The organism is Pseudacidovorax sp., assembly GCF_017991995.1.
Lineage (GTDB): Bacteria > Pseudomonadota > Gammaproteobacteria > Burkholderiales > Burkholderiaceae_C > Xenophilus.
The window spans coordinates 55,929-109,982 of record NZ_JAGOPN010000005.1 but is presented as its reverse complement, the minus strand read 5'-3'; the positions used below and the strand labels follow the sequence as shown (position 1 = coordinate 109,982).

Below are 54,054 nucleotides of genomic sequence, written 5' to 3'. Positions count from 1 at the left end.
ATGAACGTGCTCCAGCTCATCGAAGCCCTGCGCCGCCTGCCACCGCAGGCGACGGTGCTGCTGGAGGGTGACGGCGGCTATTCGCCGCTGGGCGGCGTGGAACTGTTCAGCCCCGGCGGCGGCCAGCCGGACGAGGTTCTGCTGCAGCCGGACATGACGCCGGATTGAGGGATGCCATGAACGAATCTGCCCAGTCCGGCTTGCGCTACTTCAGCAGCTACAGCGGCCGGGGCCTGCCCCTGCGGCTGGTGGGCGAGCTGCCGCCCGAGGCCATCGCCCACCGCAACACCTGCTTTCGCGCCAGCTACGACGAAGCCGGCCGTCCGCTGTGCATCGAGAAGCTGGTGTACGGCGCGGTCGAGATGCGCTACGACTACCGCTGGGCGGCCGATGGCGCCCTGGCGGGCGTGACCGTGAGCGAGGAAGGCGAAGCACCGCGCGAGCTGGTGCTGGGCTGAAAGGGGCAGGGCGCGCAGCCGCGCCTCCTGAGAGGTGGGGCGGGTTGCTCAGGCCGCCACCGGCGTGTCCAGCACGGCCTTCACGTTCAGCGTCATGTTGTTCTTGGTGGCGTCCGCATAGGGGCAGATGCCCCGCGCGCGCTCGACCAGGTTGTCGGCGGTGGGCTGGTCCAGCGTGCCGGCCATGAACAGCGTCAGGCTCAGGGCCATGCGGTAGGCGCCCTCGAAGGTGACGTACATCGACAGCGTGGCCTCCGCATAGCAGCCACGCAGCGGCAGCTTGTCGGCACGCGCGATGTGGCGCACCGAATGCTCGAAGCAGGCGGCGAAGGCCGCTGCGAAAAGCTGCTCAGGATTGGGCGCGCCGCCCGGGCCGCCCATCTCGGTGGGCACGGCCAGCTTGAGCTTGAAGCCGCCGTCCTCGCTCTGCACCTGGCCGCTGCGGCCGCCCTGGGTGAGCATGGTGGTCTTGTAGACGATGTCCATGGCCTTGTTCCTTGTCGTCGATGGATGGGGCTGCGGCGCTGCCGTCCACTGCTACTTCAGCAGCTTCTTGCGCTCGGCCGGGCTGAAGTGGCTCAGGTGGCCGGCCGCCGCGGCCGCGCGGCGGTTGGACATGCGGATCGCCTCGATCTTGCCGGCGGGCGCGATGCGCGAGAGGGCCTTGTCCACGGCGGCGCTGCCGCAGGCAGGGCAGGCGGGCGGCGTGGCGCCGGCCCGCACCAGCGCCTCGAAGCCGTGGCCGCATGCGCTGCAGTGGTAGTCGTAGAGGGGCATGGGGCGCTCCAGATGGCAGAAGGAATGGATCTCAGGGCGACGGGGCAGGACAGCCCCCGGAGGCATGGGGCGCGGCGGCGCAGCCTTCCAGGGCCGCGGGCGCCGGGGCGTTGGGTCCCAGGCCCACCCAGTCGTGCACCTGCTGCGTGTCGAAGCCCACCATGCGGGTGTCGCCCCACTGCATCAGCGGGCGGCGGATGAGCAGCGGCTCGGCCAGCAGCAGAGCCAGGGCCGCGTCGGCGCCCAGCGCCTCGGGCACCACCTTGCCCGACTTGACGCGCGGTGCCGCACGGTTGAACCACTGGGCCACCGGCAGCGGCGCCAGGAAGTCCAGCAGCGTCCCGGCCGTCCAGGGCCAGGAGAGCAGGTCACGGGTCTCCAGCGTGTGGCGGGCGCCGCGCAGCAGGGCCTTCTGGCGCGCGTTGCCGCCGCAGCCGGGCTTCTCGTAGAAGACGATGTGGGCCATGACGTGCTCGTTCACCGCTTCTCAGGCCGCCAGCGCGGGTCGTGCGCGGCGTTCGACCTCGCGCAGCAGCTGCAGGCATTCGAGGTTGGCCGCCATGTCCAGGGCGGTGAAGTCGTCCTGCGTACGGGGGCGCCAGTCGGCGCCCAGGGCGAGCAGGGTGCGCAGCACCAGGGTCTTGCCGGCGGAGGAGGCATACATGAGGCAGGTGGCACCGACCTTGTTGGCATGGTCCAGCGGGACGCCGGCCTGCACCAGCCGCTCGATCAGCGCCGGCTCGCCATGCACGCAGGCCAGCCACAGGGCGTTGTTGCCGTCGGCATTGGTGGCGTCCAGCGCCACGCCGTGGGCCAGCAGGGCCTGCACCGCGTTGGCCTGGCCGCGCCAGGCGGCGAGCATCAGCGGCGTGTTGCCATGAGCGCCGCGCACCTCGGGGCCGGCCAGGCCCTGCTGCGCGAGCCAGGCGGCCAGGGCCGGCGCCACGGGGCGGGCGGATGTGGCCGGGGGTACGGCGTGCAGCTCGGCCGGGCGTGCGGCAGCCTGTGCGTGGGCGAGCCAGGCCGCATGGCCGCCGATCAGGTCCACCACCTCGGTGAAGCCGAAGTCCGCGAACATCTGCGCCCAGGTCTGGCTGGCGCGGCCGTGGTAGCAGTAGATGAACACGGGCCGCCGACGGTCGGTACGCAGCAGCAGGGCGTCCTGGTTGTCGCCGCTGAGGCGCAGCGCGCCGGGCAGGGCGTCCTGGGCGTGGTGGGCGGCGTCGCGGGCGTCCAGCACCAGCGCCTGGGGATGGCGCTCGCGCCAGACAGGCAGTTCGGCGGCGGTGAGGCGGCGGTAGGTGCGTTGTCCGGTCATGGCGGCAGGGGGGCGGGGCTTCGGTGGGGATAGGGCGGTTCGGTGCGGATGCGCTCGTCGCGCAGGGCCTGCCCGACGCTGAAGTGGTAGAGCACCTGCCACTGCGCTCCGGCGACGGGCTCGGCTGGCAGGCCGACGAGGGCATGCACCTCGTCGTCGAAATAGCAGCCGATGCCGGTGCCGGCCAGGCCGGCAGCCTCGGCTTCCAGGTACAGCACCTGGCCGGCCAGGCCGGCTTCTCGCAGCAGGGCGCGGTAGCGGGCGGGCTCGGTGCGCAAGGGGGCCAGGTCGGCCAGCAGGGCGATGACGAACACCGCGTGCGCGCCCAGGGCCTGGTGGCAGCTGAGGGTGCGCAGCGCGGCCGGCAGGCCGTCGTGCAGGGCCAGGCGCCACAGGGGCAGCGGGGCTTCATCCACGCGCTGCCAGTCCAGGTGGGGCAGGGCGGCCTGCAACGAAGGCATGGCGCCATCGCCAGCACCGTCGGCGCCGCGGGGGAGCAGGTAGGCGCCGGGCGCGAGCCCGTCGACGCGGTGGGCGAAGAGCACGGCCTGCACGGCGGGCGGCTGCGGCAGGACGTCCCACGGGAGCACGGCCGCATCGCCCCGGCGGGGCTGCAGGGCGGCCAGCAACGGCCAGAGCCGCTGCGCCGGCAGCCGGGTCGTCGGGTCGAAGCGCTGGGCGCTGCGGCGGTGGCGGATCAGCGATTCGGCGTGTGCCTGCGCCGGTGGCGTGGTGGCCACCGCAACCGCAGCGGTCGCAGCAATGGCTGGGGGCCGTGGCGCGGCATCGCCAGCCTTTGCGGGCGGGGCGGCCTGCGCGCGGGAGGCGCGGGCGGCTTCGCCGATCACGGGCCAGCGGTACATGGGATGCGCGTCGAGCCGGTTGGCACGGCCCTGCCAATCGTGCAGGCCGTGCCAGTGCACTTCCAGCGGCGCGCCGAAGTCCAGGGCCAGCAGCAGCTCCGGCTCTTCGGGCTCGGCATCGGCGAAGTCTTCGGGCCGGTCCAGGCCCAGGCCGCGGGCGATGGCCTCGTGGCCGGGGCGCAGGTCGTGCAGGCGCCAGCCCAGCAGGGCGGCGGCGTAGCGCAGGGCGCCCAGCGCATGGCCGGCATCGAGCTGGCAGTAGCGGAAGGCGCGCTCGCCGTACTTCCAGGCTTCGCGCCAGTGGATGGAGGACAGGCCCACCGCAAGGGCGGGGGCCGTGCCGGGCGAAGCGGCCAGGCTGGCGCGCCGCTCCAGCGCATGCAGCTCGGGGGTGTAGTGGTGCAGGCCGTCGGGCAGGCCCGCCACGCCGCGCGCCAGCAGGTAGCCCTCGGTGGGATGCAGGTTGCCGCTGGAGGGCGTGCAGCGCACGGCCCAGCGGTCGGGGCCGGCCTGCTTCCAGGCCGACAGCGCCAGGCTCAGCTCGAACAGCAGGCCCAGGCTTTCCAGCGTGGGGGCGGCGGGTGGGATGGCGCCGGGGGCGAAGAGCGCGCCCCAGGGCGTGCGCCGCTGGGCCGCGGGCAGCGGCAGCGCCACCTGCGGCGCGCCGGCATAGCGCCGGAAGGGGTCGGGCTGCGCGTCCCAGTCCAGCGTCTCGGGCCCGGCCGCATAGCGCTGCGGCCGGTGCTTGGTGCGCGCGTGGTAGGCCAGGAGGGGCATGGGTGTCTCGCACGCAGGGTCTTCAGGCGCTCAGCCGCCGCGCATGGCGCAGCAGCTCGCGCGCGCGGTCGGCCGCCATGTCGGCGGCGGCACGGCCATCGGGGGCGCAGGGTGCGGCGCTGGCGCCCAGCTGGCGCAGCAGGGCCATCAGCTCGGCACGTCCGCTGGCGGCGGCCTGCATCAGGCAGGTGAGGCCGTCGTCGTCCGCGTGGTCGATGTCGGCACCGGCCTCCAGCAACTGCACGATGGTGGCGGGCCAGCCCTGCAGGCAGGCATACCAGAGGGCGGTGCGGCCCTGGTCGTCCTCGGCGTCCACCGGCACGCCGCGGCCCAGCAATGCGGCGGTGGCCGACGCGTCGCCCTGCCAGGCGGCGCGCATGAGGGCGGTCTCGCCGTCCTCGGCGCGCGCGAAGGGGCCTGGAAAGCCCTGCTGCGCGAGCCAGCTGGACAGCGCAGCGGCAGACCCGACCCGCTGCGGATGCAGGCGGGCGATGGGCGTCTCGTCCGCGAGGACGCAGGGCCCGTGGGCAGGAAGCGGGGCGGGCATGGCGGCGCCGTGCGGGCTCAGACCGGACGGTTCTCGTTGGGGTTGCGCACCGGCCCCATCAGCTCCAGGCCCTCGGAGTAGGTGATGGTGTCGAAGGTGACGTCGAACTTCAGCGCGGCATCGGCCACGGCGTCGAGCTTGCCGGCGGTGTCCTTCTTCTTGAGGTCGCCCTTCTCCAGGTACAGCAGCTCCAGCATCTCGTTGTAGACCGTGTTCTCGAGGATGGGCAGCACGTAGAACATGGCGCCCTTGTAGGGCACCTGGTACTTCTTCGACAGGTCGATGTTGTCGCAGAAGAGGAAGTACTTGCCGCCGGCGCTGAGCGTGTCGCCCAGCGTCTCGGCCACGTCCTTGAGCGACTCGAAGGACAGCAGCCAGCCGCAGAAGAAGGGCAGGTGCTTGTCGCCGGTGGTGGCCACGGCCATCACCTGGTCGCAGGTCAGCTCGGGCGGGCGGGCCTCGTCGGCCAGCTTGGCCGAGAAGCGCAGCGCCAGTTCGCCGCGGAAGCCGAAGCGACCCGGCTTGTGGGTGGGCGCCTTGAGCACCGGGTTCAGCAGGCGGCCTTCGGCTTCGAGGCGCGCGAAGGCGGTGTCCTGGATCTCGGTCTGGGTGGCCGTGGCGGTCATGGGGCTTCCTTGAGGGTGGTGAGAGAAAGGGGGTGCTGGGGCGCGGTCCGGGTGTCGGTGTTGCGCATCCAGTCGGCGGTCTTGAAGAAGGCGGCCATCAGCTCGGCCTGCAGCGCGGCGTCGGCATCCACGGCCTGCAGGGCGGCCTGCATGCAGGCCAGCCAGGCGTCGCGCTCGGCCGCGCCGATGGCGAAGCCGCCGTGGCGCATGCGCAGCCGCGGATGGCCGCGCTGCGCGGAATAGTCCTTGGGGCCGCCCAGCCACTCGCGCAGATACAGCACCAGCACGGCACGGGTGGCCGTCAGGTCGGCTTCGTGCATCGCGCGGATGCCGCGCGCGCCGGGCCAGGTGTCCATGTGGCGGTAGAAGGCCTCCACCAGCCGCACGATGGCTGCATCGCCGCCCAGGCGCTCGTAGTGCGTGTTGTGCGGCGACGGGGCCGTGGGAATGGACGGGATCATGGTCTGCGTTCTGCAATCGGCGTACCAGCGCCCTGGCGCGCGACAAGGCAGCCAAATGCGACAGGCTGCTGGGCGGTGTGCGGCGCAACGCCGCCGTTCGCGACGCGCGATGCAGGGTTTGTCGCGAACCGTACAAGCCCCGCGTCGGCCGCCGACGCAGGGGGCGAATGGGCCTTTCTCCCTCTGGAGAGTGGACTTTCGGAGGGATTCCATGCCGGTCGAAGGGGCATGGCATGGAAGCTGCGAAGAGGGGGTGCGCGGACACAAGTCCGGCCGATGCGTGACCCCGACAAGAAGAGCTACAGCAGGACCACGACAGGCTGACATGGGCGCGGCTTTCTGCAACGCAACCTTTCAACCCTTCACTCTCACTGGAGTAATCGCAATGTCCAAACTTCGGCAAATCGCCTTCTACGGCAAGGGCGGCATCGGCAAGTCCACCACCTCCCAGAACACGCTGGCCGCGCTCACCGAGCTGGGCCAGAAGATCCTGATCGTCGGCTGCGACCCCAAGGCCGACTCCACCCGCCTGATCCTGCACGCAAAGGCCCAGGACACCATCCTCTCGCTGGCGGCGGAAGCCGGTTCGGTGGAGGACCTGGAGCTCGAGGACGTGATGAAGATCGGCTACAAGGACATCCGCTGCGTGGAGTCCGGTGGCCCGGAGCCGGGCGTCGGCTGCGCCGGCCGCGGCGTGATCACCTCGATCAACTTCCTCGAAGAGAACGGCGCCTATGACGGCGTGGACTACGTCTCCTATGACGTGCTCGGCGACGTGGTGTGCGGCGGCTTCGCCATGCCCATCCGCGAGAACAAGGCGCAGGAGATCTACATCGTCATGTCCGGCGAGATGATGGCCATGTACGCGGCCAACAACATCTCCAAGGGCATCCTGAAGTACGCCAACAGCGGCGGCGTGCGCCTGGGCGGCCTGGTGTGCAACGAGCGCCAGACCGACAAGGAACTGGAACTGGCCGAGTCGCTGGCCAAGATGCTGGGCAGCCGGCTCATCCACTTCGTGCCGCGCGACAACATCGTGCAGCACGCCGAGCTGCGCCGCATGACGGTGATCGAGTACGCACCCGAGTCCAAGCAGGCCGAGGAATACCGCCAGCTGGCCCGCAAGGTCCACAACAACGCCGGCAACGGCACCATCCCCACGCCCATCACCATGGACCAGCTGGAAGACCTGCTGATGGAGCACGGGATCATGAAGCAGATCGACGAGTCGCAGGTCGGCAAGGCCGCCGCCGAACTGGCTGCCTGATTCCAGGCGTGCAAGCCCGGGCCCCGCACGGCGGGGCCCGGCGCCGCCCCCTTTCCATCCTTACGGAGCATCCCCCATGACCGCCACCGTTGAAGAGCGCAAGGCCGCGAACAAGGCCCTGATCGATGAAGTGCTGAAGGCCTATCCCGAGAAGATGGCCAAGCGGCGCGCCAAGCACCTGGGCACCTTCGAAGAAGGCAAGCCCGACTGCGGCGTGAAGTCCAACATCAAATCCCTGCCGGGCGTGATGACCATCCGCGGCTGCGCCTACGCCGGCTCCAAGGGCGTGGTCTGGGGCCCGATCAAGGACATGATCCACATCAGCCACGGCCCGGTGGGCTGCGGCCAGTACAGCTGGGCCGCGCGCCGCAACTACTACATCGGCATCACCGGCGTGGACACCTTCGTGACGATGCAGTTCACCTCCGACTTCCAGGAGAAGGACATCGTCTTCGGCGGCGACAAGAAGCTCGACAAGATCATCGACGAGATCCAGGCGCTGTTCCCGCTGAACAAGGGCATCTCGATCCAGTCCGAATGCCCCATCGGCCTGATCGGCGACGACATCGAGGCCGTCAGCAAGAAGAAGAGCAAGGAGTACGAAGGCCACACCATCGTGCCCGTGCGCTGCGAGGGCTTCCGCGGCGTGAGCCAGTCGCTGGGCCACCACCTGGCCAACGACGCCATCCGCGACTGGGTGTTCGACAAGGCCGACCCCGACAAGCGGCCCGACTTCGTCTCCACGCCCTACGACGTGGCCATCATCGGCGACTACAACATCGGCGGCGATGCCTGGTCCAGCCGCATCCTGCTCGAGGAGATCGGCCTGCGCGTGATCGCCCAGTGGTCGGGCGACGGCACCATCGCCGAGCTGGAGAACACGCCCCGCGCCAAGCTCAACGTGCTGCACTGCTACCGCTCGATGAACTACATCAGCCGGCACATGGAAGAGAAGTACGGCATCCCATGGGTGGAGTACAACTTCTTCGGCCCCACGATGATCGAGAAGAGCCTGCGCGAGATCGCCAGCCACTTCGACGACACCATCAAGGCCAACGCCGAGAAGGTCATCGCCAAGTACCGTCCGCTGATGGATGCCGTCATCGCGCGCTACAAGCCGCGCCTGCAGGGCAAGAAGGTCATGCTGTACGTGGGCGGCCTGCGTCCGCGCCACGTGATCGGCGCCTACGAGGACCTGGGCATGGACGTGGTGGGCACCGGCTACGAGTTCGGCCACAACGACGACTACCAGCGCACCACGCACTACATCAAGGACAGCACGCTGATCTACGACGACGTGACCGGCTACGAGTTCGAGCACTTCGTCGACAAGATCAAGCCCGACCTGATCGGCTCCGGCATCAAGGAGAAGTACGTCTTCCAGAAGATGGGCGTGCCCTTCCGCCAGATGCACAGCTGGGACTACTCGGGCCCCTACCACGGCTATGACGGCTTCGCCATCTTCGCCCGCGACATGGACATGGCGATCAGCTCGCCGATCTGGGGCCTGACCAAGGCGCCCTGGAAGTCCTGATCCCCGCCTGCGCAACGCCGCGGCCCGCGCGCACCCCGTGCGCGGGCCGCCCGAGCCGCCCCACGACCTCTTTTCCATCGGAGCCCGCCATGCCCCAATCCGCCGACAAGATCCTCGACCACGAACTGCTGTTCCGCGAGCCGGAATACCAGGACATCTTCAAACGCAAGAAGGAAGAGTTCGAGTTCAACCACCCCGATGACAAGATCAAGCAGGTCATCGAGTGGACCAAGACCGAGGACTACAAAGAGAAGAACTTCGCCCGCGATTCGCTGACCGTGAATCCGGCCAAGGCCTGCCAGCCGCTGGGTGCGGTGTACGTGGCCAACGGTTTCCACAAGACGCTGTCGTTCGTGCACGGCTCGCAGGGCTGCGTGGCCTACTACCGCAGCCACTTCAGCCGCCACTTCAAGGAGCCCACCTCCTGCGTCAGCTCCTCGATGACCGAGGACGCGGCGGTGTTCGGCGGCCTGAACAACATGATCGACGGCCTGGCCAACGCCTACAACCTGTACAAGCCCGAGATGATCGCCGTCAGCACCACCTGCATGGCGGAAGTGATCGGCGACGACCTGGACGCCTTCATCAAGAACAGCAAGCAGAAGGGCAGCGTGCCCGAGGCCTACGACGTGCCCTTCGCGCACACGCCGGCCTTCGTCGGCAGCCACATCACCGGCTACGACAACGCGCTGCTGGGCATCCTCAAGCACTTCTGGGACGGCAAGGCCGGCACGGCGCCGAAGCTGGAGCGCGTTCCCAACGAGAGCATCAACTTCATCGGCGGCTTCGACGGCTTCGTCGTGGGCAACATGAAGGAGATCCGTCGCATCTTCAGCCTGTTCGGCGTGAAGGCCAACATCATCTGCGACCCCTCCGAGACCTGGAACACGCCCACCGACGGCGAGTTCCGCATGTACGAGGGCGGCACCACCAAGGAAGAGGTCGAGGCTGCACTGCACGCCAAGGCGACCATCGTCTTCCAGGAATACTGCTGCGAGAAGACCTCCAAGTTCATCGCCGAGCACGGCCAGGAAGTCGTGGTGCTCAACGCGCCCATGGGCGTGGCCGGCACCGACGAATTCCTGATGGCCATCTCGCGCCTGACCGGCAAGCCGATCCCGGCCGAGCTGGAGAAGGAGCGCGGCCAGCTGGTGGACGCCATGGCCGACAGCCAGGCCCATCTGCACGGCAAGCGCTTCGCCCTGTACGGCGATCCGGACCAGATGCTGGGCACCACCCGTTTCCTGCTGGAACTGGGCGCCGAGCCGGCCCACGTGCTGGCCACCAACGGCAACGACGACTGGGCCGCCAAGGTGCAGGCGCTGTTCGACGCCTCGCCCTACGGTGCCAACTGCAAGGTCTATCCCAAGCGCGACCTGTGGCACATGCGCTCGCTGCTGTTCACCGAGCCGGTGGACTTCCTGATCGGCAACACCTACGGCAAGTACCTGGAGCGCGACACCAAGACGCCGCTGGTGCGCATGACCTTCCCGATCTTCGACCGCCACCACTACCACCGCTATCCCACCTGGGGCTACGACGGTGCGCTGCGCACGCTGGTGATGCTGCTGGACGAGTTCTTCGAGACCCTGGACGCGAACACCATCGTGCCGGGCAAGACGGACTACAGCTACGACATCATCCGCTGAGGACGCCGGCCGGCCTTCGCGGCCGGCCTGGCGCCTGGCTTCACTTCTTCACCGAATCGAGGATCGCCCATGTCCGAACCCGAACGCGTGTGGGTCAAGACCACGGAAGACGGCCGCAAGGTCGAAGTGATCGATGGCTGGGTGTGCCTGGCTGGGGTGCGCGAGGCCGAGCACCTGGTCGAGATCCTCGAACACCCCAACCGGCAGGCCATCCTGCGTGCCGTGCCGGGCGCCACGCATGTGGCGGGCCGGCTGCCGCTGACGCACGAGCAGGCGGCCATCGCGCAGGGCGCGCTGCTGGCCGCGCAGCGGGTGTTCGATTCCAGTCCGGCTGGCATCACCCAGCGCATCAGCAAGGCCGTGTGGGCCAAGGCGCACGCCGAAGGCGTGGAGTGAGCCGTCCGTCCGGCACTGCCCGAGGCCCCACCATGATCTACGTCGTCGAACAGCCGGACGCCGGCGAGCCGCATGCCTGGTTTGCCTATGACGACGAGGACCTGGCCCGCAAGGTCGCTGCGACCGACGCGCTGCAGCCCTGCGAGATCCACGACGTGCTCACGGCGCGCGAACTGCTGCAGGCCCATGGCCACGACGGGCCCGGGGATGCGGCCCGCGCGGCACTGCCCGCCATCTGCGGCCTGGGTGACGAGCACGGCTGGGACACCCCTCTGTACCGCGCCGATCACCTGCTGGGCCGCGGCGTGCTGCAGTCCGTGCCGGTGAGCGAGCGCGACGCCCTGGCGGCCGCCATCGCGGCGCGCGGCGCCCAGCCGTGCATCTACTGGAGCGACACCGAGGCGGTGGCCGCCTTCGAGGGCCACGACCCGCGGCTGGCCGGCGATGCGCGCTGGTGGGCCCGGCGCGCCCTCTACCGGCAACTGGTCGAGCTGGAAATACTCGCCGACGACAACTGACCGGACACGGGCCATGAAGCTGCGCATCGAACGACCGCACGCCCAGCAGCTCGCCAGCGAGTTTCCCGAGCTGGCGATGTTGGCCGACCAGCTGCGCTTCGGCGCGCATGCCGAGATCGGCCTGGCCCAGCTCCACCCCGTGGCGCTCGATCGCCTGGGCGAGCTGTGGCAGACCGGCGGCGAGCACCAGCGGCGACGTGCCGTGCAGCTGCGCTGCCTGCGCGATGCACTGGAGGAGCCCGATGCGGAGCGCTTCACCGCCGACAGGCTTGAGCAGGTGGTGCCGGCGCTGGTGCGGCACATCGCCGCCGGTGCCCGGCGCGGCTGGCTTTTCAGCGCCGACACCGACAGCCGACCCCTGGCCTGGTGCCCGACCCGCATCGACTTCGTGCCCGCCAGCAACGACGAGACCGGCAAGGTCTTCGTCGAGATGAAGGCCAACGCGCGCGGCGGCCTCATCACCCAGACCCTGCGGCTGGCCGGCGCCGACGTCGAGGGCCGCACCATCGCCCGGATGCTGCTCGCGCGCGGCCTGATGCGCGAAACCCCGGCGCTGATGGATGCCTACGACGCCACGGCCGAACGCTACTTCGAGTGGCGCGGCGAGTACGGCAGCCAGTTCCTGGGCAGCGGCACCGGCTTCCACGCCGAGGACCCCACCGCCACCCATCGCGACAGCGACTGGCTGCGCAAGGACGTGATCGTGCTCAGCGCCCAGGGCCAGCCGGCCCGGCTGGTGAACGACGAAGGCGTGCTGCAGCAGCGCAACCCCACGCTGGAGGCGCCCGGCACGCTGCTGGCCGGCTACCTGGGCAAGGCCGCCAAGAGCAGCCAGTACGACGCCGAGGACGAGGTCAAGGCCCTGGCGGAGGAACTGCGCCGCGACCGGCCCGGGCTGTTCACCCAGCTGCCGGTGCATCCGCTGATGCTGATGTTCCACCTGGAGCTGCACCACCACCTCTGGGTGCATGTGGACGAACTGCAGCCCTATGCCTATCAGCCCGCCCTGAAGCACAAGCTGGTACTGCCGCCCGAACAGACCGACCTGATCGACATCCTCACCGCCGAGATGGACGTGCTGATGGACGACATCGTGGCCGGCAAGTCCGGCGGTACCACCGTGCTGTGCGCGGGCCCGCCGGGCGTGGGCAAGACCCTCACCGCCGAGGTCTATGCCGAGATCGTGCGCCTGCCGCTGTACCGGGTGCACTCGGGCCAGCTCGGCCTGAACGTCTCGACCATGGAGAGCGCCCTCAAGGAGGTGCTGCTGCGCGCCCAGCGCTGGGGCGCCGTGCTGCTGATCGACGAGGCCGACGTCTACATCAAGCGCCGCGACGACGACCTGGCCATGAACGCGGTGGTGGGCGTGTTCCTGCGCGTGCTGGAGTACTTCAGCGGCCTGCTGTTCCTGACCACCAACCGCATCGACGACATCGACGAGGCCATCATCTCGCGCTGCATCGCGCTGATTCGCTACCACGCGCCGGACGAGGCGGCGCGGCTGCGCATCTGGCAGGTCATGGGCGAGCAGTTCGGCCTGGTGCTGGATGCCGCGCTGCTGCAGCGGCTGCCCGCGCTCTTTCCCGAGGCCACCGGCCGCGACATCAAGGGCCTGGCCAAGCTGGTCGCCAAGTACTGCGGCCACAAGGGTGTGCCGGCGACGGAGGAGGCCTTCCTGCGCTGCGCCATGTTCCGTGCGCTCACGCCGGCCGGCGCCTGATCGCCAGCACCTTCTTCGAGGAACACCATGCTGCCTCACCTGCAATGCGACATCGTGCGCCAGTGCGCGGACGCCGTGGACCGGCTTACCTGCGAGATGCAGGACGAGGCGGAGCTCTTCGCCAGCCCCAACACCCTGCAGCATGTGGAGACCCATCTGCTGACGGTGGCCCAGACGCTGGCGCACCTGTCGCCGGCGCTGCAGACACGCCTGGCGTGGGTGGACTGGCGCGGCTGGCAGGCCCTGTGCGGCCTGCTCGAGGCCGACGCCCAGCCGCGCCGGGAGGCCGTGTGGTATGCCGTGCGGTCGCTGCTGCCGACCACCGTGCACCTGATCGAGCAGCTGCGGCGCATCGAGCCTGTCTGGTTCGAAAACGCGTATTGAGATCCTGGAACCTGCCATGAAACTGCGTCTGGGTGCCTTGTGCCTGTTCGAGAACCCCACCGGCGAGGACGGGCGGGCGCTGATCCGGCAGTTCGTGCTGGTGCGGGAGGCCGACCGGATGGGCTTCGACGACATCTGGCTGGCCGAGTGTGCGGACGACCCGGCGCATCCCAGCACGGCGGTCGAGGCGCTGGTGGGGCATCTGGCGGGCGTGACGTCCAAGGCGCGCATCGGCGCCGTGGTGCGGCCCTCGCGGCACGAGGCCGAGGCACTGGCGCAGAGCCTGGCGACGGCCTCGCTGCTCAGTCGGGGCCGGTTGGCGCTGGCGGCCGATGCGCGCGGCGCCTACACGGATGCGACGGCGTCGCTGGCTGCGCTGCAGGCCAGGCTGGCAGGGCAGGGTCGACCCCTGATCCCGGCAGCCCCGGGCGTGCCGGTGCCGGCCTGGGCCGTGGTCGACAGTGCCGAGGCCGCGCGGCAGGCCGCCGCCCGCGGGCTGGGCCTGTGGCTGCCGGCCGAGCTGGACGAGGCGGCTGTGGAGGCACTGATTGCCGCCTTCCGCGAGGCGGGCGGATCGGCCGGCCCTGGCGTGCTGCTGGCACGCTTCGCCTGCCCCGCCGCCACGCGCGAGGCGGCGCTGGCCCTGGCACAGCCCTTCGCGCACTGGCGCGCCGGCGCCGACGCAGCCCCGGCGATGCTGGCGCGCAGCCTGGTCGGCAGCCATGCCGAGGTGGCGCAGGCGCTGCGTCACCTGGGCGAGCGCTTCGGCCTGCTGGGCGTGATCGTGGTGCCGATGAGCGCGGGCTTCGACGACGCCAAGCACATCCTGGCCGACATGGTCGACGAGGTCCGGCCGCTGCTGGACGATTGAGGGTTCGCTGACCATGAGTTGGTCGCGCGCGTCCTCCGCGGTGGGGCAGCAGCTGATCCGCCTCGCGCTGGGTGCCGCCCAGAGCGCGGGCGCGGCGCCGGATGCGGCGGACCTCGCACTGATGGTGAGTGCCGTGCAGCGCGACGCCATCGAGCGGCTGACGCCCGAGCAGGCCGGCGCGGCCCTGCAGCGGGCGCTGCAGTCGCCCTACCCGGCGGGCTTCTTCCTGGCGCTGCGGGCCTGCGCCGGGCTCCGGCGCTTCCTGCCGGAGCTGGACGCGCTCTTCGGCGTGCCCCACCTGTCGGACGAGCCCCTGCCGGTGGACGTCGGCGAGCACCAGCTGCGCGCCCTGGCCCTGGCCGCACGGCGCCATGCACCGCTGGCGGTGCGCTTCGCGGTGCTGGCCCACAAGTTCGGCATGGCGGGCACGCCGCCGCACTGCTGGCCCAGCCATGTGGGCCACGAACTGCGCGGCCAGGCCCGGCTGCGGGACCTGGCCGGGCGCATGGCGCTGCCGCCCGAGGTGCTGGACCTGGCGGATCTGGCCATTGCCGAGGCCGATCGCGTGCACCGCGCCAGCGACATGCGCGCCGGTCCCATCGCCGAGCTGCTGGCGCGGGTGGAGGCGGTGGAGCGGCCCGAGCGCTTCGAGCAGCTGCTGCAGGTGTGCATCTGCGACTTCTCGGCCTATGCCGGCCACGGCGAAGCCGACTACGCCAAGGCGCCGCGCATCCGGCGTGCGCTGGCCGCCTTCGCACGGGCGGGGGCCGATCCGCAGGCGCGTGCGCTGGCGGTGGCGCGCGCGCTGGGGGGATCGTCGGGTTCGCGCTGAGCGGCGCCCGGCGGGCGGAAGGCCGCCTGCCTAGAACTTGATCTGCCCCGACAGTGCCACCGTGCGCGGGCTGCCCAGGTAGTTGGCATTGAGCCAGTAGCGCTTGTCCGCCACGTTGGCCACGTTCAGCCGCAGCGTCACCGGAAGCCCGGCGGCGCGCAGGGCGTAGCGAAGTCCCAGGTCGAAGGTGGCGAAGCCGGGCAGGCGCTGCGTGTTCGCCGCGTCGGCGTACTGCGGGCCGGTGTAGAAGGCGCCGCCGGTGAGCGTCAGGCCGGGCACGCCGTCCAGGTCGTACTCGAGGTAGAGCTTGGCGGTGCGCTCGGCCACGTTCATGGGCGTCTTGCCTTCCAGAGCGGGCGATTGACGGTTCTCCTTGACCTTGGCGTCCAGCAGTGTCAGCCCTCCCACCACCGTCAGGCCGCGCATCGGTTTGCCCGTGGCGGTGAACTCCAGGCCCTGGTGCACCTGCCGGCCGTCCTGCACATAGGTCACAGGGCCGCTGCCGCTGACGTCGTAGTACTGCAGGCCCTTGTCGATCTTGAAGAGGGCCGCCGTCCACAGCACGTCGCGGGCTTCGGCCTTCAGGCCCAGCTCGACCTGCCTGCTCTGGAGCGGCGCCATCACTGCGCCGGCGTTGCTCACCAGGCGGCCGTTGTAGGTGGCCGCGGCCACGCCGCCCTGTTCCAGGCTGCGCATGGTGCTGCCGTAGAGCGACAGCCAGGGCACGGGCTTGTAGATGAGCGCGGCCGTCGGCGTGACGCGGCTGTCGTCGTAGCGGCTGGTGCTGGTGCGGGTGGCGTCGTAGCCGGTGTCGAGGATGCCGGCCTGGTTCACGCCGACGAGGGCCGACCACTGGTCGTTGAAGCGGATGTCGTCGCCCAGCAGCACATTGCGGCGCAGCGTGCGCTGGGCCAGGTACTTGCTGCCGGTGGGCGAGAGGCCGGGGTCGGCCAGATAGACGGGCTGGCCGAAGCTGACCGGCGTGCTCGTCAGGGTGGTCCAGCCACCGGCGGACGAGCGGTAGTTGGTGGCGGTGGTGCGGTCGGCCGACCAGCCGGCGGTCAGGGTGTGCTGCACCGGCCCGGTGGCGAAGCGCCAGTCGGCATAGGCGTAGGCACCCTGGTTGAGGTAGTCGGGGTATTCCCAGGCGCTGGTCTGTACCCGGTAGTTGCCGTTGCCGCCGGCGATGAAGGTGTTGTTGGCCACCACCAGGTCGGAGCGGCTGGTGCGGCGGGCCACCCCCGCACGCAGCACCACGCTGTCGCCCAGCTGCCAGCGCACGCGGCTGGCGACATGGTCCTGCGCGGTGTCGGTCAGCGTGAAGGGCTGGCCGTAGAAGTTGCTGCGGGCAAGGTCGGCCGCGGGATAGCTGGCGCCCGTGGCGGCGCTCCAGTAGGCCTCGCTGCCGCGCATGCGGTAGACGCTGCGCGAGGCGTCGAACTGCACCTGCAGCCGGTCGCTCAGGTTCCAGTCGAGGGCGCCGCTGACCAGGCCGCGCCGGATCGACTGGTGGTCGGTGGCGGTGTCGCCGTCCTGGCCGACGACGTTCAGCCGGTAGGCCAGCTTGCCGCCCTCGTCGATGCGGCCGCCGAAGTCGCCATGCAGGTAGCCGTTGCTGCCCTCGGTCACGCCCGCCGTCACGCTGCGCAGGGGCTCGTAGGTGGGCCGCTTGAGCACGTAGTTGAGCGTGCCGCCCACGTTGCCCGCACCCCAGAGAAAGCCGGAGAGGCCGGTGAGCACCTCCAGCCGCTCCTTGTCCTCCATGTCGACGCTGACCATGTTGGTGTTGGGCATGCCGTCGATGCGCTTGGTGGCGCCCAGGTTGAAGCCGCGCACCGTCACACCCGTGAAGAAGCGGGACTGCGGCGTGGTGAGCTGGGTGACGGGGTTGATGCGCAGCACATCGTCGGGCTTGGTGGCCTGCAGGTTCTCCATCAATGCCTGCGGCACGACGTGGACGGAGTAGGGCGTGTCCAGCAGCGGCCGGGCGTCCAGTGGCCCGATCTGTGCGGCGGTGCGCGCCCGGTAGCCGCTGGCGGCCGAGCCGTCCTGCCGCAGGTCGGGCACCCGTTGCTCTTCCACCTGCACCGCGGGCAGCTGCGGATCGGCAGTGGCGGCAGTGGCCTGGGCCCACGTCGGCAGGGGACTGGCGAGCGCCACGGCCAGCGGCCAGGCGGTGCGGCGCGTGGAACGGGGAAGGGCGCGCTTGCGCCGCGGCGACGGGTGGCGGGAGGGCAGGGTAGGCACAGCCGGACTCCAGGAGGAGGAGATGCGCGGCTGGCAGCGGCTGGCTGGCGCGGGATGCGGGCCCGGAAGGGCCTCGCGGAAGGCGCGGATTATAGGAACGGGCCCGTGTGTCACATGCCGGCAGCGCGAATGTCGCGATTGCTTCAAACCTGCCACAGGCGGCGCTGAAGACAGGCGCGATTGCCGCTTCTGCGTTGGCTTTCCAACGCATTGCGGCTGGCACCGAACCTGCAATGAAGGCCTCACCCACGCCACGTGCAAGGAGCCTCCCGATGTCCCCCTCGCTCAAAGCCAAGATCGCCCAGGTGTTCGACGAGCCCGGCTGCGACAAGAACCAGGCCAAGGGCGCCAAGGAAAAGAAGAAGGGCTGCACCAAGCAGCTGTCGCCCGGCGCTGCGGCTGGCGGCTGCGCCTTCGATGGCGCCAAGATCGCGCTGCAGCCCATCGTGGACGTGGCGCACCTCGTGCACGGCCCCATCGCCTGCGAAGGCAACTCCTGGGACAACCGGCACAGCGCCAGCAGCGGCTCGCAGCTCTACCGCACCGGCTTCACCACCGACATCAACGAACTGGACGTGATCTACGGCGGCGAGAAGCGCCTGTTCAAGAGCGTGCGCGAGATCATCGAGAAGTACGACCCGCCCGCGGTCTTCGTCTACCAGACCTGCGTCACGGCGCTGATCGGCGACGACATCGAGGCCGTGTGCAAGCGCGCCAGCGAGAAGTTCGGCAAGCCGGTGATCCCGGTCAACTCGCCCGGCTTCGCGGGGCCCAAGAACCTGGGCAACAAGCTGGGCGGCGAATCGGTGCTGGACTACGTGATCGGCACCCGCGAGCCCGAGTACACGACCCCCTACGACATCAACATCATCGGCGAGTACAACCTGGTGGGCGAGCTGTGGCAGACCAAGCCGCTGCTCGATGCGCTGGGCGTGCGCGTGCTCTCGTGCATCTCGGGCGACGGCCGCTACAACGAGATCGCCAGCAGCCACCGCGCCAAGGTGAACATGATGGTGTGCTCCAAGTCGATGATCAACATCGCCACCCGCATGGAGCAGCGCTGGGGCATCCCGTACTTCGAAGGCTCGTTCTACGGCATTTCGGACATGAGCGAGACGCTGCGCAACATCGCGCGGCTGCTGGTGCGCCAGGGCGCGCCCGAAGACCTGATCGAGCGCACCGAGCGGCTGATCGAGGTCGAGGAAGCCCGCGCCTGGAAGCGCATCGCCGCCTACCGCGAGCGCCTGGCCGGCAAACGGGCGCTGCTGATCACCGGCGGCGTGAAGTCGTGGTCGGTGGTATCGGCCCTGCAGGAGGCGGGGATCGAGGTGGTGGGCACCAGCATCAAGAAGTCGACCAAGGAAGACAAGGAGAAGATCAAGGAGATCATGGGCGACGACGCCCACATGATCGACGACATGACGCCGCGGCAGATGTACACCATGCTGCGCGATGCCAAGGCCGACATCATGCTGTCGGGCGGTCGCTCGCAGTTCGTGGCGCTCAAGGCCCGCATGCCCTGGCTGGACATCAACCAGGAGCGCTACTACCCCTACGGCGGCTACGAGGGCATGGTGGAGCTCGTGCACCAGGTGGACCGCGCGCTCTCCAACCCCGTGTGGCAGCAGGTGCGCATTCCGGCGCCCTGGGGCGACGACGGCGAGAGCCTGGGCGCGGTGGCGGCGGGCACCCCGGTGCCGGCGCCTGCGCCCATCCCGCCGCAGGCCCCGCAGCCTGTGGTCCTGGCCGACTGCACGCCGCTGCCGGGCCTGGCCTTCCTGGCCGACGTGGCGCGCAGCGCCATGGGCCTGACCCTCGACGAAATGCCCGCCTGAGGAGCCGCACCATGGCCGAGGTCGTCGAGTCGAAGAAAGCCTGCGCGGTCAACCCGCTCAAGATGAGCCAGCCGCTGGGGGCGAGCTTCGCCTTCATGGGGCTGGATGCCTGCATGCCCGTGATGCACGGCTCGCAGGGCTGCACCTCCTTCGGGCTGGTGCTGCTGGTGCGGCACTTCAAGGAAGGCATCCCGCTGCAGACCACGGCAATGAACGAGGTGACCACCATCCTCGGCGGCTACGAGAACATCGAGTCCGCACTGATGAACATCCACCAGCGCGCGGCGCCGCGCATCATCGCCATCTGCTCCACCGGCCTCACCGAGACCAAGGGCGACGACGTGGAGGGCTTCCTCGCCATCGTGCGCCAGCGCAAGCCCGAGCTGGCGGACACCGAGATCGTCTACGTCTCCACGCCCGACTACGTGGGCGCCTTCGAGGACGGCTACCGCCACGCCGTCGCCGGCATCGTGCGGGCGATGGTCAAGCCGCTGCCCACGGTGGCCGCGCAGCTCACGCTGCTGCCGGGCAGCCACCTGTCGCCGGCGGACATCGACGAGCTGCGCGAGATCGTCGAGGCCTTCGGCCTCACGGCCGTGGTGCTGCCCGACATCTCGGGTTCGCTCGACGGGCACATCGCGCCCGACTGGCGCGGCACCACGCTGGGCGGCACGACGGTGGAAGAGATCCGCGCCGCGGGCGCCTCGGCCTTCACGCTGGCGGTGGGCGAGCAGATGCGCGATGCCGCCAAGGCGCTGCAGGACATCGCCGGCACGCCCTTCGAGGTCTACGAGCGACTTACGGGCCTGGCCTGCAACGACCGCCTGATGCAGCGGCTGGCGCAGATCAGCGGACGTCCCGTGCCGGCCAAGTACCGCCGCCAGCGCAGCCAGCTGCTGGACGCGATGCTCGACGGCCACTTCTACACCGGCGGCACCAAGGTGGCGATCGGCGCCGAGCCCGACCTGCTGCTCGCCGTGGGCAGTCTGCTGCACGAGATGGGCGCCGAGCTGAAGGTGTGCGTCAGCACCACGCCCTCGGCCGCGCACGCGCTGCTGCCGGCCGCGCAGGTGGTGATCGGCGACCTGGAGGACATGGAGCGCGCTGCGGCCGAGGCGGGCTGCGAGCTGCTGGTCACGCACTCGCATGGCCGGCAGATGGCCGAGCGGCTGGGCAAGCCCTTCTTCCGAGTGGGCTTTCCGGTGTTCGACCGCATCGGCAACTCGCACCGCCGCTATGTGGGCTACCGCGGCACGATGAACCTGATCTTCGAGATCGCCAACCTGATGATCGAGCAGATCCCGCACCACCACGAAGGCGACTGGCCGCTCACGCCCGAGGCCCTGCGCGCGGCGCAGCCCGTGCCGCAGGCGGAGGCCGGCTGCGGCACGGGCTGCGGCTGCGGCGACCACGCGGCCGTGGCCGCCGCCAGCGCCTGAGCGACCTCTTTTCCACGCCACGGAGTCCCCATGAAGATCGCATTCGCCACCCAGGACAAGGTCCATGTCGACGCCCACTTCGGCTGGGCCAAGGCCATCGTCGTGTACGAGGTCACGCCCGAGGGCCACCGCTTCGTCGAAAGCTTCGACTTCGGCGGCAAGCTGGAGGAGGACGGCGACGAGGACAAGCTCGCCCCCAAGCTGGACGCCATCCGCGACTGCGCCATCCTGTATGTGGCGGCGATCGGCGGCTCGGGCGCGGCGCGGGTGGTGGCGCTGAAGATCCATCCGATCAAGGTGCCGCAGCCCGAACCCATTGCAGAGATCCTGGACAAGCTCCAGGACGTGCTCAAGGGCACGCCGCCGCCCTGGCTGCGCAAGGCGCTGGCCAAGGACAGCGGCCGTGCCTTCGATTTCGAGGACGAAGAGGAAGCCCACTCCCATGGCTGAAGAAGCAACCCTGGCCGCCGCCCCGGCGGCCGACGACAACGACGCGGCGCACCTGGCGTCGCCCTTCGTGCAGCAGCTCATCAAGCAGCTGCGCGCCCAGGACACCCACGGCACCTGGGAGGGCAAGAGCGACCTGCAGCTGCTCAAGCCCTACATCCTCACGCCCGAGGAGCGGCGTGCCATTCCGATCATGGGCGACCCCGACCCCGAGACGCTGTGGCACCTGGAACTGTTCTACAACGCCATTGCCGTGGCCATCGAACGCGAGACGAAGCAGATGGTCTCGCCCATGATGAAGATGAGCCACGAGGGCTTCGGCCGCATGGTGCTCATCGCCGGGCGGCTGGTGGTGGTCAACAAGCAGCTGCGCGACGTGCACCGCTTCGGCTTTCCGTCGCTGGCCAAGCTGGCGGAAGCCGGCGGCAAGTTCCTGGACGAGGCCGTCCAGATGATCCGCACCTACCCGGACGTTGCCAACTACGGAGCATGAGCCATGGCCGAGACCGCAGAAGAACTGAAAGCCCGCCTCAAGAAGCTCAACGCCCAGGCCGTGCAGGCCAAGATGGACCTGCATGATCTGTCCGAGGAGCTGCCCACCAACTGGGAGCGCATCCTGGAGGTGGCCCAGCGCTGCCACGAGGCCCATGCCGCGCTGATGGCGGCCCGGAAGGCCTCTGCCGCCGCAGCGGCCTGACGCCACGCACACCGCCAGCCCCGAGCCAGCCATGACCACCTTCAACGTCACCCTGCCCAGCGGCGCCACCTGGACGCCCACCTTCGTCGCCGAACTGGACGAAGACAAGTGCATCGGCTGCGGCCGCTGTTTCAAGGTCTGCCCGCGCGGCGTGCTCGAACTCGTCGGCCTGGACGACGAGGGCGAGCACATCGCCCTCTCCGGTGACGACGACGAGGACGACGAGTACGAGCGCAAGGTGATGACCATCGCCCACCAGGAGCTGTGCATCGGCTGCACGGCCTGCGCCAAGATCTGCCCCAAGAAGTGCTACACGCACGCCGCGGCGCAGGTGTGAGGACCGCCCGGCGATGAATGCCCAGGCCCTGCATCCCCGCGTCCTGCTGCTGGCCTGTGCCCCGCAACGCGGCGAGCCGGCCAGCCTGGCGCTGGCCGGTGTCATCGGCGCGGCCTTCGCGGACCATGGCACGCAATGGTTGCCCCTCGCGGGCCTGCCGGCCGCGGCCACGCGCGCGGTGATGGACCGCCGCTTTCCCGGCGCCGACCTGGCGCTCGGGCTGGACTGGCTGGCGCTCGACGGCGCCGACCGCGCCGAGCCGCGTCAGGACGAGGTGGACGACCTCGTGGCGCTGCTGCTCGACCACCTGTCTCCCGCGGCTGGCCCGCCCGAGGACGGACCGGCCGTCGCCCATGCGCTGGCCTGCGCCAGCCTGGGCGGCAACCACCTGTGGCAGGACCTGTTCCTGCCCTCGCGTCGCGAACTCTCGGCGCTGATCGGCGGCTGGTTCCCCGCGCTCGCGGCCCGCAACACGGGCGACATGAAGTGGAAGAAGTTCTTCTACAAGCAGCTGTGCGAGCGCGAGCAGGTCTTCGTCTGCAAGTCGCCCAGTTGCGGCGTGTGCAGCGACCATGGCCTGTGCTTCGGGCCGGAGGACGGCCGGGCGCGGATCTGACGCGCCGGGCACGCGGCTTGCACTAGGACGGCTAACGCGATGTAGTGAACTACATAACACGTCGCCTGTCCTGACAAAACCAACGAAGCCGCCATGTCCGCCTTCCAATCCGCCCAACCTGTGTCCCGTGGCGCCCGCTGGGTGCCCTGCGACCGGGCCTGTTATCTCACGCTCCACTGGCCGGCCGGCGATTCGCCGGGGGCCGGGGCGGCCTTTGCCGAGGCACCGTGCCTGCCGCTGCTGCCCCAGCCGGCGCACCGGCTGCTGGCCCAGTGCAGCGAGGAGGGCCTGCGCCGGCTGGTGCACCTGCACATGCAGCGGCTGTGCCGCACGCCGCTCTTCGCCCGCGCGGGCCGGTGCGCCGGCTGTGTGGAGCAGCGTGTGGCCGACTTCGTGGTCGAGTCCTGCGGCGGGCCGCTCTTCTACAGCGGCCGGCACGCGCGGCTGCGCGCCGGCTCGGGCCTGCCGCTGCTGCTGGACGAGGAGGGCCGCGAGCTCTGGCTGGTGCAGCTCTGGCATGCCTTCGACGACGCCGGCTGGACGCCCGGCCTGCGGGCCGACTTCTGGCGCTGGGCCGAGCCCCTGTCGGTGCACCTGATGGCGCCGCGCAGCCGCCATGCGGGCCTGACCCGCTATCCCTACGACACCGTGCGCAGCTGGTTCCTGGAAGCGGCGCCCGCAGCAGGAGGCGGGCGATGAGCGCCCTTCCGCCAAGCACGAACCCGGCTCCCGCCACAGGCACCGCCACCGCGCCTGCGGGCTCGCGCTACGGCGTCTTCCTCAACGTGGAAGACCCCGACGGCGACCCGCGCGACGCCCTGGCGCAGACCCTGCTCACCGGCGAGCTGGCCGAGGCCCTGGGCTTTCATTCCGTCTGGGTGGCCGAGCATCACCACAGCCGCTTCGCCATCGGCAGCGCGCTCATGGTGCTGCTGGCCCAACTGGCGGCGCGCACGCGGCGTATCCGCCTGGGCACGGGCGCCGCGCTCCTGCCCCCGAACGACCCGGTGCGGGTGGCCGAGGACATGGCTGCGCTGGATCTGCTCAGCGGCGGACGCATGGAATTCGGCGTGGCGCGCGGCGGGCCCTTTCCGGCCCAGTACCGGCATGCGGGCGTGCCCTCGGAAGCCGAGGCGCGCGAACGCCTGCTGGAGGCCCTGGCCTTCATCCGCCGCCTGTGGCGCGAGGATGCGGTCGATTTCGATGGACGCCACTACCGCAGCCACGGCCTGTCCGTGCATCCGCGTCCGCTGCAGCAGCCGGTGCCCGTGTGGCTGGCCAGCCTGAGCCCCGAGGCGCTGCGCCTGGCGGCCGTGGAGGGCCATGGCCTCATGGCGACGCCTTCGGCCGACCTGGCCAAGGTGGCGGCGGCCATCGCGCCCGAGCGCGGCGCCCGACCGCAGAACTGGCGCTTTGCCATCGCCCGCTTCTTTCACTGCGAGCCCGACCATGACCGGGCCGTCGCGCACGGGCTGGCCGCCGTGCGCGCCTATCCGCAGTTGATGGGCGTGGAATTCGGGGCGCAGGGCAGGCCGCCGATGTTCCGGCCCGATGCCGACGACGACACCATCCTGGCCAATGCCGTGATCGGCGATCCGGCCCATTGCGCGGCCCGGCTGCGCACGCTGCAGGCGCAGCTGGGGCCGCACCTGCTGTTGCTCAAGCCGGCCGTGCACGCGCCTGCGGCGGCACGCGAGGCCCTGTCGCTGTTCATGCGGGACGTGGCGCTCGCCGTGTGACGTGCTTCACAACGCTGGCGCGTATATTGCACCCCCATCGTTATGTACTGGACTACGTAGCAAATGTCGCAAAGCCCTCCGTCCGCGCTGTCGGATCTGTCGCAAAGCCTCCAGGCCACCGACTGGCACCCGCTGTTCCTGTCGCTCAAGGTGGCGGGCGTGGCGACCGTGCTGGCCCTGGTTGCGGGCACGGCGCTGGGCTGGCTGTTCGCCCGCCGGCGCTTTGCCGGCAGCAGCCTGCTGGAGGCGATCTGCATCCTGCCCCTGGTGCTGCCGCCCACGGTGATCGGCTACGCCATCCTCGTTCTGGCCGGACGGCGCAGCGTGGTGGGCGGCTGGCTGTACGAGTACTTCGGCTACACGATCGTCTTCAACTGGCACGGGGCCGTCGTCGCCTCGGCCGTGGTGGCCCTGCCGCTGGTGCTCAAGTCGGCCAGCGCCGCCTTCGGCGGCGTGGACCGCAGCCTGGAGGCCGCGGCCCGCACGCTGCGCCAGTCGGCCTGGAGCAGCTTCGTGCGTGTGACGCTGCCGCTGGCCTGGCCCGGCATCCTGGCCGGCACGCTGCTGGCCTTTGCCCGCGCGATGGGCGAATTCGGCGCCTCGCTGATGGTGGCGGGCTCCATCCCCGGCAAGACCCAGACCCTGTCCATGGCCATCTACGACGCCGTCCAGGCCGGCGAGGACCGCATGGCGCTGCTGCTGGTGCTGGTCACCTCGGTGCTGTCGGTGGCGCTGCTGGTCGTGTCCAACCGCTTCCTGTCGCTGCGTTGAGCGGCCCCGCACGCCGACCACATCCCCATTCATCGTCTTTGTCGAGTCTGTCGCATCTGTTGAAAAGGAGTCTGACCATGTCCCGTCCCTTGTCCCTGGCCCGCTTTACCCGTCGAGGGCTCGCCGTGCTGGCCCTGGCAGCGCTGCCGGCGCTGGCCGCGGCCCAGCAGCTCACGGTCTCGGCCGCAGCCAGCCTGACCAATGCCTTCAAGGAACTCGGGCCCCGGTTCGAGGCCAGCCATCCGGGCGCGAAGCTGGTCTTCAACTTCGCGGCCTCGGGCACGCTGATCCAGCAGATCGCCCAGGGCGCGCCAGTGGATGTCTTCGCCAGTGCCGACCAGGCCACGGTGACGCAGGGCATCGAGAAGAAGCTCTTCGACGCCGACAGCAAGCGGGACTTCGCCCTCAACACCGTGGTGGCCGTGGTACCCGCGCAGGGCGGACCGGCCCTGACCTCGGCCAAGGACCTGGCCGGCGCCGCCGTCAAGCGCATCGCCATCGGCAAGACCGCCACCGTGCCGGTGGGCCGCTACACCAAGGAATCGCTGGATGCGGCCGGCCTGTGGACCACGCTGGAGCCCAAGTTCGTCTACGCCGACAGCGTGCGCCAGGTGCTCGACTATGTGGCGCGCGGCGAGGTCGATGCCGGCTTCGTCTACCGCACCGACGCCGCCATCGGCGGCGACAAGGTGAAGATCGCCTTCACCGCCACCGGCCACACGCTGGTGAGCTATCCCATCGTGGTGGTGAGCGAAAGCCGCCAGAAGGCGCTGGCGAAGGCGTTCATCCAGTTCCTGTCGACGCCGCCCGCGATGGAGGTGCTGAACAAGTACGGCTTCGGCCAGCCCTCCTGATGGCGTTGATCGATGTCGACCTGCAACTGGCCGTGAGCGACGGCCAGCGCCGCTTCGCGCTGCACACGTGCTTTCGCAGCCAGGCGCGCATGGTGGCGCTGTACGGCCCCTCGGGCGCGGGCAAGTCGCTCACGCTGCAGGCGGTGGCCGGCCTGCTGCGGCCCGAGCGCGGCCATGTGCGCATCGGCGGGCGCACGCTCTTCGATGCCGAGGCGGGCATCGACCTGCCGACGCAGCAGCGCCGCGTGGGCTACCTGTTCCAGCACTACGCGCTGTTCCCGCACCTGAGCGTGCGGCAGAACATCGCCTTCGGCCTGACCACCTGGTGGCGCCGCCGGCTGGATGCGCGCGCGGCACGGCGTGTGGATGAACTGCTGGCCAGCTTCGGCCTGGAGGCCATGGCCGATGCACGTCCATCGGCGTTGTCCGGCGGCCAGCAGCAGCGCGTGGCCCTGGCCCGTGCCCTGGCCTGCGAGCCGCAGGTGCTGCTGCTCGACGAGCCTTTCGCCGCCCTCAATCCCATGCTGCGCCACGACCTGCGGCAGGAACTGGCCGCGGTCTGCGCCCGCTGGCAGTTGCCCGTGCTGATGATCACGCACGACGTGGACGACGTGCTGGCGCTGGCGGAGGAGGCGGTGCTCATCGAGCAGGGCCGTGCCGTGCGGCAGGTGGACGTGGCGCGGGGCACCGGCGTCGAGCTGGAGCTGCTCGGTGCCGCCGCGCGCGCGGCCGAGCCGCCGCAGGCCGCCGCGGTGCGCCGCCTGCTGGGAGCCGCCCATGGCTGACGCCACGCTGCTGCATGGCGAGCTGCGCCTGGCCGGGCGGCTGGACGCGCGCTTCTTCGCCCTGCTCGAAGCCATCGACAGCACCGGCTCCATCAACCGCGCGGCGCGCACCGCGGGCTACAGCTACAAGGGCGCGTGGCTGCTGCTGGAGACGGCCTCCAACCTGGCCAACGAGCCGCTGCTGGCGCGCGCCACTGGCGGCAAAGGCGGCGGCGGCTCGCAGCTCACGCCGGCTGGCCATTCGCTGCTGGCCGCCTGGCGCGGCCTGCAGAGCGCCCATGCCGACTTCCTGCGCGAGCAGGAAGCCCTGCTCATCCAACAGCCGGCCCTGGCCGGCCTTCTCCGGAGAATCGCCATGAAGACCACCGCCCGCAACCAGTTCGCCGGCACCGTCAGCGCCGTCGAGGCCGGCCCCGTCACCACCCAACTGACCATCGCCCTGGCCGGCGGCCAGGAGATCGTCGCCACCATGACCAGCGCCGCGGCCACGCGGCTGCAGGCGGCCGTGGGCAAGGAGGCGATCGCGCTCGTCAAGTCCTCGGCCGTGGTGCTGGTGACCGACTTCGCCGGCTACCAGCTCTCGGCACGCAACCAGTTCGCCGGCACCGTCTCGCGCGTCGAGCGCGGCGCCGTCTCCTCGCTCGTGGGCCTGACGCTGCCTGGCGGCGCGGTGATCACGGCCAGCGTCACCAACGATGCCATCGATGCCCTCGGCATCGCGGTAGGCCAAGCCGCCACGGCCGTGGTGAAGGCGTACTCGGTGATGGTGGCGATGCGGGCCTGATGGCCGGCGAGGGCTATTGGCCGGCTTCGGTTTGCCATCCGGCAAATGGATGCTGGCATCCGAGATAACGATAGGTCACATTCTTCGGAGTCCTGTCGGCTCAGGCGGGACCCTTGCCGTCAACCATTGGCAGCGGCCTGGGCGGCGCCGAGCGCCTGACTGGACGGCTGCTGCTACGGCATTCATCTGAACTGTCCGAATGCAACTCATGGCATCTCCGAAACGCACGATCGAACTCCTGGACGAACTTCAGCGCGAAGGCTTCAACGACCAGGCTTTTGGCCTCCTGCATCACTTCCGGGTGACCCGTCAGCAGATGGATACCATCGAAAAGCACAGGAAGTACTGTCTTCAGCGGGAGAGACTGCACGCGGGAGGCACCAATGAAAAGGTCCAGAAGCGGCTGCAGCTTGTGTTGAACGCCTATCGTGCCGGTCCATTTCGCGGTGGCGCGGCCGTCTTCGAGCTTCTTGCGGAGGCAGCCGTCAGGGAAATACCGCTCGACCAATCGGAAGGTGAATGAGCCCGGCGTCCCGGCGTACGCGAACAGCATTCGGCTGCATGCAGCCGCTTGATCGCCTTTGGATTCCCGTTCGGGGGCTCCTGCTGGCCCGTTCCAGGTCAGTGGTGCCTGGAGCGATGTGGGGTCGGTCGGCTGTCTGATCACTCATCAATCGCTGAACTTAATCGCCAGATCTGCGGCGCCACTAACCGCTACCACCGCGATGGCGGCGCGCAGCTCCAGGTCTGGCGCGTACTCGGCCGCGAGGCGGCTGGCGCCGATTGACGAGGTTAAGCTCTGCGACTTGCCCGTGATGATCACCTCGTCGGCAATACGGCCCGGGCGCCGCCGAGGCGCTGATAGTCGGAGGCGACGACCGAGAGGCCCTGCCGAAGCCAGCGGGCACGGCTCCGGCCGGTGCTCAGCTCTGCTTTTGGGGCTCGCTCGCCTTGGCGTGCGCGGCCTTGGCCTGCAGCCGGTACTGCGCGATCTCCGACAGTCGCAGCCCCTCGGGCAGCGCCGGCCGGTACTTGCCATTGCCCACGCGCTGGGCGTGGTAGATGCCAGTGTGGCCGGAACTGAGGTAGCTGGCCAGGCAGCCGATGGCCGCCAGCGGGCCGATGGCCGGCCCGAAGAGTTCCACCGCCATCACGATCGTCGCCACCGGCGTGTTGGCCGCGCCCGCGAACACCGCCACGAAGCCGATGCCCGCCAGCATCGACACCGGCATGTGCAGAAGCGGCGCCAGCGCATTGCCCAGCGTGGCGCCGATGTAGAACAGCGGCGTCACCTCGCCGCCCTTGAAGCCGGTGCCCAGCGAGACGATGGTGAAGGCCATCTTGCCCAGGAAGTCCCACGGTGGCAGCGGACCCTCGAAGGCCGCCACGATGGTCGGAATGCCCAGGCCGATGTAGCGGTGCGCGTCCAGTGCCCACACCGCGACCGCCACCACCATGCCGCCCGCGAAGGGGCGCAGCGGCGGGTAGGCGATGCAGCGCCGCACCCAGCCGCCCAGCCGGTGCGTGGCCACGGCGAACGCCCGGCCGACGAGGCCGAAGGCGATGCCCGCCAGCGTGACCGCCAGCACGCTCCACAGCGTCACCGGCGCCACGCTGCCGACCACGTAATGCGTGTGGTGCACACCCCAGGCCTGGCCGACCTGGTCGGCCACGATGGCCGCCACGGTGCACGGAAAGAGCGCGTCGTAGCGCATGCGACCGATGGCCAGCACCTCCAGGCCGAAGAGGGCGCCCGCCAGCGGCGTGCCGAACACCGACGAGAAGCCGGCCGCGATGCCCGCCATCAGCAGGATGCGCCGGTCCTCGTTGTCCAGCCGGAACAGGCGCGTCAGCTGGTCGGCCAGCGCACCGCCCATCTGCACCGCGGTGCCTTCGCGCCCCACCGAGGCGCCGAACAGGTGCGACACCACCGTGCCGCCCAGCACCAGCGGCGCCATGCGCAGCGGCACGGTCTTCTGGGGGTCGTGGATCTCGTCGATGATGAGGTTGTTGCCCGCCTCGACCTGCTTGCCCAGGCGCCAGTAGATCCAGCCCACGGCCGCGCCGGCCAAGGGCAACAGCCAGATGATGGCCGGATGCGTCTCTCGCCATCGCGTGGCGGCGTCCAGTGCGAAGAGGAAAAAGGCGGAGGCCGAGCCGGCCAGCGCGGCCACCAGGCTGGCCAGGGGCAGCCACTTGGCGACCGAGCGCAGCAGGGCGAGCTGCTCGAAGCGGGAATGTCGGGTCATGTCGTCGATGCGAAGGAAAGGGACCTGACCCAGCCGTCGAGTGCGGACGCGAGCGCCTACAGCTTCCCGACGAGGTCAGGGGCATGTAGGCATCATCAGCCGCGGCAGGCGCCACGGCGGTTCATGGAGGAATGCCATCTCCAGGGCCGCCGATCATAGCGTTGGGTCGGGCCTGTTGCGCCAATTGAAACAAAGCGTTAATAATTCCTTTGGCTTCATTTCCTGGTGCGCCGCCCACTCCGGGTGCGCCTTGCACCTCACGACCCTCCGCCACCATGTGCCTGTGTCCGTCCGTCCCCCACTGGTCCATCGCCGGGGGACCGGTGCGTCCGGCCGGGTGGCAGGCTCATGGGGGCGGCCGCATCGCATGACGAGCCGCTGGCAGCATTGGTGGCACTCGTTGACTGGCCGCGCCGACGCGCCCGGCGTGCCCGCGGCCGCCCCGCGCCGCACGGCGACCGCGCCTGCGCCGCTGGCAACCGAGTTCGAATGGCGCGAGGTGGAGGCCGGCCCCGACGCCGCACTCCAGGCCTACGCGCCGCCGCCCACGGGCGGCCTGCCCGAGCAGTTGGCCAGCTTCCAGCTCACCGCCGCCGACGCGCTGCTGGAGGAGCAGGCACGCCGCGTGCGCACGGTGCTGCGCGAGATCCCGCCGCCGCCGCGCGCGTTGCAGCAGCTGGTGTCGCCCGACTTCGTGTCGCGCGCCGGCGCCTCGGAGCTGGCGGCGCTGGTGATGGGCGAGCCGCTGGTGGCCGCCAAGGTGATGGCGGCCGTCAACTCGCCGCTCTACGGCGTACGCCAGCCAGTGGCCAGCGTGAGCCAGGCCATCACCTTCCTGGGGCTGACCACGGTGCGCAACATCTGCCTGCGGCACATGCTGGGCATGTCCTTCAACAGCGGCTCGCCCTTCGGCCGCCGGGTGCTGGACACGCTGGATGCCTCGGGCGGCTTGGCGGGCGCGCTGTGCCTGCGCCTGGCACCGCGCCTGCAGCTGGAGGATCCCGGCGCGCTGGCCACCGGCGTCGTGATCTCCTTCGTGGGCCACCTGGCCGCGACCACCTTCCAGCACGCGAGCCGCGCGCCCGACGACGCGGTGGCGCCCGGCGCGCTGTTGCCGCGCCTGCGGCTTCAGCAGGCCCATTGGGGCGTGTCGGCCGGCGCCCTCGGGCAGTTGCTGATGCGCGAATGGAAGCTGCCCGCCCACCTGGCGGCGGATGCCTGGGCGCTCGAATCGGTGCTGGTCACGCCGCTGGAGGCGGCGCCGCCAGCGCGCGCACCCGCTCTGGCCCTCGGCTACCTCTGCGCCCGCATCGGCGAGCGCCTGGCCTGCGGCCAGTTCCTCGGGCCGCAGGAGCTGGACGCCGTGTTCGACAGCGACCCGGACTTCCACCATGTGCGCAGCTACCTGGGCCTGCCGGCGCTAGCGCCTTTGCCCGCCCTGCTGCGGGAAGAGCGGACTCTGGAGGGCCTGCGCGTCTGACGCGCCGACGCCCGCTGCTCAGCCGAAGACGCGCAAGGCGTGCAGCCCGAGGCCGCGGGCCACGCTCGATTCCCGGTCGCCGTGCACCACGCGTGCCCCGGGCACCACCTGGGCGATCCGTTCGGTGAGGGCGCGCAGGCCGGTGGAGCCCCCGGTGAAGTAGAGCGTGCGCACGTCCTGCGCCGTCACGCCGGCCTGGACCAGCGTCTCGACGGCGGCGTCGGCGATGCGCTGCAGGTCGGCGTCCAGCGCGCCGAGCGCGGTGGCGGCATCCAGCGGCGTGGCCAGGCCGGGCTCGATCAGGTCCAGCCCCAGCGTGGTGGCGCCGCCCTCGGCCACGGCGATCTTGGCGGCCTCGGCGCGCGCCAGCAGCGCGTGGCCCAGGCGGGCCTGCACCACATGCATCAGGCGGGCGTGCAGCCGCGCGTCGGCATAGAAGCTGCGCATGCGCTGCAGCTCGAGCACGCGATTGGTGGCGTAGACGCCATTGATCAGGTGCCAGGTCGCAAGGTCGAAGTACACCGCGTTGGGCACTTCGCGCGGGCGCTCGCCCGGACGGGCCGGGCCCAGCGCCCGGTAGCCGCACAGCGGCAGGATCGCGGCCAGGTCCAGACGGCGGTCGAAGTCGGTGCCGGCCACGTGCACGCCGTGGTTGGCCAGGATGTCGTCCTTGCGATCGAGGCGCTCGCGCCGCTGCGGCCCCACGCGCACCAGCGAGAAGTCGGAGGTACCGCCGCCGATGTCGGCCACCAGAACGAGCTCTTCCTGCGAGACCGACTGCTCGTGGTCCAGCGCGGCGGCGATGGGCTCGAACTGGAAGTGGACCTCGGCAAAGCCCACCTCGCGCGCCGCGGCCTCCAGCGAGGCCTGGGCCTTGGCGTCGCGCGCGGGGTCCTCGTCGACGAAGTGCACGGGACGGCCGAGCACCACGCGCGCCAGCGGCCCGCCGGCGGTCTGTTCGCCGAGGTGGCGCAGGTGCCGCAGGTAGTCGCCGATCACGTCGAGGTAGCGCACCGAGCGACCTTCGCCCACTTCGGTGGACTGCTCGGCCAGGCCCGAGCCCAGGATGCTCTTCATCGAACGCATCAGCCGGCCCTCGCGGCCTTCCACATAGGCGGCCAGGGCGGCCCGGCCATGCAGCTGGCGCGGCGGCTCGTGGCCTTCGAGGTCTTCGACGTCGTAGAAGACGGTGGTCGGCATGGTGGGCCGCCCGTCCTCCACCAGCACCAGCCGCGCGCTGCCGTCGGCCTGGGGCAGGGCGATGGCGGAGTTGGAGGTGCCGAAGTCGATGGCGCAGCAGGACGGAGCGGTCATGGCAGGGGCGGGCAAAGGGCGCGGATTCTAGGGGGTGCGCCTTTTGTGGCCGTGGGTCGATGGGCTGAGCAAGTGCTGGGCCGGTTGATCGATCGCTGACTCTGGTGATCGACCGTTGACTCGGGTGATCGACCGCTGATTCGCGTGATCTATCGCTGATCCGGGTGTTCGACCGGCTCGCCGCTAACCCGGCAGAGGACGCCGGCATGCGCGCTCCCGGTGCACGCTCGCGCTGACCGGCTTGCCTCACCGCACGGGCGCTCGCTCTCCACCGACGTGCTTGGGGTACTGCACGGCGCCGCGAATGGCACCTCCGCACGCACACCGGCATCCTCCGCCTCGACGCTGCGCGCGAGCCCTCCCGGTTTCAAGCCTTGGCCCTTTCGGTCGTTTGGGTTGGGTCTCGGGCTCGGGCTTTGGGGCCTTCGGTCTTTTGAGTTGTTGGGGTCGCGGAGCCAATGCCGGCCAATCAACCCCAACCCGTTCGGGCTGAGCCTGTCGAAGCCTCGCCCCTATGGGCAGCAGGCAGGCGGGTCAGGCATCGCAGTGCACATGCGCCGCGCGCCCCTCTGCCCATCGACCAGCTCAGGGCGAACGGATTTGGGGCCCGGGCGGCCGAACCCGGCCGTTCGGGCGCAGCGTCGAGGCGGAGGGTGCCGGTGTGCGTGCGGAGGTGCCATTCGCGGCGCCGTGCAGTGCAGAAGGCGCGTCGGTGGAGAGCGGGCACCCGCCCGGTGCAGCAAGCCGGTCGGCGCGAGCGTGCACCGGGAGCGCGCATGCCGGTGCCCTCTGCCGGGTCACCGTCCCATGACTTGCGCATGGAGACCGCACCCGTGCAGGAGCCTTCGAAGCGCTCAGGAGCGCATGAGCCAAACAGCCAATCAGCTCAACAGCTCAACAGCTCAACAACCCGGCGCGACCGACGCAGCCGGACTCAAAGGTCCTGCAGCCCCATCGCCGGATCGCTCACCGACGGCGCGCCGGTCTCCACGCGGCCTGCGAAGCGGCGGTAGAAGCTCGGATCGGCACTGCTGGTGACCGCGAAGTCGTACCAGCGGCCACTGCCCGACAGGTCCCAGTGCTGCTCGGCGCTGGCACCCGCGGCCACCGTCGCCGTCCACGGACCATCGTCACGGTAGGCCTTGGCTCGGATGGTGAAGCTGCACGTACCGCTGCCGCCGTTGAGCATCTTCAGATAGACGTTGCCATTGGCCACGTCGTAGCACACGCGCAGCTCCGGGTTGGCCGCGCCGCCCGCGCGCAGCGCGTTCAGGTCGCCGCGGAAGTGGCGGTGATAACCGTTGGGGCCGAGCACCCACAGGTCGTACAGGCCCGCGTTGTCGGTGGCGACGGCCCAGCTGTCCTCCAGCTGCTTGCCAGGTTCCACCATGTAGCGGCGCGGCAGGCGGTCCAGGTTGAGCTTGTCGTAGACATGGAACACCGCCGCCTGCTTGCCCGTGTTGCTGAAGATCAGCCGCACTGTGCCCGCCGATGCATCCACGCGCGCGCTCGTGTGCAGTTCGTAGGGCAGGGCACGCGAGGGCCGCGTGCCGGTGGCCTGGCGGGGCAGCTGCTGCGTGGCGGGCGGCACGATCTGCGCCAGCGCCTGCTGCTGGGCGCGAAGCTGGTCCGCCTCGGCCTGGGTCTTGCGGCCGGCCAGCGTGGGCAGGGCCTCGTTGTTGGGGTTGGCGAAGTTGAAGGCGCTGGTCAGGTCACCGCACACCGCACGCCGGTAGGCGCTGATGTTGGGCTCCGTCACGCCGAAGCGCTGCTCCAGGAAGCGCAGCACCGAGGTGTGGTCGAAGACCTGCGAGTTGACCCAGCCACCACGGCTCCACGGCGAGATCACGTACATGGGCACGCGGATGCCGGGGCCGTAGACCTTGCCGTCCGGCACCGGCTGGCCGGGCGAAGCCACCGGATGCGTGAAGCGCTCGAAGGCGACGTCGGCCTCGGGCAGCGTCGTCTTGCCCGCAAAGGTGCCGTCGCCATTGGGCGAGGGGGCCGAGGGCGAGGGCACATGGTCGAAGTACCCGTCGTTCTCGTCGAAGTTGACGAAGAGCACCGTCTTGCTCCACACCTCGGGCACGGCGGTGAGCGCGTCCAGCACCTCCTGGATGTACCAGGCGCCCTGCACCGGGCTCGAGGGGCCGGGGTGCTCGGAATAGGTGGCCGGTGCCACGATCCACGACACCTGCGGCAGCTTGCCGTTCTTGATGTCCTGCTTGAAGGTCCCCAGCAGGCCGCCGTCGGGCATGGTGTTGGCGATGCCCTTGTAGAGCGGGTTGCCCGCGTTGTCGCTGGCCGGGTCGTAGGCCGGCGAGGCGGCGTCGTTGCTCACCGGCTTGCCCGAGGCCTCGTTGGCCTTGCGGTACTGCACGAAGCCGGCCAGCGGGTTGTCGGTGAAGTTGTCGGGCATGAACTGGTAGACCATCCAGCTCACCTTGGCCGCTTCCAGCCGCTCGGGATAGGTCTTCCAGTTGTAGCCCTGGGTCGAAGGGCCGATGTCGTCCCACACGTTCACCACCGAGGCCACGTTGGCGCCGGTGGGGCCGTTGGTGCCGGTCCACAGGAACATGCGGTTGGAGTTGGTGCCCGTGTGCATCGCGCAGTGGTAGGCGTCGCAGATGGTGAAGGCATTGGCCAGCGCGAACTGGAAGGGCAGCTCCGCCTCCTTGTAGTAGCTCATGGAGGCCGTGTTCTTGTAGCGCGGCCACTGATACATGCGCCCGCCGTCCCACGCGTTCTGGCCGTCGGTCCAGGAGTGGGGCGTGCCGCTCACGCGCTGGGCGTTGCCCTTGCTGCCGTCCAGGTAGTAGGGCAGCACCGGCTTGCCGTTGGCATCGGACTGCTGCCACACGTTCAGGCCCTTGGGCAGCGGGATGGTGAAGCGGTCGCCGAAGCCGCGCACGCCCATCAGCGTGCCGAAGTAGTTGTCGAAGGAGCGGTTCTCCTGCATCAGGATGACCACGTGCTCGACGTCCTTGATGGTGCCGGTGACGTTGTTGGCCGGAATGGCCAGGGCCTTGCGGATGCTGGGCGGAAAGGCCGCCAGCGTGGCGGCGGCGATGCCCGAGGTGGCCGAGGCCTGGAGGAATTTGCGACGGGAGTTCATGGTGTGCGTGTCGTCGTGGGTCTGCGGGACTCGGTGGGTTCAGGGCGCGCAGCGCATCTCGGGCGCCTTGCTGCCGTCGCCAGTGGCGGGCGGCGTGGTGGTGCCGCTGTTGCCGTTGCCGGCACTTGGCGCGGTGCCGCCGACGGCGGGCACGAAGCCGCTGCCGCCACCGCTGCCGCCGCAGGCGGACAGGGCGGCGCAGGTGGCCAGCACGACGAGGCCGGTGCGCAGGGAGAGGAGGGTGTGGGACATGGTGGGTTGCTCGTGGTCGGGGATGGAAGGGAAGAGGTGGGGCGGACGGCTCAACGTTCGGCCAGGCCCATGGCCGGGTCGCTCACCGACGGCGCGCCGGTCTCGACGCGGCCGGCGAAGCGGCGATGGAAGCTGGGGTCGGTGCTGCTGCCGACCTCGAAGTCGTACCAGCGGCCGCTGCCGGCCAGGTCCCAGTGCTGCTCGGCGGTGGCGCCGGGTGCCAGGGTGGCGGTCCAGGGGCCGTCGTCGCGGTAGGCCCTGGCGCGGATCGTCAGCGTGCAGGCGGCGGTGCCGTCGTTGCGCATGCGCAGGTAGACGTTGCCGTTGGCCACGTCGTAGCAGACGCGCAGTTCCGGGCTGGCCGTGCCCGCCGCGCGGCTCGCGTTGAGGTCGCCGCGGAAGTGGCGGTGATAACCGTTGGGGCCGAGCACCCACAGGTCGTACAGGCCCGCGTTGTCGGTGGCGGCGGCCCAGGTGTCGTCCAGCTGCTTGCCGGCCTCCACCATGTAGCGGCGCGGCACGCGGCCGAGGTTGAGCCGGTCGTAGACGTGGAACACCGCCGCCTGCTTGCCGGTGTTGCTGAAGATCAGGCGCACGGTGCCGGCAGCGGCATCCACGCGCGCGCTGGTGTGCAGCTCGTAGGGCAGGGCGCGCGAGGGTCGCGTGCCGGCGGCCTGGCGCGGCAGTTGTGGGTTGGCCGGCGGCACGATCTGCGCCAGCGCCTGCTGCTGCGTGCGCAGCTGGTCGGCCTGGTCGCGCGACTTGCGGCCCGACAGCGTGGGCAGTGGCTCGCCATTGGGGTTGACGAAGTTGAAGGCGCTGGTGAGGTCGCCGCAGACGGCACGGCGGAAGGGGCCGATGTTGGGTTCCGCGACGCCGAAGCGCTGTTCCAGGAAGCGCAGCACCGAGGTGTGGTCGAAGACCTGCGAATTGACCCAGCCGCCACGGCTCCAGGGCGAGATCACGTACATGGGCACGCGCGGGCCGGGGCCGTACACGCGGCCGTCGGGCTTGGGCTGGCCGGTGCTGCCCTCGGGCGCGGCATGGGTGAAGTACTCGGCGGCGAGCGCCGAATCGGGCAGCGTGGTCTTGCCGGCGTAGCTGCCGTCGCCATTGGGCGAGGGCGCCGACGGCGAGGGCACGTGGTCGAAGTAGCCGTCGTTCTCGTCGAAGTTCACCAGCAGCACCGTCTTGCTCCAGACCTCGGGCACGGCGGTGAGCGCGTCCAGGATCTCCTGGATGAACCAGGCACCCTGCACCGGGCTCGACGGGCCGGGGTGCTCGCAGTAGATGGAGGGCGCGTTGATCCACGAGACCTGCGGCAGCCGGCCCTCGCGCACGTCGCGTCGGAAGGCGTCGAGGTAGTCCTCGGGCTTGCTGCCCGGCAGCGTGTTGGCGATGCCCTTGTAGAGCGGGTTGCCGGCGTTGTCGGTGGCCGGGTCGTAGGCGCGGTAGGGTGTGGCCTGGCCGCTGTTGGAGTAGGGCTGGTTGGGCGCGCCGCCGCTGCTCACGGGGTAGGGCGAGGCCAGGTTGGCCCGGCGGAACTGGCGGAAGGCGCCCAGCATGTTGTCGCCCCATTCGTCGGGCATGTTCTGGTACGAGATCCAGCTGACCTTGGCGTCTTCCAGCCGCTCCGCATAGGTCTTCCAGGTGTAGCCGGTGGTGACGGCCGAAGCCCGGCCGTCGAGCCAGTCCCATTCGTTGCGCACGAAAGCCACGTTCTGCGCCGTCGGGCCGTTGGTGCCAGTGAGGTGGAAGGAGCGGTTGGCATCCGTGCCCGTGTGCATCGCGCAGTGGTAGGCGTCGCACAGCGTGAAGGCATTGGCCAGTGCGAACTGAAAAGGCACCTCGGCTTCCTGGTGGTAGCCCATGGCCTTGGTGGTCTTGTAGCGCGGCCATTGCGCCAGGCGGCCGTTGTCCCAGGCCTTCTGGCTGTCGTCCCAGTCGTGCGGCGTGCCGCCGTCGCGCTGGGCGTTGCCCTTGCTGCTGTCCAGGTGGAAGGGCAGGATGACTTTGCCGTTGCCGTCGCTCTGCTGCCAGACGTTCAGGCCGCCCGGCAGCGGCACGGTGAAGCGGTCGCCGAAGCCGCGCACGCCGGGCAGCGTGCCGAAGTAGTGGTCGAAGGAGCGGTTCTCCTGCATCAGGATGACCACATGCTCGACGTCCTTGATGGTGCCGGTGACGTTGTTGGCCGGAATGGCCAGCGCACGGCGGATGCTGGGCGGAAAGGCGGCCAGGGCGGCGGCAGCACCGGCCGTGGTGGCCGAGGCGCGCAGGAAGTTGCGGCGGGTGTTCATGAGGGCGGCTCCTTCAGCGCGGCAGGGTGGACAGCGGCTGCGCCGCCTTGAACATGCTGGCGATCTCGTCGGCCGTGAGGGCTCGGCGCCAGATGGCGAAGTCGTCGAAGTCCATGGCGCCGCGCGGCGAGCTGGTCTCGCGCTGGTAGTACAGGCCGGTGCCGTCCTCGTTGAGGCCGATGCCGTTCTTGAGGCCGCCGAGCTGGGCGACGAGGGTGCTGGTCAGCGTGGCGCTGCCGGTCTGCGTGCCCAGGGCCGGGTCGAGCACGTAGCCGGTCATCCTGAGGTTGGCCTTGTCGATGACCACCGCCACGTAGGCCCACTGGCCGGCGCTGAGCTTGTAGCCATTGCTGTCGGCACGGCTGCCGCCGGCGCCGACGTTGAAGCGGATCTCGCAGCCGCCGAACAAGCCGATGGCCAGGCCCGCGTTGGCGCCGGTGGTGTAGTTCTTGTTGCCGATCACCGTGCCGCCATTGCTCACGCCCTGGCTGCAGCTGGCGTCGGTGCGCAGCCAGAAGCCGAGGGTGTAGGCCGTGACGCTGCTGTCGGTGGCCACGTCGGTGCCCTGCAGCAGGCGGTAGCCCGACATGCCGCTGGCGTTCCTGATGGTGCTGTCCACGCGCAGCGCCTTGCCCTTGTACGGCGCGACGAAGGGGTCGTCGCTCACCAGCGAGCCGGCGGCGGCGTCCGACGCCCAGGGCGCCATCGTCGAGGCGCCGATCGCATCGATGGTGGGCAGCGCATTGAGCGGGTAGTACGCGGCCAGGCCCTGCACCAGCGTGGTCGCGAGCAGCGCGGGCTTGACGTAGGCGATCTGCGCCTGCACGCCAGTGGCCGAGTCGCCGGCCACCACGGTATAGCGGTAGGCATAGAGCCCGTCCGCGGCGGCCTGGATGTTGTCGGTGTAGCGGGTACTGGCGGCGGGCAGGGTGGCGATCAGCGTGCCGTCGCGGTACACCTTCACCGGCACCTGCGTGTTGCCGGCCATCGTCCAGCCGAGCACCAGGCTGGCCTTGTCGGCGCCGGCCACGGCGCGCAGCTGGCGCACGGCGGTGCCGGCCTGCAGCGCGATGCCGTCGTAGCCGCGCTGCTCCAGCGCGGGCAGTATGCCCAGGTGCTGCAGCACGGTGGGCGCGAGGTCGGTGGCCGCCGCGGCCTGCAGCAGGGTGGCGATGTCGGCCGGCGGCGCATCGTTGACCGCGGGCAGCGAGGGCAGGGCCTTGTTGCTGGCGACGAAGCTGGTCTTGTCGTCCAGCGACTGGCTGCCGGTGGTGCTGCCGAAGGCATCCAGGCCATGGTCGGCGGTCAGCAGCACGAGCCAGTCTTCCTTCGGGTCGTTGGCCTGGCGGCGGGCGATGGTGTCCAGCAGCTGCTGCACGGCGGCGGCCGTGGCGGTGACGCTGGCGCGGTAGCCGGCGCTGCCCAGGCCGTCGGTGGCGGCGCGGGCGGGCGCGCCGTACTCGGCCACTGTGAGGTCGATGCCGGCCTCGATGAGCTGGCGCGTGCGGGTGGTGACGCAGCCGTCGTCGCCGTTGCAGTCCACGCGCCGGTCGATGGCGGCCGCCACGGCGGGGTCGGCGCTCAGGCTGGCGGCGACCGTGCTGCTGGTGACCACGCCGCTCTGAAGGGCGAAGGGCTGCGTGCGCTGGCGCAGCTGGGCCAGCAGCGTGGGCGTACGCGCGGTGTCGATGCGCTGGTCGGCGCTGTCGAAGGCGACGCCGTGGCGCGCCCAGGTGCCGGTCAGCAGCGTGGCGAAGGCCGGGCCGGTGGTGGTGGGCTGGGCGCTGGGCGTGCCGGCGATCCCGCCCGTCCAGGCGGGCGCGGCGCGCAGGCTGGTCAGCGCACCGGCCGCCTGCACTTGGCGCAGTGCGGCGTATGTCATGCCGTCGACTTGCACCAGCAGCACCTTCGGGCCGCTGCGGCCGGCATTGCTGCCGGGTGTGGCGGGCGCCGTGCTGCCGCCGGTGGCGGGAGGTGGGGTGGTGGTGCCGCTGCCGCTGCCTGCGGCGGCGATCAGGCCGAGGTTGCTGCTGCCGCCACCCCCGCCGCAGGCGGCGAGCGAGAGGGCGGTGGCCAGGCCCAGCAGGCCCGCCTTCCAGGCGGGCGCGGGTCGGGAGGACAGGTGCGTGCGTGGCATGCCGGTTCTTTCTTCGAACGGTCGAATGGACGCGCGGCCGTCCAAGGCCGGCGCGTGTGTTTTCCCCCATCTGCCGTGGCCTGCCTCCCGCCCGAGGAGGCAGGAGGAAATTCACAACAAATGACTCAAATGCACAATTTGCCAACAGTCCGTGTCAGTGCCGTGACCTGAGGTGCGGCACCCGGCTTGGCGCTGCGATCGGCCGTTCGCACAGGGCCGGTTCAGCTACTCGCCGGTACGATGCCCGCGCGGTGCCGTGCTGCCCTGTGCTCGAACTCCCGCGCAGCCGCGGGCGCTGTGCTTACCTCGATCCTTCTGCTGCGACCTTCATGCTCCAACAAGCGCGCATCCACCGAATCCGCACCCTGCTCGGCACCCAGGGCGCCGTGAGCACCGACCGCCTGGTGCAGGAGCTGGGCGTTTCGCGCGAGACGGTGCGGCGCGACCTGCAGGCGCTGGAGGCCGAAGGCGCGCTGCGCCGCGTGCATGGCGGTGGCGTGGGCGTGGAGGAAAGTGGTCGCGAGGCGCCGCTGGCCGTGCGCCAGGCCACGCGGGCGCGGGAGAAGAAGGCCATCGCCCGGGCCGCCGCCCGCCTGCTGCGGCCGGGGCAGACGCTGCTGGTCGATGCCGGCACCACGACGGCGCTGCTGGCGCAGGAACTGGCCGGCCTGAGCGGCCTGACCATCGTGACCAATGGGCTGGAAGTGGCGCGGCACCTCACGCGCGACGACAAAAGCCGCCGTGCCAACGAGGTGATCCTGCTGGGCGGCCAGCTGTTGACCGAGGTTCCCGCCACCTGCGGCGCGCAGACGGTGGCGGAGATCCAGCGCTACCGCGCCGATGTGGCGCTGCTCTCACCGGTGGGCATCTGTGCCGAGCAGGGCGCCAGCAGCTTCGAGCGGCCCGAGGCCGAGGTGGCGCGCGCCATGGTGGCCGCCGCGCGCCGCTGCATCGTGCTGGCCGACCACAGCAAGATCGGCCAGCGCAGCCGCATCGCCTATGCGCCCATCGGCAGCGTGCACACGCTGGTCACCGATGCGCGTGCGCGACAGCGCGCGGGCATGGCCGCACTGATGGCGTCGAGCTGCGAGGTGGTGTTCGCCTGAACCCGGCAAGAGGTACTGGCGCCAAGGTCCGTCTTCCACGGCGCTTCAGGCAAGACGTCCGAATTCAGACCGGCCGCGGCTGACGGCGCCAGCCGCCTTCCAGCAAAGAGAACAAGGCCATGCCCGCCACCATGGCTGCCACGAAGAGCCAGGCTTCGCGGTAGCCCGCGGCGGCACTGACCAGCGCCGGCCCGGGACAGAAGCCCGCCAGGCCCCAGCCTGCGCCGAAGACCAGGCTGCCCACCACCAGCCGGCGGTCGATGTGCGTGGCCTTGGGCAGTTGCATGGCCGCGCCCAGCAGGCCATGGCTGCGGCGACGGGCCAGCGCGAAGGCCGGCGCGGCCACGGCGATGGCGCCACCCATGACGAAGGCGAGCGACGGGTCCCAGGTGCCGGCCAGGTCCAGGAAGCCCAGCACCTTGGCCGGGTCGGCCATGCCGGAGAGCAGCAGGCCGAGGCCGAAGACGAGTCCGGAGAGAAAGGCGGTCAATGCAGGCATGGCGGGTTCATCCGATCAGGTGACGAAGCAGGAGGACCGTGGCAAAGCCCGCGGCCATGAAGGCGAGCGTGGCGGCCAGCGAGCGCACCGAGCCGCGCGAGAGCCCGCACACGCCATGGCCGCTGGTGCAGCCGCTTGCGTAGCGCGTGCCCAGGCCCACGAGCAGGCCGGCCGCGATCAGCAGGCCCGGGCTGGCTGCGATGTGCGCATCCGGCAGCGCGGCGCCGATCCGCCAGACCATGGGCGCGGCGAGCAGCCCGACGAGGAAGGCCAGCCGCCAGGGGCGTTCGCCCGCGGGGCTGCGGCCGACCAGCGTGCCCAGGATGCCGCTGATGCCGGCGATGCGGCCGTTGGACAGCACCAGCAGCGCGGCGGAGAGGCCGATGAGGACGCCACCGGCGAGCGAGCGCCAGGGCGTGAAGTGGAGCCAGTCGAGGGTCATGGGAAGGGTCCTGGATGAAAAAGAAAAGACGCCTCACTGCGGCGCACAGAAGCTCGCATGCAGCGCCTGCATCAGCCGCAGCACCTCGGTGCTGGCCAGCGCGTAGTAGATGAACTTGCCCTCGCGCCGCGTCTGCACGAGGCCTTCCTCGCGCAGTACGCCGAGCTGCTGCGACAGGCTGGGCTGCACGATGCCGGTGGCGGCCTGCAGTTCGCCGACGTTGCGCTCGCCTTCGGCCAGCATGCACAGCAGCAGCAGCCGGTCTTCGTTGGCCATGGCCTTGAGCAGGGCACAGGCGCGGCCGGCGGAAGCACGCAACTGGGCCAGTGCGGCGGGGCCAGGGGCGGCGTCGTGATGCAGGTCGGTGGAAGCAGAAGGCGTGGTGGCGGTGGGCATGGCCAACAGTTTATTGAAAAACAAACTATCTTTCAATAAACTGTTGGCCAGTCCTTTCCGCATCCCCTGATTTCCAGGAGCCACCGATGACCGACCAGCCTGTCGCCGCCCGGGTCCAGCCCTTCTTCGACCCGGCCACCTTCACCATCAGCTACGTGCTCTTCGAGCGCGAGGGCGGGGCCTGCGCCATCGTCGATTCGGTGCTGGACTACGACCCCAAGTCCGGCCGCACCGCCACGCATTCGGCCGACCGCCTGATCGACTTCGTCCGCGCCAACGGCCTCACGGTGCAGTGGCTGCTGGAGACGCATGCGCATGCCGACCACCTCTCGGCCGCGCCGTATCTGAAGAAGGCGCTGGGCGGCACCATCGCCATCGGCTCGGCCATCCGCACGGTGCAGGGCGTGTTCAAGAAGGTGTTCAACCTGGAGCCGGGCTTCGCGCTCGATGGCTCGCAGTTCGGCCACCTGTTCGAGCCCGACGAGCTCTTCCACGTCGGCGCGTTGCGGTTGCGCGCCATGCACGTGCCCGGCCACACGCCGGCCGACATGGCCTATGTGCTGGAGGACGAAGCCGGCACCGCGCAGCTCGCCTTCGTGGGCGACACGCTCTTCATGCCCGACGTGGGCAGCGCGCGCTGCGACTTCCCCGGCGGCGATGCGCACCAGCTCTACCGCTCGGTGGAACGCCTGCTGGCGCTGCCGCCGGCCACGCGCCTCTTCATGTGCCACGACTACCCGCCCGAGGGCCGCGCGCCGGCCTGGGAGACCACGGTGGCCGAGCAGCGCCGCGCCAACATCCACCTGCACGCGGGCGTGGACGAGGCCGGCTTCGTCGCCATGCGGCAGGCGCGCGACGCCACGCTGGCCATGCCGGTGCTGATCCTGCCGGCCATCCAGGTCAACATCCGTGCCGGGGCGCTGCCGCCGGCCGAGGCCAACGGCGTGCGCTACCTCAAGATTCCGGTGGACGTGCTGTAGCCGCCGGGTGGTCGTGGCCTTCGGCGGTGTCGTCCGGCGAGGCCGGCCGGCCTCGCCGGAACAGCCGCTTGAGCCACTGCTCCAGATCGTCCACATAGGTGAAGGTGGCCGGGATCACGAGCAGGCTCAGCACCGTGGACGTGACCAGCCCGCCGATCACCGCCACCGCCATCGGCGAGCGGAAGCTCATGTCCGCCTCGCCCCAGGCCAGGGCGATGGGCATCATGCCGGCGCCCATGGCGAGCGTGGTCATGATGATCGGCCGGGCCCGCTTGTGGCAGGCGTCGAGCAGCGCGTCCCAGCGGCTCATGGGCGCGACGGCCGGCCGGCCGTCGCTGCCGTCGTGCCCGCGCCGGGCCACGATGGCGTACTCCACCAGCAGGATCGAGTTCTTGGTGGCGATGCCCATCAGCATCACCAGTCCGATCAGCGAGGGCATCGAGAAGCTCTTGCCTGCGAGCAGCAGCGCCACGAAGGCACCGCCCAGCGACAGCGGCAGCGCCGCCAGGATGGTGGCCGGCTGCAGAAAATCCTTGAACAGCAGCACCAGCACGATGTAGATGCACAGCACGCCGGTCAGCATGGCCAGGCCGAAACTGCTGAACAGCTCGCCCATCATCTCGGCGTCGCCGACGTCGATGGTGCGCACGCTGGGCGGCAGGCCCTGGATGGCGGGCAGGGCTCGGATGGCCTCGGCCACCTCGCCCAGGCCGCGTTCGCCCAGTTCGATCTCGAAGTTGACGTTACGCGCGCGGTCGTAGCGGCTGATGACGGCCGGGCCTCCAGCTGCCTCCAGCGTGGCCACCTCGCCCAGCCGCACCGGGCCGCGGGTGCCGGGGACGGTCAGCCGCTCCAGCGTCGACAGGTTTTCGCGCGCACTGTCGGCCAGCCGCACCACGATCGGCACCTGCCGCTGCGCCAGGTTGAGCTTGGGCAGGTACTGCTCGTAGTCGCCCACCGTGGCCACGCGTAGCGTCTCGGCGATGTCGCTGCTGGTCACGCCCAGGTCGGCGGCGCGGGCGAAGTCGGGCCGTACCGCGATCTCGGGCCGCACCAGGCTGGCGTTGGAGCTGACATTGCCCACGCCGGGGATGGTGCGCAGGTCGCGTTCCACGTCGCGCGAGGCGGTGGCCAGGGCCTGCGGGTCCTCGCTGGACAGCGCCAGGATGTACTTGTCGTTGGAGCCGCCCAGGCCCACCTTGACGCGCACGCCCGGCACCTCGGCCATCACCTGCCGCAGCTCGCGCTCGATCACCTGCTTGACCGGCCGCTCGCCACGCGGCGCGAGGCGCAGCGTCATCGTGGCCTTGCGCGGGTCGCTGCCGGCACCGCCGGACATCGGGTCGGCGCCCGCGGCCCCGCCGCCGATGGCCACGTAGATGCTCTCGATGTGGCCGACCGTGCGGATGCGCTCGCTGGCGGCCTCGACCGCGCGGCGCGTGTCGGCCAGCTTGCTGCCGGGCGGCAGTTCGAGCGTGACCTGGGTCTGCACGTTGTTGTCCGGCGGGATGAAGCCCGAGGGCAGCAGCGGAATCAGCGCCAGCGAACTGACGAAGAACACCAGGGCACCCAGCAGCGTAAGCCCGCGGTGGCGCAGGCACCAGGCCGAGGCGCGCATGTAGCTGCGCATCCAGCCCGGCTCCTTGTCGTGGCCCACCAGCGGCTTGAGGATGTAGGCCGCCATCATGGGCGTGAGCAGCCGCGCCACTACCAGAGACGCGAACACCGCCAGCGCCGCCGTCCAGCCGAACTGCTTGAAGAAGCGGCCCGGAATGCCGCTCATGAAGGCCGTGGGCAGGAACACCGCAATCAGCGTGAAGGTGGTGGCGATCACCGCCAGGCCGATCTCGTCGGCCGCCTCCATCGCCGCCTGATAGGGCGATTTGCCCATGCGCAGGTGGCGCACGATGTTCTCGACCTCCACGATGGCGTCGTCCACCAGGATGCCCACCACCAGCGACAGCGCCAGCAGCGTGATGATGTTGATGGAAAAGCCCAGCAGGTACATGCCGATGAAGGCCGGGATGACCGACAGCGGCAGCGCCACGGCCGAGACGATGGTCGCCCGCCAGTCGCGCAAAAAGAGCCACACCACCACCACCGCCAGCAGGGCGCCTTCGTAGAGCAGCCGCATCGAGCTGTCGTACTCGCCCTTGGCGATGTCCACGAAGTCGAAGGTGCGCTGCAGCGTCAGGTGCGGATAGTCGGCCTTGAGCTTGTCCAGCGCCTTCTCCACGCCGTCGCCCACTTCCACCTCGCTGGCGCCGCGGCTGCGCGAGATCTCGAAGCCGATCACCGGCTTGCCGTCCAGCAGGGCCAGCGCGCGCGGCTCGGCCACGGTGTCGGTGACGGTGGCGACCTCGTCCACGCGCGCATGGCGTCCGTTGCCCAGCGGGATCTGCATGGCCGCCACCTCGGCGGCGGTCTTGGCGGTGGCCAGGGTGCGCAGCGGCTGCTCGGCGCCGCCCAGCTCGGCCCGGCCGCCGGCGCTTTCCATCTGCACCTGGCGCAGCGTGCGCGAGACCGTGGCTGCGGTGATGCCCAGCGACTGCATGCGCGCCGGATCGAGCGCGACGCGCACCTCGCGCGTGACGCCGCCCACGCGGGTGATGGCGCCCACGCCGGGCACGGCCAGCATGCGGCGCGACAGCGTGTCGTCGACGAACCACGACAACTGCTCGTCGTCCCAGTTGGCGGAGGCGATGGCATAGGCCTGCACCGGCTGCGAGGACAGCTCCAGCTTGGCCACGATGGGGTCGCGCAGATCGGCCGGCAGGTCGGCGCGCACGCGGCTCACGGCCGAGCGCACGTCGTCCACGGCTTCCTGCACGGGCTTCTCCAGCTCGAACTCGGTGGCGATGGTGGCCTGCCCATCGACCAGCGTGGAGGTGATGTGCTTGACGCCCTGGATGGTGGCGATCGAGTTCTCGATCTTACGCGCCACATCGCTTTCGAGCTGCCCCGGCGCGGCGCCGGGCAGGGCGGCGGTGACGACCACCACCGGCAGGTCCATGTCCGGAAAGTTCTGCACCTTCATGGACTTGAAGGAGAGCAGCCCTGCCAGCGTCAGCAGGACGAAGAGCATCGCCGCCGGAATGGGGTTGCGGATCGACCAGGCGGAAAGGTTCATGCGCGTGGCTCCTGCGTCACTGCTTGGGCGCCGGCGCGGCCGCTGCCGGCGCGGGCTGGCCCTGCACCTGCACCACGTCGCCGTCGTTGAGGAAGGCCGCGCCGCGCTCGACCAGCTTCATGTCGGGCTTGACACCCTCGGCGATGGCGATGCGGTCGCCCGCGCGCTGGCCGGTCGTCACGCGGCGCATGGCCACCTTGCCGTCGGCGCCCACCTCGAACACGCTGGCGAAGCCGTCGCGCACCACCACGGCCGACTGCGGCACGGTGAGCTGCTCGATGCGGCCGAGCATGAATTCGCCGCGCGCATACATGCCGGCGCGTACGTCGCCGTTGGCGGGCAGGTCGACGTAGACCAGCGCATTGCGCGTCTGCGGGTCGACGGTGGGCGCGAGGGCGCGCACCGTACCCTCGACGGTGACGCCGCTGGCCGCCGTCACGCGCGCCTTCTGGCCCACGCGCACCTTCGGCAGCTCGTTGGAGGCGACCTCGGCCCGCCATTCGAGTCGGCCGCGCCGCACCAGGCGGAACAGCTCGGCGCCCGAGCCCAGGACGGCGCCCACGGTGGCCGTGCGCGAGGAGATGACGCCGTCGTCCGGTGCCAGCACCTGCGTGTTGCGCTGGCGCACCTGCTGCGCCTGCAGCGCGGCGCGGGCGGCCTCGACGCGGGCCTTGGCGGTCTGGCCGGTGGTGAGGTACTGGTTGATCTGGGCCTGGCTCAGCGCGCCGGTGGCCGACAGCGTCCGTGCGCGCTCGGCATTGGCGGCTGCATCGGCCGCGGCGGCCTCGGCCTCGGCCAGGCTGGCGCGGGCCTGGGCGACCTCGGCCTGCACCGTGTCGCCCGAGAAGGTGGCCAGCACCTGGCCCTTCTTCACCACATCGCCCACGTTCACCCGCACGTCGGCCAGGCGCAGGCCGGCCGATTCGGAGCCGATGATGGCCTCCTGCCAGGCGGCGATGTTGCCGTTGGCCGGCAGGCCGGCCACCAGGTCGGCGGGCTGCGGCTGTACCACCGTGACGGTGAGGGCAGGGCGGGCGATGGCGGCGGGCTTGTCGGCCTTCTTGACCGCCTCGCCCTCCGCGGGCTTGCCGCGCAGCAGGAAGAAGGCGGCCACGGCCAGGAGGGCCACGACCAGGATCGCGATGAGGAGCGGGCGTCGGGAGCGTTGCATGGTGATCTTTCCGGGCGCGGGGCGGGTTCAGGGACGTGGCGTCGCGGTGGCGCCGGTCGTGGTCGGGAGGGCCGTCGAAGCGGCCTGGGGGTCTGGGGCGGCGACGGCGGCGTTCGACCTGCCGGCAGCGGTGGCCGAAGCGGTGGCTGCGGTGTCGGCGTCGGGCCGTTGCCAGCCGCCACCCACCGCGCGGTAGAGCGCGACCCAGGCTTCGTTGCTCTCGCGCTGCAGCGAGACGCGCGCCGTCTGCGCGGCGAACAGCGTGCGGCGGGCGTCCTCCAGCTCGAACAGGCTGGCCAGACCCGTCTGGTAGCGCGACTGCGCAGCGTCGAGGTTGGCCTGGTAGCCGCGCACGGCGGTGTCGGCATCGGCGGCGCGCTGGCGGGTGCTGTCGAGATTGGTCAACGCCTCTTCCACCTCGCGCACGGCCTGCCGCACGCTAGCGCGGTACTGCACCACGGCCTCGTCGTAGCGGGCGCGCGCCGACTCGGCATTGGCGGCCGACACGCCGCCGTCGAACAGCGGCACCGACAGCGCGACCGGGCCCACGCTCCAGGTGTCCACCGAGGCGCGGAAGCCCTGGGTGCGCAGCTGCAGCCGGCCCACGCTGCCGCTGAGCGTCAGGCGCGGATAGCGCTGCGCCTGGGCCGCGCCGGCATCGGCACTGGCGGCGGCCACGGCGCGCTCGGCGGCGAACAGGTCGGGGCGCTGCAGGAGCGTCTGAGCCGGCACGTCGTCCACGGCCGGGGGCGTGGGCAGGGCGGTGATGGCGGACTGGGCATCGAGCCGCCGGTCGAGGTTCTCCGCCGGCAGGCCCGTCAGCGCGACCAGCCCGTGTCGCAGCACGCGGCATTGGGCGCGCTGCTGCGTGAGCCGGGCCGAGGCATCGGCCGCACTGGCGCGCGCCAGGGCCGCATCGGCCGGCGCGGTGAAGCCGGCGTCGGCGGACAGGCCGGTGAGACGGGCGGTCTCGCTGCGCGAGCGCGTGTCGGCCTCGGCCACGGCCAGCTGGCGGGCGCAGGCCCGTTCGGCGAAGTAGGCATTGGCCGTCTCGGCCGCCACGGCGATGCGGGCATCGTGCCAGCGGGCTTCGCCGGCCGCCAGGCGGGCATCGGCGGCATCGCGGCTGGCGCGCAGGCCGCCGAAGAGGTCGATCTCCCAGCTGGGCTGCAGCGTGGCCTGCAGGATGGTGGCCGGCGGCACGCTGGTGCTGCCGGTCCCGGTGGTCGTGGTGGTGCCCGTGCTGGTGCCGCTGAGCGGCGAGGCGCTGCGCGTGGCCGACAGGTTGCCGTCCAGCCGCGGCGCCAGGGCCGCGCCGGCCTGGGTGCGCGCGCCGCGGGCCTCGGTCACGCGGGCGGCGGCGCTGGCGACCGTGGGGCTGGCGGCCTGAGCGGCCTCGATCAGGTCGGCCAGCAGCGGATCGCCGGCCTGGCGCCACCAGTGGGCGAGGTCTGCCGTCGAGCCGTGGTGGGGCACGGCCTCGGCAGGCACCGGGCTGCGCCACTGGGCGGGAGCGGGCGCCTGCACGGAGGCCGGTGGGCGGGTCACGCCGCAGGCGGCGAGGGCCAGCGCGAGCGGCAGCGCGGCCAGCAGGCGGCCGGGCGCCCGACGACGCGGTGCGGTTGTCGATGTCATGCGGAAGGTTCCTCGGAAGCGTCGGCCGCGCGGCGGCGGCGTTCGTCCGCCACCAGGGCCAGGGCCATGCCGGCCAGCCGTTCGGCCCACTGGTCCACGGCGCGGGGGCTGCGCAGCAGGCCGGGGCGGATCGCGTCGATGAAGTCGCGCGTCACGTAGGGCTGCATGGCCAGGCCGATGACGGCGAAGGCCAGGCGGTGGATGTCGTCGTCCACCCGCGCGCCCAGGTGGCGGGCCAGCAGGCGCACCATGGCCTGGTGCGGGCCCTTGACTTCGTTTGCGACCTCGGTGGCCCACTGGCTGCTGGGCTCCAGCATCTCGCGCAGGTGCAGGCGCATGCACTGGCGCACGCGTTCGCCGAGCTTGAGCGGCTCCAGGTAGGCCTGCATGAACACGGCCAGCGCCTCGCCGAGCGGCAGGCCGGGCGCGGACCACAGGGCGGTGGTTTCCTCGGCCTTGCCGCCCATGGGCTCGGTGAAGCAGGCGGCATACAGCCCCGCCTTGTCGCCGAAGTAGTAGCTGATGGCGCCGATGTTCATGTCTGCGGCAGCGGCGATGGCGCGGGTGGAGGTCTTGGCGAAGCCCTGGTCGGCGAACAGGGCGAGGGCCGCCAGCAGCAGGCGCTGGCGGGCCTCGGCCCCGTCGCCCCGGGCCGGCTTGGGCAGGGCGGTGGTCATGCGCGGCGGATTAGAGCATGGAAATCAAACGAATGATTAAAGTCGGGGCGGCGATCGCGCCTTTGTCCGACGCCGCGCTAGGATCGTGCGCATGCAAGACATCCTCTGCCCCCACTGCGGCAAAGCCTTCAAGATCGACGAGTCCGGCTATGCGGACATCCTCAAGCAGGTGCGCGACAGCGACTTCGACCGCCAGCTGCACGAGCGGTTGGAACTGGCCGAGCAGGACAAGCGCAGTGCGGTCGAGCTGGCGCGGGCCCAGCTCGCCAGCGAGCTGGAGCGCAAGGCATCGGCTCGGGAGGCCGAGATCCTTGCGCTCAAGGCGAAGCTCGACGCCGGCGAGGTCGCGCGCCGGCTGGCGGTGAACGAGGCGCTGGGCAGCATCGAGCGCGAGCGCGACCAACTGGCCCACGAACTGGCGCAGGCCCGGCAGGAGCGGGAGTCCGCTGCCCGTCTGGCCGAGGCACGGCTGGCAAGCGAAGTGCAGAAGGCGGCGGCCGCGAAGGACGCCGAGATCCAGGCGCTCAAGTCCCGCCTGGACGCCGGCAGCATGGCCCAGCAGCTGGCCGTCACGCAGGCCGTCGGCGTGGTCGAGAAGGAGCGCGACGCGCTGCGCAACAACCTGGAGCGTGTGGCGCTCGAGAAGCAGGTGGCCGAGCAGATGCTCAAGGACAAGTACGAGACGCAGATCCGCGACCGCGACGACGCCATCGAGCGCCTGCGCGACATGAAGGCGCGCCTGTCGACCAAGATGGTGGGCGAGACGCTGGAGCAGCACTGCGAGACCGAGTTCAACCGCATCCGCGCCACGGCCTTTCCGCGCGCCTATTTCGAGAAGGACAACGACGCGCGCAGCGGCAGCAAGGGCGACTACATCTTCCGCGACCATGACGAGGACGGCACCGAGATCGTCTCCATCATGTTCGAGATGAAGAACGAGAGCGACGCCACCGCCACGCGCAAGAAGAACGAGGACTTCTTCCGCGAGCTCGACAAGGACCGCACCGAGAAGGGCTGCGAATACGCGGTGCTGGTGTCGCTGCTGGAGCCCGAGAGCGAGCTCTACAACACCGGCATCGTGGACGTGTTCCACCGCTATCCCAAGATGTACGTGGTGCGACCGCAGTTCTTCCTGCCCATGGTCACGCTGCTGCGCAATGCGGCCACCAAGGCGCTGGCGTACAAGTCGGAGCTGGCCTTGGTCAAGGCGCAGAACCTGGACATCACCCGCTTCGAGACCCAGCTGGACGACTTCAAGACCGCCTTCGGCCGCAACTGGCGACTGGCGTCCGATGGCTTCGAGGAGGCCGTCAAGCGCATCGACGAGGCGATCAAGGACCTGGAGAAGACCAAGGACGCGCTCTACAAGTCGGCCAACAACCTGCGCCTGGCCAACGACAAGGCCGAGGACCTGACGATCAAGAAGCTCACGCGCGGCAACCCGACCATGGCGGCCAAGTTCGCCGAGCTGAAGGACGCGGGCGGTACCGAAGACTGAACGCCCGCGCCGCTACGATCGCGCGCCATGTCTGCCGCTCCCTCCGACCCCACGCTGCCGCAGGACGCCCAGGGCATCCTCGCGCTGGCGGCGCGCTCGATGTTCCAGCTGTTCTCCAGCATCAGCCAGGGCATGTTCCTGATCGACCGCAGTGGCCGCATCGTGTGGGTCAACGAGGGCTACCGCCGCTTCCTGCCGGCGCTGGGCTTCGATGGCGTGGACCAGTTCGTGGGCCACATGGTGGAGGAGGTGATCCCCAACACCCAGATGCGCCGCGTGCTGGAGACCGGCGAGCCGGTGCTGGTGGACCTGCTGACCAACAAGGCCGGCACCTTCGTCGTCAGCCGCCTGCCGCTGCGCGAGGAGCACGACGACGGCACGGGCCCGGTGATCGGCGCCATCGGCATCGTGCTGTTCGACCATCCGCAGACCACGCTGCAGCCGCTGGTGGCCAAGTTCGCGCTGCTGCAGCGCGACCTGGACGAGGCCCGGCGCGAGCTGGCCAGCCAGGCCAGCCGCGCGGCGCGCAACGGCCTCGAAGGTGGGCTGCCGCGCCAGGCCAAGTACAGCTTCGCCAGCTTCATCGGCAGCAGCCCGGCGGCCGTGGAGGTCAAGCGCCATGCCCGGCGGGCTGCGCAATCCAGCAGCCCGGTGCTGCTGCTGGGCGAGACGGGCACCGGCAAGGAACTGCTGGCCCATGCCATCCACGGCGCCTCGGCGCGCGCGGCGGGGCCCTTCGTCAGCGTCAACATCGCGGCCGTGCCCGACACGCTGCTGGAGGCCGAGTTCTTCGGCTTCGCGCCCGGCGCCTTCACCGGCGCGGATCGGCGCGGGCGCGAGGGCAAGTTCAAGTTCGCCGACGGCGGCACGCTGTTCCTGGACGAGATCGGCGACATGCCGCTCACGCTGCAGGCCAAGCTGCTGCGCGCGCTGCAGGAAGGCGAGATCGAGCCCCTGGGCTCCAACAAGCTGGTGGCCTTCGATGCGCGGGTGATCGCCGCCACCTCGCGCGACCTGCCGGCGCTGGTGGCGCAGGGGCGCTTTCGCGAGGACCTGTACTACCGCCTCAACGTCCTGCCCATCCGCGTGCCGCCGCTGCGTGCGCGTCGCAGCGACATCCCGGCGCTGGTGGAGGCGCTGGGCGACGAGGTGGCCCAGCGCACCGGCGATGCGCCGCCCGAGCTGCTGCCCGATGCCCTGGCCCTGCTGGCGGGCCAGCACTGGCGCGGGAACATCCGTGAGCTGCGCAACGTGCTGGAGCAGGTGGCGATGCGCAGCGACGCGCAGCGGGTGGATGCGGCGCAGCTCACGCGCATCCTGCGCGAGGCCGGCGTGGGCGAGGTGGCACCGGCGGCGGCGCCGGAGCCTTCACCCGCGGAGGCCGCGGCCGATGCGCCTGGCAGTGGGCTGCTGCGCCCGCTGGCCGAGCAAGTTGCCCAGCTGGAGCGTCGCGCCATCGACGCGGCCATGGCCCACACGGCGGGCAACAAGCTCAAGGCGGCGCGGCTGCTGGGAATCTCGCGGGCGACGCTCTACGGCCGCCTGGAAAACCCTGAGCAGTGACCGAACAAATGTCTAAAAACTAGACATATGAGGTTGTATGGAAATCAGGCAATTCGGGGTGGCTAAGACGGCAAATCGTTGATCCAAAAGGACTTGTGTCGCTGGCACGGCGTGTGCAATATCCAGGCATCCGTCACAAGGAGACAACCGCATGCAACGTCGCCACCTCATCGCCTGCGCCGCCCTGGCCGGCGCCATCGCCGCGCCCGCCTGGGCCCAGTCCAACGAAATCCGCATCGCCCACGTCTACAGCAAGACCGGCCCGCTGGAGGCCTACGGCAAGCAGACCCAGACCGGCCTGATGATGGGCCTGGACTACGCCACCGGCGGCACCATGATGGTCAACGGCAAGAAGATCGTCGTCATCGAGAAGGACGACCAGGGCAAGCCCGACCTGGGCAAGTCGCTGCTGGCCGCCGCCTACTCCGACGACAAGGCCGCACTGGCCGTCGGTCCCACGTCGTCGGGCGTGGCGCTGGCCATGCTGCCGGTGGCCGAGGAGTACAAGAAGCTGCTGATCGTCGAGCCCGCCGTGGCCGACTCGATCACCGGCGACAAGTGGAA

At 70.6% G+C, this 54,054-nt stretch carries 54 protein-coding genes and 1 riboswitch (1 of these 55 cut by a window edge); of the genes, 31 read left to right on the top strand and 23 right to left on the bottom strand.

The genetic code is table 11. The features are described from left to right. Both KBC94_RS08595 and KBC94_RS08590 read left to right on the top strand, forming a co-directional pair. Positions 1-168 carry a hypothetical protein gene (locus KBC94_RS08595; RefSeq protein ID WP_294368711.1) on the top strand — a complete coding sequence of 56 codons (168 nt, stop codon included), beginning with the start codon at positions 1-3 and terminating at the stop codon, positions 166-168. 8 nt (positions 169-176) lie between these two features. Then, positions 177-458 carry a DUF6156 family protein gene (locus KBC94_RS08590; protein ID WP_294368710.1) on the top strand — a complete coding sequence of 94 codons (282 nt, stop codon included), beginning with the start codon at positions 177-179 and terminating at the stop codon, positions 456-458. Between the two features lie 48 nt (positions 459-506). Here the strand turns inward: KBC94_RS08590 and KBC94_RS08585 are convergent, their stop codons facing one another. From KBC94_RS08585 to KBC94_RS08550, 8 genes are read right to left on the bottom strand one after another with little or no spacing between them, the layout of a single operon-like run. Then, the gene (locus KBC94_RS08585; protein WP_294368708.1) at positions 507-944 is read right to left on the bottom strand and encodes an Ohr family peroxiredoxin; all 438 of its coding nucleotides are present in this window, start codon (positions 942-944) and stop codon (positions 507-509) included. A gap of 51 nt (positions 945-995) precedes the next feature. Then, positions 996-1,235 carry a zinc ribbon domain-containing protein gene (locus KBC94_RS08580; protein ID WP_294368706.1) on the bottom strand — a complete coding sequence of 80 codons (240 nt, stop codon included), beginning with the start codon at positions 1,233-1,235 and terminating at the stop codon, positions 996-998. Between the two features lie 31 nt (positions 1,236-1,266). Beyond that, positions 1,267-1,701: an ArsC/Spx/MgsR family protein gene (locus tag KBC94_RS08575; RefSeq protein WP_294368705.1), complete on the bottom strand. Its 435-nt coding sequence runs from the start codon at positions 1,699-1,701 to the stop codon at positions 1,267-1,269. Between the two features lie 21 nt (positions 1,702-1,722). Then, a complete protein-coding gene (locus KBC94_RS08570; protein ID WP_294368703.1) occupies positions 1,723-2,553 on the bottom strand; it encodes an ankyrin repeat domain-containing protein in 831 nt (276 codons plus the stop codon). Next, positions 2,550-4,193 (bottom strand): nitroreductase family protein, encoded by a 1,644-nt coding sequence (locus tag KBC94_RS08565; protein WP_294368700.1) that lies wholly within the window; start codon positions 4,191-4,193, stop codon positions 2,550-2,552. The genes KBC94_RS08570 and KBC94_RS08565 overlap by 4 nt, the downstream gene beginning before the upstream one ends. A 22-nt stretch (positions 4,194-4,215) precedes the next feature. Continuing rightward, on the bottom strand, positions 4,216-4,740 hold the full coding sequence (locus tag KBC94_RS08560; RefSeq protein ID WP_294368699.1) for an ankyrin repeat domain-containing protein: 525 nt from the start codon (positions 4,738-4,740) through the stop codon (positions 4,216-4,218). Positions 4,741-4,757: 17 nt separating this feature from the next. Beyond that, positions 4,758-5,366, bottom strand: coding sequence for a hypothetical protein (locus KBC94_RS08555; protein WP_294368697.1), 609 nt, complete (start codon positions 5,364-5,366; stop codon positions 4,758-4,760). Continuing rightward, positions 5,363-5,827, bottom strand: coding sequence for a group II truncated hemoglobin (locus tag KBC94_RS08550; protein ID WP_294368696.1), 465 nt, complete (start codon positions 5,825-5,827; stop codon positions 5,363-5,365). The genes KBC94_RS08555 and KBC94_RS08550 overlap by 4 nt, the downstream gene beginning before the upstream one ends. A 385-nt stretch (positions 5,828-6,212) precedes the next feature. Here KBC94_RS08550 and nifH point away from each other — a divergent pair, with 385 nt between their 5' ends. From nifH to KBC94_RS08505, 9 genes are all read left to right on the top strand, one after another. Beyond that, complete coding sequence (nifH, locus tag KBC94_RS08545; RefSeq protein WP_234192530.1) at positions 6,213-7,094, top strand: nitrogenase iron protein; 882 nt, start codon at positions 6,213-6,215, stop codon at positions 7,092-7,094. Between the two features lie 76 nt (positions 7,095-7,170). Then, complete coding sequence (nifD, locus tag KBC94_RS08540; protein WP_294368685.1) at positions 7,171-8,628, top strand: nitrogenase molybdenum-iron protein alpha chain; 1,458 nt, start codon at positions 7,171-7,173, stop codon at positions 8,626-8,628. A gap of 89 nt (positions 8,629-8,717) precedes the next feature. Further along, positions 8,718-10,277: a nitrogenase molybdenum-iron protein subunit beta gene (nifK, locus tag KBC94_RS08535; protein WP_294368682.1), complete on the top strand. Its 1,560-nt coding sequence runs from the start codon at positions 8,718-8,720 to the stop codon at positions 10,275-10,277. Positions 10,278-10,346: 69 nt separating this feature from the next. After that, positions 10,347-10,673 (top strand): hypothetical protein, encoded by a 327-nt coding sequence (locus KBC94_RS08530; protein WP_017757469.1) that lies wholly within the window; start codon positions 10,347-10,349, stop codon positions 10,671-10,673. Between the two features lie 32 nt (positions 10,674-10,705). Then, a complete protein-coding gene (locus tag KBC94_RS08525) occupies positions 10,706-11,191 on the top strand; it encodes a hypothetical protein (protein ID WP_294368673.1) in 486 nt (161 codons plus the stop codon). A gap of 13 nt (positions 11,192-11,204) precedes the next feature. Then, positions 11,205-12,911 carry an ATP-binding protein gene (locus KBC94_RS08520; RefSeq protein ID WP_294368671.1) on the top strand — a complete coding sequence of 569 codons (1,707 nt, stop codon included), beginning with the start codon at positions 11,205-11,207 and terminating at the stop codon, positions 12,909-12,911. 27 nt (positions 12,912-12,938) lie between these two features. Then, positions 12,939-13,295, top strand: a complete 357-nt coding sequence (locus KBC94_RS08515; protein ID WP_294368667.1) for a hypothetical protein — start codon at positions 12,939-12,941, stop codon at positions 13,293-13,295. Between the two features lie 16 nt (positions 13,296-13,311). Then, positions 13,312-14,166 carry an LLM class flavin-dependent oxidoreductase gene (locus KBC94_RS08510; protein WP_294368664.1) on the top strand — a complete coding sequence of 285 codons (855 nt, stop codon included), beginning with the start codon at positions 13,312-13,314 and terminating at the stop codon, positions 14,164-14,166. A 13-nt stretch (positions 14,167-14,179) separates the two neighbouring features. Then, positions 14,180-14,998, top strand: coding sequence for a hypothetical protein (locus KBC94_RS08505; protein ID WP_294368662.1), 819 nt, complete (start codon positions 14,180-14,182; stop codon positions 14,996-14,998). 30 nt (positions 14,999-15,028) lie between these two features. Here the strand turns inward: KBC94_RS08505 and KBC94_RS08500 are convergent, their stop codons facing one another. After that, complete coding sequence (locus KBC94_RS08500) at positions 15,029-17,245, bottom strand: TonB-dependent siderophore receptor (RefSeq protein ID WP_294368659.1); 2,217 nt, start codon at positions 17,243-17,245, stop codon at positions 15,029-15,031. A 272-nt stretch (positions 17,246-17,517) separates the two neighbouring features. Between KBC94_RS08500 and nifE the strand changes: the two genes are divergently transcribed. The 14 genes from nifE (at position 17,518) to KBC94_RS08430 (ending at position 28,072) form a co-directional block, all read left to right on the top strand. Continuing rightward, the gene (gene nifE, locus KBC94_RS08495) at positions 17,518-19,080 is read left to right on the top strand and encodes a nitrogenase iron-molybdenum cofactor biosynthesis protein NifE (protein ID WP_294368656.1); all 1,563 of its coding nucleotides are present in this window, start codon (positions 17,518-17,520) and stop codon (positions 19,078-19,080) included. Positions 19,081-19,091: 11 nt separating this feature from the next. Beyond that, complete coding sequence (nifN, locus tag KBC94_RS08490) at positions 19,092-20,519, top strand: nitrogenase iron-molybdenum cofactor biosynthesis protein NifN (protein WP_294368654.1); 1,428 nt, start codon at positions 19,092-19,094, stop codon at positions 20,517-20,519. Between the two features lie 30 nt (positions 20,520-20,549). After that, complete coding sequence (gene nifX / locus KBC94_RS08485; protein ID WP_294368652.1) at positions 20,550-20,969, top strand: nitrogen fixation protein NifX; 420 nt, start codon at positions 20,550-20,552, stop codon at positions 20,967-20,969. Next, positions 20,962-21,459 carry a NifX-associated nitrogen fixation protein gene (locus tag KBC94_RS08480; protein ID WP_294368650.1) on the top strand — a complete coding sequence of 166 codons (498 nt, stop codon included), beginning with the start codon at positions 20,962-20,964 and terminating at the stop codon, positions 21,457-21,459. The genes nifX and KBC94_RS08480 overlap by 8 nt, the downstream gene beginning before the upstream one ends. 3 nt (positions 21,460-21,462) lie before the next feature. Continuing rightward, positions 21,463-21,663: a CCE_0567 family metalloprotein gene (locus tag KBC94_RS08475; protein ID WP_294368647.1), complete on the top strand. Its 201-nt coding sequence runs from the start codon at positions 21,463-21,465 to the stop codon at positions 21,661-21,663. Between the two features lie 31 nt (positions 21,664-21,694). Then, positions 21,695-22,000: a ferredoxin III, nif-specific gene (gene fdxB / locus KBC94_RS08470; protein ID WP_294368645.1), complete on the top strand. Its 306-nt coding sequence runs from the start codon at positions 21,695-21,697 to the stop codon at positions 21,998-22,000. Between the two features lie 13 nt (positions 22,001-22,013). Further along, positions 22,014-22,616: a nitrogen fixation protein NifQ gene (locus tag KBC94_RS08465; protein WP_294368643.1), complete on the top strand. Its 603-nt coding sequence runs from the start codon at positions 22,014-22,016 to the stop codon at positions 22,614-22,616. A gap of 93 nt (positions 22,617-22,709) precedes the next feature. Continuing rightward, complete coding sequence (locus KBC94_RS08460; protein WP_294368640.1) at positions 22,710-23,315, top strand: oxygen-binding protein; 606 nt, start codon at positions 22,710-22,712, stop codon at positions 23,313-23,315. Then, positions 23,312-24,355, top strand: coding sequence for an LLM class flavin-dependent oxidoreductase (locus tag KBC94_RS08455; protein WP_294368637.1), 1,044 nt, complete (start codon positions 23,312-23,314; stop codon positions 24,353-24,355). The genes KBC94_RS08460 and KBC94_RS08455 overlap by 4 nt, the downstream gene beginning before the upstream one ends. 63 nt (positions 24,356-24,418) lie before the next feature. Continuing rightward, positions 24,419-25,126: a molybdate ABC transporter permease subunit gene (gene modB, locus KBC94_RS08450; protein WP_294368635.1), complete on the top strand. Its 708-nt coding sequence runs from the start codon at positions 24,419-24,421 to the stop codon at positions 25,124-25,126. 77 nt (positions 25,127-25,203) lie between these two features. After that, positions 25,204-25,980 (top strand): molybdate ABC transporter substrate-binding protein, encoded by a 777-nt coding sequence (gene modA, locus KBC94_RS08445; RefSeq protein WP_294368632.1) that lies wholly within the window; start codon positions 25,204-25,206, stop codon positions 25,978-25,980. Further along, a complete protein-coding gene (locus KBC94_RS08440) occupies positions 25,980-26,765 on the top strand; it encodes an ATP-binding cassette domain-containing protein (RefSeq protein ID WP_294368631.1) in 786 nt (261 codons plus the stop codon). Before modA ends, KBC94_RS08440 begins: the two co-directional genes overlap by 1 nt. After that, positions 26,758-27,549 (top strand): TOBE domain-containing protein, encoded by a 792-nt coding sequence (locus KBC94_RS08435; protein ID WP_294368628.1) that lies wholly within the window; start codon positions 26,758-26,760, stop codon positions 27,547-27,549. Before KBC94_RS08440 ends, KBC94_RS08435 begins: the two co-directional genes overlap by 8 nt. 199 nt (positions 27,550-27,748) lie before the next feature. Beyond that, the gene (locus tag KBC94_RS08430; protein WP_294368625.1) at positions 27,749-28,072 is read left to right on the top strand and encodes a hypothetical protein; all 324 of its coding nucleotides are present in this window, start codon (positions 27,749-27,751) and stop codon (positions 28,070-28,072) included. Positions 28,073-28,219: 147 nt separating this feature from the next. Here KBC94_RS08430 and KBC94_RS08425 read toward each other — a convergent pair whose 3' ends face one another. Both KBC94_RS08425 and KBC94_RS08420 read right to left on the bottom strand, forming a co-directional pair. Then, positions 28,220-28,372, bottom strand: a complete 153-nt coding sequence (locus KBC94_RS08425; RefSeq protein ID WP_294368623.1) for a hypothetical protein — start codon at positions 28,370-28,372, stop codon at positions 28,220-28,222. A gap of 100 nt (positions 28,373-28,472) precedes the next feature. Then, positions 28,473-29,798 (bottom strand): voltage-gated chloride channel family protein, encoded by a 1,326-nt coding sequence (locus KBC94_RS08420; protein WP_294368621.1) that lies wholly within the window; start codon positions 29,796-29,798, stop codon positions 28,473-28,475. A gap of 79 nt (positions 29,799-29,877) precedes the next feature. Continuing rightward, positions 29,878-29,949, bottom strand: a riboswitch (Fluoride riboswitch). Between the two features lie 216 nt (positions 29,950-30,165). On the opposite strand from KBC94_RS08420, the gene KBC94_RS08415 reads away from it, so the two are divergent. Then, positions 30,166-31,278: an HDOD domain-containing protein gene (locus KBC94_RS08415; RefSeq protein ID WP_294368618.1), complete on the top strand. Its 1,113-nt coding sequence runs from the start codon at positions 30,166-30,168 to the stop codon at positions 31,276-31,278. A gap of 18 nt (positions 31,279-31,296) precedes the next feature. Here the strand turns inward: KBC94_RS08415 and KBC94_RS08410 are convergent, their stop codons facing one another. The 5 genes from KBC94_RS08410 to KBC94_RS08390 form a co-directional block, all read right to left on the bottom strand. Then, positions 31,297-32,592, bottom strand: a complete 1,296-nt coding sequence (locus KBC94_RS08410) for an Hsp70 family protein (protein WP_294368616.1) — start codon at positions 32,590-32,592, stop codon at positions 31,297-31,299. A 934-nt stretch (positions 32,593-33,526) separates the two neighbouring features. Continuing rightward, positions 33,527-35,707, bottom strand: a complete 2,181-nt coding sequence (locus KBC94_RS08405) for a phosphocholine-specific phospholipase C (RefSeq protein ID WP_294368614.1) — start codon at positions 35,705-35,707, stop codon at positions 33,527-33,529. Positions 35,708-35,746: 39 nt separating this feature from the next. Continuing rightward, the gene (locus tag KBC94_RS08400) at positions 35,747-35,959 is read right to left on the bottom strand and encodes a hypothetical protein (RefSeq protein ID WP_294368612.1); all 213 of its coding nucleotides are present in this window, start codon (positions 35,957-35,959) and stop codon (positions 35,747-35,749) included. A 50-nt stretch (positions 35,960-36,009) separates the two neighbouring features. Then, entirely contained in the window at positions 36,010-38,256 is a 2,247-nt protein-coding gene (locus tag KBC94_RS08395) for a phosphocholine-specific phospholipase C (RefSeq protein WP_294368611.1), read from the bottom strand. A gap of 13 nt (positions 38,257-38,269) precedes the next feature. After that, the gene (locus KBC94_RS08390; protein WP_294368609.1) at positions 38,270-40,393 is read right to left on the bottom strand and encodes a LamG-like jellyroll fold domain-containing protein; all 2,124 of its coding nucleotides are present in this window, start codon (positions 40,391-40,393) and stop codon (positions 38,270-38,272) included. A 329-nt stretch (positions 40,394-40,722) separates the two neighbouring features. Between KBC94_RS08390 and KBC94_RS08385 the strand changes: the two genes are divergently transcribed. Further along, complete coding sequence (locus KBC94_RS08385; RefSeq protein WP_294368607.1) at positions 40,723-41,499, top strand: DeoR/GlpR family DNA-binding transcription regulator; 777 nt, start codon at positions 40,723-40,725, stop codon at positions 41,497-41,499. Positions 41,500-41,563: 64 nt separating this feature from the next. Here KBC94_RS08385 and KBC94_RS08380 read toward each other — a convergent pair whose 3' ends face one another. Genes KBC94_RS08380 through KBC94_RS08370 form a run of 3 tightly spaced genes read right to left on the bottom strand, consistent with a single transcriptional unit; the run spans position 41,564 to position 42,836 of the window. Then, positions 41,564-41,998 carry a YeeE/YedE family protein gene (locus tag KBC94_RS08380; protein ID WP_294368606.1) on the bottom strand — a complete coding sequence of 145 codons (435 nt, stop codon included), beginning with the start codon at positions 41,996-41,998 and terminating at the stop codon, positions 41,564-41,566. 7 nt (positions 41,999-42,005) lie between these two features. Further along, a complete protein-coding gene (locus tag KBC94_RS08375) occupies positions 42,006-42,440 on the bottom strand; it encodes a YeeE/YedE family protein (RefSeq protein ID WP_294368601.1) in 435 nt (144 codons plus the stop codon). Positions 42,441-42,473: 33 nt separating this feature from the next. Next, positions 42,474-42,836 (bottom strand): metalloregulator ArsR/SmtB family transcription factor, encoded by a 363-nt coding sequence (locus KBC94_RS08370; RefSeq protein ID WP_294368597.1) that lies wholly within the window; start codon positions 42,834-42,836, stop codon positions 42,474-42,476. Between the two features lie 86 nt (positions 42,837-42,922). Here KBC94_RS08370 and KBC94_RS08365 point away from each other — a divergent pair, with 86 nt between their 5' ends. Next, entirely contained in the window at positions 42,923-43,816 is an 894-nt protein-coding gene (locus tag KBC94_RS08365) for an MBL fold metallo-hydrolase (protein ID WP_294368591.1), read from the top strand. Here KBC94_RS08365 and KBC94_RS08360 read toward each other — a convergent pair. Genes KBC94_RS08360 through KBC94_RS08345 form a run of 4 tightly spaced genes read right to left on the bottom strand, consistent with a single transcriptional unit; the run spans position 43,791 to position 50,429 of the window. Next, complete coding sequence (locus KBC94_RS08360; RefSeq protein WP_294368587.1) at positions 43,791-46,946, bottom strand: efflux RND transporter permease subunit; 3,156 nt, start codon at positions 46,944-46,946, stop codon at positions 43,791-43,793. The two genes, KBC94_RS08365 and KBC94_RS08360, sit on opposite strands and share 26 nt — an antisense overlap. A gap of 16 nt (positions 46,947-46,962) precedes the next feature. Beyond that, the gene (locus tag KBC94_RS08355; protein WP_294368584.1) at positions 46,963-48,117 is read right to left on the bottom strand and encodes an efflux RND transporter periplasmic adaptor subunit; all 1,155 of its coding nucleotides are present in this window, start codon (positions 48,115-48,117) and stop codon (positions 46,963-46,965) included. 27 nt (positions 48,118-48,144) lie between these two features. Then, on the bottom strand, positions 48,145-49,752 hold the full coding sequence (locus tag KBC94_RS08350) for an efflux transporter outer membrane subunit (RefSeq protein ID WP_294368582.1): 1,608 nt from the start codon (positions 49,750-49,752) through the stop codon (positions 48,145-48,147). Next, positions 49,749-50,429: a CerR family C-terminal domain-containing protein gene (locus KBC94_RS08345; RefSeq protein WP_294368580.1), complete on the bottom strand. Its 681-nt coding sequence runs from the start codon at positions 50,427-50,429 to the stop codon at positions 49,749-49,751. The genes KBC94_RS08350 and KBC94_RS08345 overlap by 4 nt, the downstream gene beginning before the upstream one ends. Positions 50,430-50,520: 91 nt before the next feature. Between KBC94_RS08345 and KBC94_RS08340 the strand changes: the two genes are divergently transcribed. From KBC94_RS08340 to KBC94_RS08330, 3 genes are all read left to right on the top strand, one after another. After that, complete coding sequence (locus KBC94_RS08340; RefSeq protein ID WP_294368577.1) at positions 50,521-51,927, top strand: DUF2130 domain-containing protein; 1,407 nt, start codon at positions 50,521-50,523, stop codon at positions 51,925-51,927. A gap of 27 nt (positions 51,928-51,954) precedes the next feature. Then, complete coding sequence (locus KBC94_RS08335) at positions 51,955-53,490, top strand: sigma 54-interacting transcriptional regulator (RefSeq protein WP_294368575.1); 1,536 nt, start codon at positions 51,955-51,957, stop codon at positions 53,488-53,490. A gap of 151 nt (positions 53,491-53,641) precedes the next feature. Beyond that, positions 53,642-54,054 carry the 5' portion of a substrate-binding domain-containing protein gene (locus KBC94_RS08330; RefSeq protein WP_234192487.1) on the top strand. 772 nt of this gene lie beyond the right edge of the window, so only the first 413 of its 1,185 coding nucleotides appear in the window; it begins with the start codon at positions 53,642-53,644; its stop codon lies off the right edge, out of view.

Excerpts from the sequence above, each read along its gene's own strand:
- KBC94_RS08595 (WP_294368711.1), top strand. The coding sequence starts at position 1 with ATGAACGTGCTCCAGCTCATCGAAGCCCTGCGCCGCCTGCCACCGCAG.
- KBC94_RS08590 (WP_294368710.1), top strand. The coding sequence starts at position 177 with ATGAACGAATCTGCCCAGTCCGGCTTGCGCTACTTCAGCAGCTACAGC.
- KBC94_RS08585 (WP_294368708.1), bottom strand. The coding sequence starts at position 944 with ATGGACATCGTCTACAAGACCACCATGCTCACCCAGGGCGGCCGCAGC.
- KBC94_RS08580 (WP_294368706.1), bottom strand. The coding sequence starts at position 1,235 with ATGCCCCTCTACGACTACCACTGCAGCGCATGCGGCCACGGCTTCGAG.
- KBC94_RS08575 (WP_294368705.1), bottom strand. The coding sequence starts at position 1,701 with ATGGCCCACATCGTCTTCTACGAGAAGCCCGGCTGCGGCGGCAACGCG.
- KBC94_RS08570 (WP_294368703.1), bottom strand. The coding sequence starts at position 2,553 with ATGACCGGACAACGCACCTACCGCCGCCTCACCGCCGCCGAACTGCCT.
- KBC94_RS08565 (WP_294368700.1), bottom strand. The coding sequence starts at position 4,193 with ATGCCCCTCCTGGCCTACCACGCGCGCACCAAGCACCGGCCGCAGCGC.
- KBC94_RS08560 (WP_294368699.1), bottom strand. The coding sequence starts at position 4,740 with ATGCCCGCCCCGCTTCCTGCCCACGGGCCCTGCGTCCTCGCGGACGAG.
- KBC94_RS08555 (WP_294368697.1), bottom strand. The coding sequence starts at position 5,366 with ATGACCGCCACGGCCACCCAGACCGAGATCCAGGACACCGCCTTCGCG.
- KBC94_RS08550 (WP_294368696.1), bottom strand. The coding sequence starts at position 5,827 with ATGATCCCGTCCATTCCCACGGCCCCGTCGCCGCACAACACGCACTAC.
- nifH (WP_234192530.1), top strand. The coding sequence starts at position 6,213 with ATGTCCAAACTTCGGCAAATCGCCTTCTACGGCAAGGGCGGCATCGGC.
- nifD (WP_294368685.1), top strand. The coding sequence starts at position 7,171 with ATGACCGCCACCGTTGAAGAGCGCAAGGCCGCGAACAAGGCCCTGATC.
- nifK (WP_294368682.1), top strand. The coding sequence starts at position 8,718 with ATGCCCCAATCCGCCGACAAGATCCTCGACCACGAACTGCTGTTCCGC.
- KBC94_RS08530 (WP_017757469.1), top strand. The coding sequence starts at position 10,347 with ATGTCCGAACCCGAACGCGTGTGGGTCAAGACCACGGAAGACGGCCGC.
- KBC94_RS08525 (WP_294368673.1), top strand. The coding sequence starts at position 10,706 with ATGATCTACGTCGTCGAACAGCCGGACGCCGGCGAGCCGCATGCCTGG.
- KBC94_RS08520 (WP_294368671.1), top strand. The coding sequence starts at position 11,205 with ATGAAGCTGCGCATCGAACGACCGCACGCCCAGCAGCTCGCCAGCGAG.
- KBC94_RS08515 (WP_294368667.1), top strand. The coding sequence starts at position 12,939 with ATGCTGCCTCACCTGCAATGCGACATCGTGCGCCAGTGCGCGGACGCC.
- KBC94_RS08510 (WP_294368664.1), top strand. The coding sequence starts at position 13,312 with ATGAAACTGCGTCTGGGTGCCTTGTGCCTGTTCGAGAACCCCACCGGC.
- KBC94_RS08505 (WP_294368662.1), top strand. The coding sequence starts at position 14,180 with ATGAGTTGGTCGCGCGCGTCCTCCGCGGTGGGGCAGCAGCTGATCCGC.
- nifE (WP_294368656.1), top strand. The coding sequence starts at position 17,518 with ATGTCCCCCTCGCTCAAAGCCAAGATCGCCCAGGTGTTCGACGAGCCC.
- nifN (WP_294368654.1), top strand. The coding sequence starts at position 19,092 with ATGGCCGAGGTCGTCGAGTCGAAGAAAGCCTGCGCGGTCAACCCGCTC.
- nifX (WP_294368652.1), top strand. The coding sequence starts at position 20,550 with ATGAAGATCGCATTCGCCACCCAGGACAAGGTCCATGTCGACGCCCAC.
- KBC94_RS08480 (WP_294368650.1), top strand. The coding sequence starts at position 20,962 with ATGGCTGAAGAAGCAACCCTGGCCGCCGCCCCGGCGGCCGACGACAAC.
- KBC94_RS08475 (WP_294368647.1), top strand. The coding sequence starts at position 21,463 with ATGGCCGAGACCGCAGAAGAACTGAAAGCCCGCCTCAAGAAGCTCAAC.
- fdxB (WP_294368645.1), top strand. The coding sequence starts at position 21,695 with ATGACCACCTTCAACGTCACCCTGCCCAGCGGCGCCACCTGGACGCCC.
- KBC94_RS08465 (WP_294368643.1), top strand. The coding sequence starts at position 22,014 with ATGAATGCCCAGGCCCTGCATCCCCGCGTCCTGCTGCTGGCCTGTGCC.
- KBC94_RS08460 (WP_294368640.1), top strand. The coding sequence starts at position 22,710 with ATGTCCGCCTTCCAATCCGCCCAACCTGTGTCCCGTGGCGCCCGCTGG.
- KBC94_RS08455 (WP_294368637.1), top strand. The coding sequence starts at position 23,312 with ATGAGCGCCCTTCCGCCAAGCACGAACCCGGCTCCCGCCACAGGCACC.
- modB (WP_294368635.1), top strand. The coding sequence starts at position 24,419 with ATGTCGCAAAGCCCTCCGTCCGCGCTGTCGGATCTGTCGCAAAGCCTC.
- modA (WP_294368632.1), top strand. The coding sequence starts at position 25,204 with ATGTCCCGTCCCTTGTCCCTGGCCCGCTTTACCCGTCGAGGGCTCGCC.
- KBC94_RS08440 (WP_294368631.1), top strand. The coding sequence starts at position 25,980 with ATGGCGTTGATCGATGTCGACCTGCAACTGGCCGTGAGCGACGGCCAG.
- KBC94_RS08435 (WP_294368628.1), top strand. The coding sequence starts at position 26,758 with ATGGCTGACGCCACGCTGCTGCATGGCGAGCTGCGCCTGGCCGGGCGG.
- KBC94_RS08430 (WP_294368625.1), top strand. The coding sequence starts at position 27,749 with ATGCAACTCATGGCATCTCCGAAACGCACGATCGAACTCCTGGACGAA.
- KBC94_RS08420 (WP_294368621.1), bottom strand. The coding sequence starts at position 29,798 with ATGACCCGACATTCCCGCTTCGAGCAGCTCGCCCTGCTGCGCTCGGTC.
- KBC94_RS08415 (WP_294368618.1), top strand. The coding sequence starts at position 30,166 with ATGACGAGCCGCTGGCAGCATTGGTGGCACTCGTTGACTGGCCGCGCC.
- KBC94_RS08410 (WP_294368616.1), bottom strand. The coding sequence starts at position 32,592 with ATGACCGCTCCGTCCTGCTGCGCCATCGACTTCGGCACCTCCAACTCC.
- KBC94_RS08405 (WP_294368614.1), bottom strand. The coding sequence starts at position 35,707 with ATGAACTCCCGTCGCAAATTCCTCCAGGCCTCGGCCACCTCGGGCATC.
- KBC94_RS08400 (WP_294368612.1), bottom strand. The coding sequence starts at position 35,959 with ATGTCCCACACCCTCCTCTCCCTGCGCACCGGCCTCGTCGTGCTGGCC.
- KBC94_RS08395 (WP_294368611.1), bottom strand. The coding sequence starts at position 38,256 with ATGAACACCCGCCGCAACTTCCTGCGCGCCTCGGCCACCACGGCCGGT.
- KBC94_RS08390 (WP_294368609.1), bottom strand. The coding sequence starts at position 40,393 with ATGCCACGCACGCACCTGTCCTCCCGACCCGCGCCCGCCTGGAAGGCG.
- KBC94_RS08385 (WP_294368607.1), top strand. The coding sequence starts at position 40,723 with ATGCTCCAACAAGCGCGCATCCACCGAATCCGCACCCTGCTCGGCACC.
- KBC94_RS08380 (WP_294368606.1), bottom strand. The coding sequence starts at position 41,998 with ATGCCTGCATTGACCGCCTTTCTCTCCGGACTCGTCTTCGGCCTCGGC.
- KBC94_RS08375 (WP_294368601.1), bottom strand. The coding sequence starts at position 42,440 with ATGACCCTCGACTGGCTCCACTTCACGCCCTGGCGCTCGCTCGCCGGT.
- KBC94_RS08370 (WP_294368597.1), bottom strand. The coding sequence starts at position 42,836 with ATGCCCACCGCCACCACGCCTTCTGCTTCCACCGACCTGCATCACGAC.
- KBC94_RS08365 (WP_294368591.1), top strand. The coding sequence starts at position 42,923 with ATGACCGACCAGCCTGTCGCCGCCCGGGTCCAGCCCTTCTTCGACCCG.
- KBC94_RS08360 (WP_294368587.1), bottom strand. The coding sequence starts at position 46,946 with ATGAACCTTTCCGCCTGGTCGATCCGCAACCCCATTCCGGCGGCGATG.
- KBC94_RS08355 (WP_294368584.1), bottom strand. The coding sequence starts at position 48,117 with ATGCAACGCTCCCGACGCCCGCTCCTCATCGCGATCCTGGTCGTGGCC.
- KBC94_RS08350 (WP_294368582.1), bottom strand. The coding sequence starts at position 49,752 with ATGACATCGACAACCGCACCGCGTCGTCGGGCGCCCGGCCGCCTGCTG.
- KBC94_RS08345 (WP_294368580.1), bottom strand. The coding sequence starts at position 50,429 with ATGACCACCGCCCTGCCCAAGCCGGCCCGGGGCGACGGGGCCGAGGCC.
- KBC94_RS08340 (WP_294368577.1), top strand. The coding sequence starts at position 50,521 with ATGCAAGACATCCTCTGCCCCCACTGCGGCAAAGCCTTCAAGATCGAC.
- KBC94_RS08335 (WP_294368575.1), top strand. The coding sequence starts at position 51,955 with ATGTCTGCCGCTCCCTCCGACCCCACGCTGCCGCAGGACGCCCAGGGC.